The 53,761-nt window shown below is 40.1% G+C and carries 73 protein-coding genes (2 of these 73 only partly in view); 54 read left to right on the forward strand and 19 right to left on the reverse strand.

Features of this window, described 5'->3' with window-relative positions; translation table 11 throughout:
* The 6 genes from DFLDMN_RS08135 to DFLDMN_RS08160 form a co-directional block, all read right to left on the reverse strand.
* Nucleotides 1-2,030 carry the 5' portion of a hypothetical protein gene (locus DFLDMN_RS08135; protein ID WP_423197953.1) on the reverse strand. Its footprint begins 385 nt before the window's first position, so only the first 2,030 of its 2,415 coding nucleotides appear in the window; the start codon lies at nt 2,028-2,030; the stop codon falls past the left edge of the window.
* Between the two features lie 157 nt (nt 2,031-2,187).
* Nucleotides 2,188-3,090: a ribose-phosphate pyrophosphokinase gene (locus DFLDMN_RS08140; protein ID WP_423197954.1), complete on the reverse strand. Its 903-nt coding sequence runs from the start codon at nt 3,088-3,090 to the stop codon at nt 2,188-2,190.
* 60 nt (nt 3,091-3,150) lie between these two features.
* On the reverse strand, nt 3,151-3,483 hold the full coding sequence (locus tag DFLDMN_RS08145) for a DUF883 family protein (protein ID WP_423197955.1): 333 nt from the start codon (nt 3,481-3,483) through the stop codon (nt 3,151-3,153).
* 57 nt (nt 3,484-3,540) lie between these two features.
* Nucleotides 3,541-3,786 carry a hypothetical protein gene (locus DFLDMN_RS08150; RefSeq protein ID WP_423197956.1) on the reverse strand — a complete coding sequence of 82 codons (246 nt, stop codon included), beginning with the start codon at nt 3,784-3,786 and terminating at the stop codon, nt 3,541-3,543.
* Nucleotides 3,787-4,005: 219 nt separating this feature from the next.
* Nucleotides 4,006-4,536, reverse strand: a complete 531-nt coding sequence (locus DFLDMN_RS08155; RefSeq protein ID WP_423197957.1) for a hypothetical protein — start codon at nt 4,534-4,536, stop codon at nt 4,006-4,008.
* Nucleotides 4,537-4,683: 147 nt separating this feature from the next.
* A complete protein-coding gene (locus tag DFLDMN_RS08160) occupies nt 4,684-5,289 on the reverse strand; it encodes a nitroreductase family protein (protein ID WP_423197958.1) in 606 nt (201 codons plus the stop codon).
* Nucleotides 5,290-5,770: 481 nt separating this feature from the next.
* Here DFLDMN_RS08160 and DFLDMN_RS08165 point away from each other — a divergent pair, with 481 nt between their 5' ends.
* The 7 genes from DFLDMN_RS08165 (at nt 5,771) to DFLDMN_RS08195 (ending at nt 16,222) form a co-directional block, all read left to right on the forward strand.
* Nucleotides 5,771-7,147 (forward strand): tyrosine-type recombinase/integrase, encoded by a 1,377-nt coding sequence (locus DFLDMN_RS08165; protein ID WP_423197959.1) that lies wholly within the window; start codon nt 5,771-5,773, stop codon nt 7,145-7,147.
* Nucleotides 7,144-7,965, forward strand: a complete 822-nt coding sequence (locus DFLDMN_RS08170) for a hypothetical protein (RefSeq protein WP_423197960.1) — start codon at nt 7,144-7,146, stop codon at nt 7,963-7,965. Before DFLDMN_RS08165 ends, DFLDMN_RS08170 begins: the two co-directional genes overlap by 4 nt.
* 12 nt (nt 7,966-7,977) lie before the next feature.
* Nucleotides 7,978-8,865 carry a hypothetical protein gene (locus DFLDMN_RS08175; RefSeq protein WP_423197961.1) on the forward strand — a complete coding sequence of 296 codons (888 nt, stop codon included), beginning with the start codon at nt 7,978-7,980 and terminating at the stop codon, nt 8,863-8,865.
* A gap of 725 nt (nt 8,866-9,590) precedes the next feature.
* On the forward strand, nt 9,591-10,343 hold the full coding sequence (locus tag DFLDMN_RS08180) for a hypothetical protein (protein ID WP_423197962.1): 753 nt from the start codon (nt 9,591-9,593) through the stop codon (nt 10,341-10,343).
* Between the two features lie 146 nt (nt 10,344-10,489).
* Nucleotides 10,490-12,373 carry a DNA methyltransferase gene (locus DFLDMN_RS08185; RefSeq protein ID WP_423197963.1) on the forward strand — a complete coding sequence of 628 codons (1,884 nt, stop codon included), beginning with the start codon at nt 10,490-10,492 and terminating at the stop codon, nt 12,371-12,373.
* A gap of 9 nt (nt 12,374-12,382) precedes the next feature.
* A complete protein-coding gene (locus DFLDMN_RS08190; RefSeq protein WP_423197964.1) occupies nt 12,383-14,998 on the forward strand; it encodes a DEAD/DEAH box helicase family protein in 2,616 nt (871 codons plus the stop codon).
* Between the two features lie 18 nt (nt 14,999-15,016).
* Nucleotides 15,017-16,222, forward strand: a complete 1,206-nt coding sequence (locus DFLDMN_RS08195; RefSeq protein WP_423197965.1) for a HEPN/Toprim-associated domain-containing protein — start codon at nt 15,017-15,019, stop codon at nt 16,220-16,222.
* Between the two features lie 399 nt (nt 16,223-16,621).
* On the opposite strand, the gene DFLDMN_RS08200 is transcribed toward DFLDMN_RS08195, so the two are convergent.
* From DFLDMN_RS08200 to DFLDMN_RS08210, 3 genes are all read right to left on the reverse strand, one after another.
* Nucleotides 16,622-16,918, reverse strand: coding sequence for a hypothetical protein (locus DFLDMN_RS08200; RefSeq protein WP_423197966.1), 297 nt, complete (start codon nt 16,916-16,918; stop codon nt 16,622-16,624).
* Nucleotides 16,919-17,047: 129 nt separating this feature from the next.
* A complete protein-coding gene (locus DFLDMN_RS08205) occupies nt 17,048-19,849 on the reverse strand; it encodes a DotA/TraY family protein (RefSeq protein ID WP_423197967.1) in 2,802 nt (933 codons plus the stop codon).
* Nucleotides 19,850-19,871: 22 nt separating this feature from the next.
* Nucleotides 19,872-20,351, reverse strand: coding sequence for a hypothetical protein (locus DFLDMN_RS08210; RefSeq protein ID WP_423197968.1), 480 nt, complete (start codon nt 20,349-20,351; stop codon nt 19,872-19,874).
* 138 nt (nt 20,352-20,489) lie between these two features.
* Here DFLDMN_RS08210 and DFLDMN_RS08215 point away from each other — a divergent pair, with 138 nt between their 5' ends.
* The 3 genes from DFLDMN_RS08215 (at nt 20,490) to DFLDMN_RS08225 (ending at nt 21,701) form a co-directional block, all read left to right on the forward strand.
* Nucleotides 20,490-21,101, forward strand: a complete 612-nt coding sequence (locus DFLDMN_RS08215; RefSeq protein ID WP_423197969.1) for a hypothetical protein — start codon at nt 20,490-20,492, stop codon at nt 21,099-21,101.
* A gap of 120 nt (nt 21,102-21,221) precedes the next feature.
* Nucleotides 21,222-21,431: a hypothetical protein gene (locus DFLDMN_RS08220; protein ID WP_423197970.1), complete on the forward strand. Its 210-nt coding sequence runs from the start codon at nt 21,222-21,224 to the stop codon at nt 21,429-21,431.
* Nucleotides 21,432-21,440: 9 nt separating this feature from the next.
* Nucleotides 21,441-21,701, forward strand: coding sequence for a hypothetical protein (locus DFLDMN_RS08225; protein WP_423197971.1), 261 nt, complete (start codon nt 21,441-21,443; stop codon nt 21,699-21,701).
* Nucleotides 21,702-21,726: 25 nt separating this feature from the next.
* Here DFLDMN_RS08225 and DFLDMN_RS08230 read toward each other — a convergent pair whose 3' ends face one another.
* Both DFLDMN_RS08230 and DFLDMN_RS08235 read right to left on the reverse strand, forming a co-directional pair.
* Nucleotides 21,727-22,260 carry a hypothetical protein gene (locus tag DFLDMN_RS08230; RefSeq protein WP_423197972.1) on the reverse strand — a complete coding sequence of 178 codons (534 nt, stop codon included), beginning with the start codon at nt 22,258-22,260 and terminating at the stop codon, nt 21,727-21,729.
* 124 nt (nt 22,261-22,384) lie between these two features.
* On the reverse strand, nt 22,385-22,936 hold the full coding sequence (locus tag DFLDMN_RS08235; RefSeq protein WP_423197973.1) for an outer membrane beta-barrel protein: 552 nt from the start codon (nt 22,934-22,936) through the stop codon (nt 22,385-22,387).
* Nucleotides 22,937-23,096: 160 nt separating this feature from the next.
* On the opposite strand from DFLDMN_RS08235, the gene DFLDMN_RS08240 reads away from it, so the two are divergent.
* The 4 genes from DFLDMN_RS08240 (at nt 23,097) to DFLDMN_RS08255 (ending at nt 27,219) form a co-directional block, all read left to right on the forward strand.
* A complete protein-coding gene (locus DFLDMN_RS08240) occupies nt 23,097-23,498 on the forward strand; it encodes a winged helix-turn-helix domain-containing protein (RefSeq protein WP_423197974.1) in 402 nt (133 codons plus the stop codon).
* Nucleotides 23,495-25,672: a hypothetical protein gene (locus DFLDMN_RS08245; protein WP_423197975.1), complete on the forward strand. Its 2,178-nt coding sequence runs from the start codon at nt 23,495-23,497 to the stop codon at nt 25,670-25,672. The genes DFLDMN_RS08240 and DFLDMN_RS08245 overlap by 4 nt, the downstream gene beginning before the upstream one ends.
* Before the next feature lie 125 nt (nt 25,673-25,797).
* The gene (locus DFLDMN_RS08250; RefSeq protein WP_423197976.1) at nt 25,798-26,262 is read left to right on the forward strand and encodes a hypothetical protein; all 465 of its coding nucleotides are present in this window, start codon (nt 25,798-25,800) and stop codon (nt 26,260-26,262) included.
* 105 nt (nt 26,263-26,367) lie between these two features.
* Complete coding sequence (locus DFLDMN_RS08255) at nt 26,368-27,219, forward strand: ankyrin repeat domain-containing protein (RefSeq protein WP_423197977.1); 852 nt, start codon at nt 26,368-26,370, stop codon at nt 27,217-27,219.
* A gap of 296 nt (nt 27,220-27,515) precedes the next feature.
* On the opposite strand, the gene DFLDMN_RS08260 is transcribed toward DFLDMN_RS08255, so the two are convergent.
* From DFLDMN_RS08260 to DFLDMN_RS08270, 3 genes are all read right to left on the reverse strand, one after another.
* Nucleotides 27,516-28,784 (reverse strand): IS256 family transposase, encoded by a 1,269-nt coding sequence (locus DFLDMN_RS08260; RefSeq protein WP_025647994.1) that lies wholly within the window; start codon nt 28,782-28,784, stop codon nt 27,516-27,518.
* On the reverse strand, nt 28,720-29,274 hold the full coding sequence (locus DFLDMN_RS08265) for a glycine zipper 2TM domain-containing protein (protein ID WP_423197978.1): 555 nt from the start codon (nt 29,272-29,274) through the stop codon (nt 28,720-28,722). The genes DFLDMN_RS08260 and DFLDMN_RS08265 overlap by 65 nt, the downstream gene beginning before the upstream one ends.
* 68 nt (nt 29,275-29,342) lie before the next feature.
* The gene (locus DFLDMN_RS08270) at nt 29,343-30,188 is read right to left on the reverse strand and encodes a hypothetical protein (protein ID WP_423197979.1); all 846 of its coding nucleotides are present in this window, start codon (nt 30,186-30,188) and stop codon (nt 29,343-29,345) included.
* A gap of 114 nt (nt 30,189-30,302) precedes the next feature.
* Between DFLDMN_RS08270 and DFLDMN_RS08275 the strand changes: the two genes are divergently transcribed.
* The 21 genes from DFLDMN_RS08275 to DFLDMN_RS08375 all read left to right on the forward strand — a co-directional run bounded on the left by DFLDMN_RS08275 (nt 30,303) and on the right by DFLDMN_RS08375 (nt 41,163).
* On the forward strand, nt 30,303-30,803 hold the full coding sequence (locus tag DFLDMN_RS08275) for a hypothetical protein (protein WP_423197980.1): 501 nt from the start codon (nt 30,303-30,305) through the stop codon (nt 30,801-30,803).
* Nucleotides 30,804-30,816: 13 nt separating this feature from the next.
* A complete protein-coding gene (locus DFLDMN_RS08280) occupies nt 30,817-31,044 on the forward strand; it encodes a hypothetical protein (protein WP_423197981.1) in 228 nt (75 codons plus the stop codon).
* Between the two features lie 12 nt (nt 31,045-31,056).
* Nucleotides 31,057-31,416, forward strand: coding sequence for a hypothetical protein (locus DFLDMN_RS08285; RefSeq protein WP_423197982.1), 360 nt, complete (start codon nt 31,057-31,059; stop codon nt 31,414-31,416).
* 2 nt (nt 31,417-31,418) lie between these two features.
* On the forward strand, nt 31,419-31,739 hold the full coding sequence (locus DFLDMN_RS08290; protein WP_423197983.1) for a hypothetical protein: 321 nt from the start codon (nt 31,419-31,421) through the stop codon (nt 31,737-31,739).
* A gap of 111 nt (nt 31,740-31,850) precedes the next feature.
* The gene (locus DFLDMN_RS08295; protein WP_423197984.1) at nt 31,851-32,162 is read left to right on the forward strand and encodes a hypothetical protein; all 312 of its coding nucleotides are present in this window, start codon (nt 31,851-31,853) and stop codon (nt 32,160-32,162) included.
* A gap of 9 nt (nt 32,163-32,171) precedes the next feature.
* Entirely contained in the window at nt 32,172-32,348 is a 177-nt protein-coding gene (locus DFLDMN_RS08300) for a hypothetical protein (RefSeq protein ID WP_423197985.1), read from the forward strand.
* Between the two features lie 12 nt (nt 32,349-32,360).
* Nucleotides 32,361-32,555, forward strand: a complete 195-nt coding sequence (locus DFLDMN_RS08305; protein ID WP_423197986.1) for a hypothetical protein — start codon at nt 32,361-32,363, stop codon at nt 32,553-32,555.
* An 8-nt stretch (nt 32,556-32,563) separates the two neighbouring features.
* Entirely contained in the window at nt 32,564-32,737 is a 174-nt protein-coding gene (locus tag DFLDMN_RS08310) for a hypothetical protein (protein ID WP_423197987.1), read from the forward strand.
* 19 nt (nt 32,738-32,756) lie between these two features.
* Nucleotides 32,757-33,020: a hypothetical protein gene (locus tag DFLDMN_RS08315; RefSeq protein ID WP_423197988.1), complete on the forward strand. Its 264-nt coding sequence runs from the start codon at nt 32,757-32,759 to the stop codon at nt 33,018-33,020.
* On the forward strand, nt 32,998-33,417 hold the full coding sequence (locus DFLDMN_RS08320) for a hypothetical protein (RefSeq protein ID WP_423197989.1): 420 nt from the start codon (nt 32,998-33,000) through the stop codon (nt 33,415-33,417). The genes DFLDMN_RS08315 and DFLDMN_RS08320 overlap by 23 nt, the downstream gene beginning before the upstream one ends.
* Nucleotides 33,398-33,718, forward strand: a complete 321-nt coding sequence (locus tag DFLDMN_RS08325; protein WP_423197990.1) for a hypothetical protein — start codon at nt 33,398-33,400, stop codon at nt 33,716-33,718. Before DFLDMN_RS08320 ends, DFLDMN_RS08325 begins: the two co-directional genes overlap by 20 nt.
* Nucleotides 33,715-33,924, forward strand: a complete 210-nt coding sequence (locus DFLDMN_RS08330) for a hypothetical protein (protein WP_423197991.1) — start codon at nt 33,715-33,717, stop codon at nt 33,922-33,924. The genes DFLDMN_RS08325 and DFLDMN_RS08330 overlap by 4 nt, the downstream gene beginning before the upstream one ends.
* Nucleotides 33,921-34,754: an N-6 DNA methylase gene (locus tag DFLDMN_RS08335; RefSeq protein ID WP_423197992.1), complete on the forward strand. Its 834-nt coding sequence runs from the start codon at nt 33,921-33,923 to the stop codon at nt 34,752-34,754. Before DFLDMN_RS08330 ends, DFLDMN_RS08335 begins: the two co-directional genes overlap by 4 nt.
* A complete protein-coding gene (locus DFLDMN_RS08340; RefSeq protein WP_423197993.1) occupies nt 34,751-35,107 on the forward strand; it encodes a hypothetical protein in 357 nt (118 codons plus the stop codon). Before DFLDMN_RS08335 ends, DFLDMN_RS08340 begins: the two co-directional genes overlap by 4 nt.
* Before the next feature lie 55 nt (nt 35,108-35,162).
* Nucleotides 35,163-35,348 (forward strand): hypothetical protein, encoded by a 186-nt coding sequence (locus tag DFLDMN_RS08345; RefSeq protein WP_423197994.1) that lies wholly within the window; start codon nt 35,163-35,165, stop codon nt 35,346-35,348.
* Nucleotides 35,349-35,412: 64 nt separating this feature from the next.
* The gene (locus DFLDMN_RS08350) at nt 35,413-37,200 is read left to right on the forward strand and encodes a DNA primase family protein (protein ID WP_423197995.1); all 1,788 of its coding nucleotides are present in this window, start codon (nt 35,413-35,415) and stop codon (nt 37,198-37,200) included.
* 451 nt (nt 37,201-37,651) lie between these two features.
* Nucleotides 37,652-38,047, forward strand: a complete 396-nt coding sequence (locus DFLDMN_RS08355; RefSeq protein ID WP_423197996.1) for a hypothetical protein — start codon at nt 37,652-37,654, stop codon at nt 38,045-38,047.
* A 61-nt stretch (nt 38,048-38,108) separates the two neighbouring features.
* Nucleotides 38,109-38,462: a hypothetical protein gene (locus DFLDMN_RS08360; protein WP_423197997.1), complete on the forward strand. Its 354-nt coding sequence runs from the start codon at nt 38,109-38,111 to the stop codon at nt 38,460-38,462.
* Nucleotides 38,463-38,747: 285 nt separating this feature from the next.
* Nucleotides 38,748-39,059, forward strand: a complete 312-nt coding sequence (locus DFLDMN_RS08365; protein WP_423197998.1) for a hypothetical protein — start codon at nt 38,748-38,750, stop codon at nt 39,057-39,059.
* A 123-nt stretch (nt 39,060-39,182) separates the two neighbouring features.
* Nucleotides 39,183-39,845: a hypothetical protein gene (locus DFLDMN_RS08370; protein ID WP_423197999.1), complete on the forward strand. Its 663-nt coding sequence runs from the start codon at nt 39,183-39,185 to the stop codon at nt 39,843-39,845.
* An 88-nt stretch (nt 39,846-39,933) separates the two neighbouring features.
* The gene (locus tag DFLDMN_RS08375; protein ID WP_423198000.1) at nt 39,934-41,163 is read left to right on the forward strand and encodes a hypothetical protein; all 1,230 of its coding nucleotides are present in this window, start codon (nt 39,934-39,936) and stop codon (nt 41,161-41,163) included.
* Between the two features lie 30 nt (nt 41,164-41,193).
* On the opposite strand, the gene DFLDMN_RS08380 is transcribed toward DFLDMN_RS08375, so the two are convergent.
* A complete protein-coding gene (locus tag DFLDMN_RS08380) occupies nt 41,194-41,577 on the reverse strand; it encodes a hypothetical protein (protein WP_423198001.1) in 384 nt (127 codons plus the stop codon).
* Between the two features lie 304 nt (nt 41,578-41,881).
* On the opposite strand from DFLDMN_RS08380, the gene DFLDMN_RS08385 reads away from it, so the two are divergent.
* From DFLDMN_RS08385 to DFLDMN_RS08405, 5 genes are all read left to right on the forward strand, one after another.
* Nucleotides 41,882-42,784: an AEC family transporter gene (locus DFLDMN_RS08385; RefSeq protein ID WP_423198002.1), complete on the forward strand. Its 903-nt coding sequence runs from the start codon at nt 41,882-41,884 to the stop codon at nt 42,782-42,784.
* Between the two features lie 14 nt (nt 42,785-42,798).
* A complete protein-coding gene (locus DFLDMN_RS08390) occupies nt 42,799-43,371 on the forward strand; it encodes a hypothetical protein (RefSeq protein ID WP_423198003.1) in 573 nt (190 codons plus the stop codon).
* A gap of 88 nt (nt 43,372-43,459) precedes the next feature.
* Nucleotides 43,460-43,636, forward strand: a complete 177-nt coding sequence (locus tag DFLDMN_RS08395; protein ID WP_423198004.1) for a hypothetical protein — start codon at nt 43,460-43,462, stop codon at nt 43,634-43,636.
* Nucleotides 43,637-43,762: 126 nt separating this feature from the next.
* On the forward strand, nt 43,763-44,356 hold the full coding sequence (locus tag DFLDMN_RS08400) for a hypothetical protein (protein WP_423198005.1): 594 nt from the start codon (nt 43,763-43,765) through the stop codon (nt 44,354-44,356).
* A gap of 2 nt (nt 44,357-44,358) precedes the next feature.
* Nucleotides 44,359-44,652 (forward strand): hypothetical protein, encoded by a 294-nt coding sequence (locus DFLDMN_RS08405; RefSeq protein WP_423198006.1) that lies wholly within the window; start codon nt 44,359-44,361, stop codon nt 44,650-44,652.
* 32 nt (nt 44,653-44,684) lie between these two features.
* On the opposite strand, the gene DFLDMN_RS08410 is transcribed toward DFLDMN_RS08405, so the two are convergent.
* Nucleotides 44,685-44,933, reverse strand: a complete 249-nt coding sequence (locus DFLDMN_RS08410) for a RepB family protein (RefSeq protein WP_423198007.1) — start codon at nt 44,931-44,933, stop codon at nt 44,685-44,687.
* Entirely contained in the window at nt 44,934-45,185 is a 252-nt protein-coding gene (locus DFLDMN_RS08415; RefSeq protein WP_423198008.1) for a hypothetical protein, read from the reverse strand.
* Between the two features lie 766 nt (nt 45,186-45,951).
* Between DFLDMN_RS08415 and DFLDMN_RS08420 the strand changes: the two genes are divergently transcribed.
* The 12 genes from DFLDMN_RS08420 (at nt 45,952) to DFLDMN_RS08475 (ending at nt 50,752) form a co-directional block, all read left to right on the forward strand.
* Nucleotides 45,952-46,236 carry a hypothetical protein gene (locus DFLDMN_RS08420; RefSeq protein WP_423198009.1) on the forward strand — a complete coding sequence of 95 codons (285 nt, stop codon included), beginning with the start codon at nt 45,952-45,954 and terminating at the stop codon, nt 46,234-46,236.
* Nucleotides 46,236-46,493 carry a hypothetical protein gene (locus DFLDMN_RS08425; protein WP_423198010.1) on the forward strand — a complete coding sequence of 86 codons (258 nt, stop codon included), beginning with the start codon at nt 46,236-46,238 and terminating at the stop codon, nt 46,491-46,493. The genes DFLDMN_RS08420 and DFLDMN_RS08425 overlap by 1 nt, the downstream gene beginning before the upstream one ends.
* Nucleotides 46,494-46,596: 103 nt before the next feature.
* The gene (locus DFLDMN_RS08430) at nt 46,597-46,863 is read left to right on the forward strand and encodes a type II toxin-antitoxin system Phd/YefM family antitoxin (protein WP_423198011.1); all 267 of its coding nucleotides are present in this window, start codon (nt 46,597-46,599) and stop codon (nt 46,861-46,863) included.
* Nucleotides 46,860-47,183, forward strand: a complete 324-nt coding sequence (locus tag DFLDMN_RS08435; RefSeq protein ID WP_423198012.1) for a type II toxin-antitoxin system RelE/ParE family toxin — start codon at nt 46,860-46,862, stop codon at nt 47,181-47,183. The genes DFLDMN_RS08430 and DFLDMN_RS08435 overlap by 4 nt, the downstream gene beginning before the upstream one ends.
* A 208-nt stretch (nt 47,184-47,391) precedes the next feature.
* On the forward strand, nt 47,392-47,700 hold the full coding sequence (locus DFLDMN_RS08440) for a hypothetical protein (RefSeq protein WP_423198013.1): 309 nt from the start codon (nt 47,392-47,394) through the stop codon (nt 47,698-47,700).
* A gap of 118 nt (nt 47,701-47,818) precedes the next feature.
* Entirely contained in the window at nt 47,819-48,070 is a 252-nt protein-coding gene (locus DFLDMN_RS08445; protein ID WP_423198014.1) for a hypothetical protein, read from the forward strand.
* Nucleotides 48,071-48,112: 42 nt separating this feature from the next.
* Nucleotides 48,113-48,412 carry a hypothetical protein gene (locus tag DFLDMN_RS08450; RefSeq protein ID WP_423198015.1) on the forward strand — a complete coding sequence of 100 codons (300 nt, stop codon included), beginning with the start codon at nt 48,113-48,115 and terminating at the stop codon, nt 48,410-48,412.
* 2 nt (nt 48,413-48,414) lie between these two features.
* Nucleotides 48,415-48,744, forward strand: coding sequence for a hypothetical protein (locus DFLDMN_RS08455; protein WP_423198016.1), 330 nt, complete (start codon nt 48,415-48,417; stop codon nt 48,742-48,744).
* On the forward strand, nt 48,737-49,018 hold the full coding sequence (locus DFLDMN_RS08460) for a hypothetical protein (protein ID WP_423198017.1): 282 nt from the start codon (nt 48,737-48,739) through the stop codon (nt 49,016-49,018). The genes DFLDMN_RS08455 and DFLDMN_RS08460 overlap by 8 nt, the downstream gene beginning before the upstream one ends.
* A gap of 305 nt (nt 49,019-49,323) precedes the next feature.
* A complete protein-coding gene (locus DFLDMN_RS08465) occupies nt 49,324-49,686 on the forward strand; it encodes a hypothetical protein (protein ID WP_423198018.1) in 363 nt (120 codons plus the stop codon).
* 60 nt (nt 49,687-49,746) lie between these two features.
* Nucleotides 49,747-49,926 carry a hypothetical protein gene (locus tag DFLDMN_RS08470; protein WP_423198019.1) on the forward strand — a complete coding sequence of 60 codons (180 nt, stop codon included), beginning with the start codon at nt 49,747-49,749 and terminating at the stop codon, nt 49,924-49,926.
* On the forward strand, nt 49,919-50,752 hold the full coding sequence (locus tag DFLDMN_RS08475) for a hypothetical protein (RefSeq protein WP_423198020.1): 834 nt from the start codon (nt 49,919-49,921) through the stop codon (nt 50,750-50,752). Before DFLDMN_RS08470 ends, DFLDMN_RS08475 begins: the two co-directional genes overlap by 8 nt.
* Nucleotides 50,753-50,803: 51 nt before the next feature.
* On the opposite strand, the gene DFLDMN_RS08480 is transcribed toward DFLDMN_RS08475, so the two are convergent.
* Together DFLDMN_RS08480 and DFLDMN_RS08485 are read right to left on the reverse strand one after the other, a co-directional pair.
* Nucleotides 50,804-51,595, reverse strand: coding sequence for a hypothetical protein (locus tag DFLDMN_RS08480; RefSeq protein ID WP_423198021.1), 792 nt, complete (start codon nt 51,593-51,595; stop codon nt 50,804-50,806).
* Complete coding sequence (locus DFLDMN_RS08485) at nt 51,592-51,855, reverse strand: hypothetical protein (protein WP_423198023.1); 264 nt, start codon at nt 51,853-51,855, stop codon at nt 51,592-51,594. Before DFLDMN_RS08485 ends, DFLDMN_RS08480 begins: the two co-directional genes overlap by 4 nt.
* A gap of 338 nt (nt 51,856-52,193) precedes the next feature.
* On the opposite strand from DFLDMN_RS08485, the gene DFLDMN_RS08490 reads away from it, so the two are divergent.
* Nucleotides 52,194-52,520 (forward strand): hypothetical protein, encoded by a 327-nt coding sequence (locus DFLDMN_RS08490; RefSeq protein WP_423198024.1) that lies wholly within the window; start codon nt 52,194-52,196, stop codon nt 52,518-52,520.
* A 2-nt stretch (nt 52,521-52,522) separates the two neighbouring features.
* Nucleotides 52,523-53,761, forward strand: the 5' end (the start) of a protein-coding gene (locus tag DFLDMN_RS08495) for an ATP-dependent DNA helicase (protein WP_423198025.1). It continues 2,661 nt past the right edge of the window; 1,239 of the gene's 3,900 nt are visible here — the first part of the coding sequence; the start codon lies at nt 52,523-52,525; its stop codon lies off the right edge, out of view.

A 53,761-nucleotide genomic window follows, 5' to 3' on the forward strand; every position in this document is an offset into this window, starting at 1 on the left:
CGGGCGGACACGTCGTCGGCATGACTGATGGTGAGGGCGTGCAGCGGATACCGGTGCACGCCACCATCGTCGACAACTTCCACCTCAAGCTCCGCACGTGCGACGGTCTGGGCCAGAGCAACGGTGTCGGGCGCAACGGGCATGCGCGTCACGGGCGCTAGCGTGGCAACCATGCCCGTGCTGTCGATCGTTCCCGACAGGTACAGTGCCTGCGATAGTGCCGCACCTCCAAACACCTCGGCATCGCGCCGGCCTTTGGCTTCCAGCGGGAGACTCTGTTCCGCATAGCCATATGCGCCGGCATAGGTATAGTCGGAGACGCCTTTCGGATAGTCGTACGACATGACGTCGTATTCGAGCGCCGGGTTCCGCAACATGCGGCTATCCAGCAGGTTGATTGCCCAAGCACCGCCGAGCATCGCCTTGCCACCCGTCCCCGCCACGCCGTCTTTCCAGTACGGGAACGACGGATCGTCCCAGGTGTGCAGCCGCCCGAAGTTGTGGCCGATCTCGTGGAGCATGACACCGTCGGTCGCATGATCCCGACCGTTGATGACCCAGTGATCGGACACCACCGCCGTACGCCCTGGCGTATAGGCCAGCCCGGTGCAAGCTCCGCATGGCAGCACACCGAGGTAGAAATCGTGATTGGCCGGCGCACTGGCAGCGCGCAGAGCCGTTACGACATTGAGCCATTCATGACTGTTTCCGAGCGACATCCCAGGTTGCCGCAGGACGGGCTCCATCACGAAATCCACGTCCGACAATGGAAACTGCCCGCGTACATTGCGCTTGAGCGCTTCCACATCGAAGGTCGCGGTCTGCCCCGAGTCCACCTGGATCGGCACGATGTGCAAGCGAATGTAGGTAGGCTGACCGAGTATGCCGGCGGCGGGCACGTAGCTATGGCGGGTTACGTTGGCGGGATAACGGCGGTCGTTGGCCTCCACCAGCAGGCGGAAGCCTGCCTGGACCCATTCACCTGGCAATTCGGTGACGTAACTTCCGGCGAGATCATTGGCTGCCACGCGCGTCGCCCCCAACGTTTCCGGGCCTTGCATGACAAGCGATCTGGTCCCGAGTCTGTCATTGGTGACCTGAAGCCGGACCTCGGGCTGGACCAGCCCGACGCCGGGCTCGGGCGCAAGGCGCACTCGCACGAGCAGTGGCCGCAGAGGGACCAATCTGAGGTAGGGACTGACGGTCGACTGACTGATCGAATGCAGATGGCTCTGCGCGATTTCCATGTCGTCGATCCTGAGTTCGAGCGCTGCGCCCTGGATCTTGAGCTCGCCCGCCGCATAAACGCGGGCCCGTGCATCATAGAGCGCCACCGAGCCGCTGCCGGCACCATCCGGCACGATGAAATCGAGCCATGAACCGTCCTCCGCGATGTTCTGGATGGTCGCGCCGATGCCCGTCACCATGACCCGGGTGACCAGCTTGAGACCGGTGCCGGTGATGCGGATCAACTGGCCAGTACGCGCCGCAGTCGGCGTCATACCAGTGGGCTCGGGCACCCCTTCGACAGTCACAAGAGATGGCGCCATGCTGCTCGTCCCATCCTCGCGCATCGCCGTCAGGGTCTTGCTGACGGCCATTCCGGAATGTGTGGGCGGCAGCGTAAACGTCATGAGCATTGCCGACTGAAACACCGCCGGCAATGCCTGATCGCCCCAGAGAAGCCGGGTGCCCCGCGTGAAGCCGTGGCCGTGTGCCGACAGTACCGCGCCGGGAGGACCGGAAGAAGCGGCCACTGATTCGATGGCCATGGCCACCGGAGCCGGGGTCGTTGTAGCAGAGGTGACGGGTGGCGGCACATTCGCCGGCACCGGCATCGGAGCCGTGGGCAATGTCGCCCGCGTACTGTCGGCCGCCGCGGACGACTGTCGGCCCGTATCATCGCTACCGCCGCCGCATCCCTGCAATGACGCGGTCAATACGATGGTTGTGAAAATTTTGCGCAACGCGCTCTGAGCATCCATGATGAAATCTCGAATCACCGGACGCGCATGTTCGTCGTTGCCCACCTTTGTCGAAATCAGGCAAGCCTCATTCAGACGTATCGTTCTTCCGCTGTTGCGTTGTTGCGTTGTTGCGTTGTTGCGTTGTTGTGCTGGTTGTCGCGCGGGCCTGCCTACACTGTCACGCCTTTGGCAGGCGGGCGCACCCGTAGCGTAACGGTGGTCAGGGAAGCGGTGCGGGCACACCCGCCGCCAGCTGTTCTGCGAGCGGGATGCGATTGGACGGGTGCTCGACGGTATCGCAACTCACCACGTCGGCAGAGATGGCGCATAGGTCCGCGTAGGCAGAGCCGGCAAACAGCGCATGGACGCCGACACATACGGGAGCACGGTAGCCGTGTTCACGCAGCCGCCTGGCGGCTTCCAGCATGGTATGACCGGTAGAGACGATATCGTCGACAAGCACCGGGGTGCGATGGCTCGCATCAGGCAGGTCAGGCGCCGCAATCTGGACGGCCGTGTCGCCGAGCCGCGCCTTCCGCAGCACCACCATTGGTGCGTGGCACCGTGCCGCAATGTCTTGCACCCACTGGCGGCTCTCTTCGTCCGGGCCGACAATCAGTGGTGCATCGACTTCGTCGCAGATCCACTCGGCAATGGCCGGCGCGGCATGGATCGCAACCGCCGGAATGGAAAATATCTCCGACAGAGAGCCGATACGGTGCAGGTGTGGATCGACTGTTGCCAGCCAGTCAAAGGGGCCGGACAACAACGCGGCGAAGTGCCGGGCGGAGACGATCTCGCCAGCGCGAAAGACGGCATCCTGCCGCATGTAGGGCAGGTACGGCGCCAACAGTCCGATGCGCGCAGCACCGTTCTCACGCACCGCGGCCGCGAGCCACAACAGCGGCAGGACCTTGGCATCGGGATGATCCAGTGTGCAGAGAAGGATGACATCCCGGCCTGCCACATCCGCCTGCAACCTGACGGTGGATTCCCCATCGGGAAACTGCCGCACGACAGCGTGCCCGAGCGTGGCAGGCATGGCTCTGCACAGCGCAGCGGCCTGCCGTTCGTTGCCTGGCAAGGAAAGAACCAACCGCTGTGCGACCGGCTGCCCGCGCATCGCCCGTCCCCTCCATCAACGCGCAAGGCACCCTCGGCATCGGCCCTGCGCGCCGAAGGGCTACCTGCGGCCCAGGGCAAGTGCCACGATGGCACCGGTGACCGCACCAATCACCGCCACAGTCCCAAGGGATTGCCACGGATGTTCGCGCACGTACATGTCCGTCGCGTCGGCGAGCTGCCCGACGCGATCGCGGCCGCTCGCGCGCAGTGCGTCAAGGCGCGCTTGCAGGACTCGCATGCGTTTTCCGAGTTCGGTGCGCGCATGGCCGGCCTCGGCACCTGCGCCGTCCGCGACGTCCTTCAGCAACACCTGCACGTCGGTGAGCAATGCATTGGCATCGCGAATCAATGTGTCCCTGTGTACTGCCAGGTCCGTACGGATATCGTTCATCTTTCCCTCCCTTTTTGTGATCCCGCCACCAGGCGCGACGATCGCACCGGTCCCGAATCACTCTTCCGAATCCCGCTCCTCGGCGTCCAGAATCTCCAGAATGCGAGCCGTCTTTCCCTCCGGTTCGAAGTTGGGACGATGCCGCAATCGCTGCTCGGAGCGAAGCCATGTAAATGCTTCCAGAACTTCCGCGTAGGTAGGCGCTTCGTCCAGGATCATTTCGACCACTCGGTCCTCAACAGGGCCGACAATCTCGCGTATCTCGCTAGCGGTGGCCCGCGGTGCGGCGTCGTGTGTAGTCATTCCCACTCCTCGCAAAGATACGGCTCACGGTGACAGCCGAACACTTGCCGCGCCACGGGTCGCTTGCACGCGACCCGTGGCGCGTCGCGAATCTCGATGCCCATACCATCGTAGGCGCCGGCGCATGGGCCCGGTTGACCCGTGTCAACTGACGCAGTCATCGCGGTACGGTGGTGGGTTGCGCAGCGCAACACCGTCAGCGCGTGCCTCCGCACGGCATCAGACCGGTGCGGCGGGAGCGGGTGCCGGGAGACGCAGAACCAGATCGGTGGCACGGCCGCGCGACGTCACGTCAAAGTGATGGCAGGAAACCACGTTACCGGAGCGGACCAGAACGCGATAAGCGCCCGGCGGTGGGTCCAGATAGAGATACGGCCCCTCGCTGACGACCTGGAGCACGATGTTCCGCCGTGCATCGAACACCGTTACGGAGACATCCGACAGCGCGCTGCCGTCTGTACTGTCCACAAAGTGCATCCGCACCTTGAACTGCGACGCAATACCCCGCATGGTGCCGGCCTCGTCGCGACCAATTCCGCCCGAGAGATATCCGATGCCATTGGCCTGTTTTAACGCCGGTGCGTTGGCAGGCAGCGTAATGGCAACGGCGGCCTGCAGCAGCAGGCCGCCAACCAGGGCAGACGCGCAGCAAGCCAGCATAAGTGCGCGCGTCGCGGCGCTGCAGGTCCAATCCTCCGATGCCAGGCCGATACGCTGCATCACATCCCCCCAATCGATAACGGTCGTCAAATATCATGTCAGGCACGCGCTCACCGCGGGGTGACACCGTTCCACCCTATATCCGTCTGGAGGGAAGTCCTTGATGCATATCAGCGTCTGGCGTCAAAGGGCGGCCGGCGTGGCACACTGCGGCCGCTTGTGCCGAGGTCGAGATGTTCAAGCAGGAAAACCGACGCTCTGGCACAGCACGACACGCTGGTCAGCATCGAGCCGCATCGCAGCGGCCAGCGCGCGCCGGTCCACCAGGCCACGCGCGACCGTGGCAAGCCCCGAGGCCGCGCAGAACAGATAGACGTTCTGGCTGATATAGCCGGTATCGAGCGCGGTATAGAACTGGCGCAGCGGCTTCTCCGTCTCGTCGAGCCGTGACAGCCTGCTGACATAGATCAGGTCGACCGGCGCCGTGGGCACGTAGTCCTGCAGGCCCGTCGCCGCACGCAGGTCTTCACCCGTCACCAGCCGCAAGCGCCATGACCCCGGCTCAAGCACGTACAGGCCGTCCGACAGCGCCACATACAATTCGATCTCTTGCCAGTTGCGCGTGGAAGGCGCCGTGCGCAAACCGGCATCCGGCCGGTTGATGCCAAACGCTGCCCACAACAGCGTGGACAGGACCCCTTCCTCCAGCGGGCGCGGGGCAAAGCTTCGGGTAGACCGGCGCTGATGAAGCGCCGTCAGCAGCGGCATGCCGCCCTCGGTCTGCGGCGCCGGCAGGTTGATGAATTCGACGGGGGCTTCGGCTGAAACGATGGGATGAGTCACGGCGCGCTCCTGAAAGTCGGCGGCTGCACCCTGGCGAGGGCCACGGGCAAGACCTGTGGACTCAGGTTAGGCAGCCGGCAACGCCACGGTTTGGCCTGCATCAAGGAAGCGGAATGTTTCGGCAGACCGCCCCCCCCCAAGCGCCCAGGCCTTGCCCACAACACGATACGCAGGACAACAAAAAAGGGTTTGCGGAGCTAACCGCAAACCCTTATGGCACATGGTGGGCCTCCCGTGAGTCGAACACGGCACCAACGGATTATGAGTCCTCTATTGTAGCCTTTTGGAGCCTAGCAAAATCAAGCACTTATGAGCTAAGTTGTTGATTTTCCTAGAAACACAGGTTCCGATAGGTTCCGTTGAGGTCCGCTAAGTTCCGCCAGTTTGTAGCCTAATCTGTAGCCTAGTAGCCTAGGATTCGTTAGAATGGAGGTTCTCACACGACCATCCCTAGAACCCTAGACACAAGGCAGGCTCAATTATGGCAGACAAGCCCAACACCCGCATCCCTTTCAACAAGAGCAATCTTGATGCAATCCCGTTTGCCGAGAGTGGCAAACAAGTGACCTACTACGACACGAACAAGACCAACTTGTCTTTGAGAGTAGGAGCCACAAGCAAGACCTTCATTGTCTATACACGACCCAAACAGGGCAATCCTGTTCGTATCACCTTGGGTAAATATGGAGACATCACCATCAAACATGCTTCTGACCTTGCAGCCAAAGAGCTTGCAAAGTTAGCTGATGGCTTCAATCCTGTTGAAGAGAAGAAGCAACAACAACAAGAACAAGAGACAGCCAAGAAGAATTCTGAAGAAACATTTAAGTGGATGATGGACACCTACAAGGCTGAACACATCATTGGCTACAAAGGCGGTTCAGAAAGCACCCTTCACAATCTTGAGACTACGATGGATTATTTTGATGAAAAAACCGTCATGACCCTCAAGAAAAATGAAGATGGAACTTGGTCAAACGATATGGAAGTTCAATTGACTTCCTGGCATAACCGCCCTTTCCGAAACATTACAAAGCAAGAAGTTCTTGACCGTTTTGAAGTTCTTGAGAAAGCAAGACCTACTAGAAACTTTGAAGTCTTGCAACCAGTTTCAAGAACACATCAAATGTCTTTCAAGTTTGCAAGTTCAGCCTTCAATTTCATTATTGCAAGAAATGAACTTGATGTTAAAGAAGACCTGAGAAATCCATTTGATATTTTGTCCACTAGAAAGAAGTGGAAAAAAACAAAGGTTCGTTCTCGTTTTGTTGACTTCAATAAAGCTGAATTTGGTAAGTGGTGGAAAGCAGTTGAAGACTACGACTTTTGCAAACATCTAGTTTCTGACTACATCATGTTTTCATTGCTTCAAGTTGGACGAAGCATTGATGCTGCACCTTTGAAATGGAAAGATGTAGATTTAGAACTAAAGAGAGTCAACTATATTGACACCAAAAATGGTGAAGAATACATCTTCCCAATGACAACCAAAGTTTATGAAATCATCAAACGTCGGAAAGAATTGAACAAGGATACCGTTCATGTTTTTGACTATGAAGATAGCAAAACAGGACATGTGCCACAAGATTGTCAACATCATTTCAAAGTAATTGGTGCAAGGTCTGGAAAGAAGATTTCCCACCATGATTTAAGAAGAACATGGGCAACGGCAGCGCGAAAGCTTAAAATAGATGAACGAATGATTGATTACTGCTTGAAGCACACAATCAATGATGTCAATGCTCACTACTTTGTAAGAAATGAACCTGAAATTCTTGCAGCTATGCAGAGTGTTGAAGATTTCTTCATTTCTACGGTAAACAAAGCACAAGAAGAAAAACAGGAGGTTGAAGCATGACACCAACAGAGTTGCTATTCAAGTTAAAGAGTCTTCCACCTGATACACCAATCACAGCAGAACACATTGTTCTTATTCTTGGTTCACTTCAAGCTCCACAAACAATCACTAATCAACCAGGTGCATACAGCACTTGGGACAACGATAAGTACATAGACACTGAAACATTGTCTGAATGGATTGGTGAACCTGTTGAAAGATTGAAGAAGTGGCGACTTGACGGACTAGGCCCTAAGTTTGTGAAGAAGCCAAAACACATTGCTTATCGTGTTGGTGATGTTAGAACTTGGATGAATTCAAGAACGGTTCAATCAACAACCCAAGCAGACAAGCTAAGTTTTGTTTCTGCCTTTGATGACTGCTTTATTGACCCAATTGTTTATCACGACCAACAGCCCTACTCTCTCTTTGAAAGTATTGAACTGTTTGGAACCAATGATGAAACAAACATCACAGGCTTTGAGTTGTTCATAACCAAAGATGAAATTTCTACTCTCTATATGAGTGGCAAGCTTGACCAGTTGGAGAGTTTTCAAGACTTGAACCAAAAGCAAACATATTTCATCAATGGACAAGAACAACAAGGAACACTAGCCCACTTGATTGCAAAATATCCATCATCACACATTCAAGAACATCTTTCATTCATGTTGGATAAAGGTCTTGATTTTGATATTGAAGATAGCAATGGAATGAAAGCCATTGATTGCTCAAATGACTTCATCAAAAACTACTTATCAAAGAGAAGTTTATTTGAAAAGTTTGGTGAGAAGTTCAACATGAACGGCAGCAATCAAAAAAGAGAAAAACGATTTTAAAAGGATTTGAAAATGGAATTCAAGCTTCTATCTGAAAATAACATCAATGCAGCAGCAAAGATGTTTAAGGAAGGTTTCAAGTCAAATAGTCCTGTTGTTGCTTATTGGACTGATACACATCAACGAGCATTGAAGAAAGACACCACAGAAAGAAAGCTTTCTGGTGATGAATTGAAGAGTGCTGAATACAGTCTGAAAGATGATTTTTTCAGGGCAGTGATGGACAGCCTTCAATCAGAAGAGAAGATTGATTTTTTCAAATATCTTCTGAATGTAAAAACCAACACTGACCAAGATGGTTTGTCTCCTAGAAACTATCTGATTGCCATGCATCATGACCTTATCTTTGAAGGCTTTGATGATGTAGTTAAAGGCTTTGTTGGTGATAAGGATGTCATCAAGTTCATTCTTGATACACCTGAATGGTTCAGTGATGATGAAGAGTATGAGAAATATTTCAACTTCTTCAGCAGGAACAAAGAACTACTCACAAAAGAAATCATTGAAGACACCGCACCTTTTGAACAAGTCTATGATTTTTATGTTCAGGGTGAAGAAGGCTTTGAACTTTCAGAAATCAGGGTCAAGGGTGTTCTTGGCTTGTATGGTGAATTGGTTGATGATGTAGAGAAGAAAATCTTCAATGCTATCTTCAGGCAAGCATTCCTGTTTATCTCACTCAATGGTGATGCTTCTATCGTCAAGCAATATAATCAGGATTTGACCACCATTAAAAGGCTTATTCCATCCACAAGGAAAATGAGCCTTGAGAGGTTCAATAAGTGGAAGAATAATATTCTGATTGAATTCAAAAATTCAATTCACGAACAATTTAATTTCACAGAAGAAGCAACTAAAGAAATTCTCTCTATTTTTGATGAAGCAAATATCAATCATTGAAGCTATTCAGAAGGTTTTGACCGAAGCTGAACAAGTGGAGTTCTACAACTTGCAAAGTGTTGGGACTTCACCACTATCTGAGGAAGATATGAAGAAGCTTTCTGAATACAGAAAAAGAATTCAAGAGTTCAGAAACAAGATGAACAACTAAGCCACTCATGAAGAGTGGCTTTTTTTCTGTCTGTCTCTAGGATGGATGGATTGATGGAAAGACCTAGTAGAACCGTCAACTGTTGGTGTTTTGCGGGTTGTCTCTTTGCTCAAAAATTGTGCATATGCTCAGGAAGGCACCTAGAAGGCTCCACAGTGAGAAAAGCACCCTTGGACATGGCAGAGGTCTAACCGGCTCCCGTTCTCTCGTTGTAGGGCTTTCTGTGAGGTTGTTTTTTCCTACCTGCTACCAGGTCAAGCACCAAGAAGGCAAGGAATCACCACAAGACCTATCTTCTTACCTACTATCATTGTTTGTAATGAACAAGATGAGAAAACTTTGTTCTTCTTTATGATTAAAAGTGATGAAGACTACACCTTTGAAACAATCTTCATTTCATCATGCGAAACAAAAAGAACTACAAAAAAGAACCAAAAAAAAGATTGTTTTTTTCTTCAAAAGTTGTTGACGCACAAGATGGGTACGATTAAAGTACATACATCAACACACGAAACAGAGTTAGTTGTGTTGAGTGTCAAGCAACCAACTTTTTTATTTTTGTGGAGATTTTTAAATGTTTGCTCAACCTACCGCCGAACAAATGCAAGCCATTCAACAAATGAATCAAGAAGCCCTTGGTGATTCCTATATCACTTTCAATGGTCTGATTCAGAAACAGCTTTTTGGTCAAATGCTGACCACTGAAGAAGCAAAGCAATTGAAGGGTTTCCAAACCAAGATTCAGGCACACCGCCAAGAAAAGGAAAAGGAACCCCGCAAACAAGAATTCATTGGCATGGTGGCAAACATGAAAACCTTGGGTTTCACCACTGCTGACCTGAAGGCTCTTTGTGCAGGTACCGAAGTTGCAACCACCGCAGCCAAGGACAAGATTGTTTTCACTCTCGGCACTTACAAGCTGAAGGATTTCAATCCCAAGGGTTACTTTGATGGTAAGGATGCCAACGGCAAAAAGATTGAAGTGAAGGATGAAACTTTCACTGTGACCGTGGGCGACCTGCCACGTGGTCAAGGTTGGAAGGCTGAATTCATGTCTGACTTCCGCGAAGCCAAGAATCTTGACAAGGTTATCAACGGCATTGATGCAAATGTGAAGGCTCAAATCATTGCTGATTGGGAACCTAAAGGCCGTGGCACTGGTGTTATCTTCCACTCTATCCGCGAACTTGCAAAGGTTCTGAAAGTGAAGGAAGAAGTCATCAAGGCTAAACTTCAAGTCAAGGAACCGACTGACAAGGAAATTGAAGCCAAGAAGAAGGCTTTGGAAGATGCCAAGAAAGTTGCAGTTGAAGAAGCTTTGGCTTAATCAACATGCCAACTAAGAGAAAATGCCCCGTAAGGGGCTTTTCTCGTTGACAGAGCCAATAAGGAAGAAGATTGATTGTTTTCTTCCTTATGTGCTTTGATGCACTAATTGAATCGCAAAACGCGAAATAAGGCTAAGAGGATTCCATGCAAAACCTATTCCAAGAACTCATTGATTTACTTTCTATTGATGACCGTTTGGTTTCTGAGGGTAAGTTAATGAAAAACAAGGTAGTTGAACTTGCCTTGAATCTTGACCCTGTTCTTATTTCTCACCTACTGAAAAATCAATCTTTGAGAAAGCATTTTTTCGTTGAGGTTGAAGGTATAACTGTATTTGATAAGATTAAATTTCAGAAATTTGTAAGCAATAAGAAATTCTTGCCTGATAGTTTTACTGCTTTCAAAAACAAGATTGGCTTCACAGTTAATGATGAACTTCTTTCTGAAAGCAATGAAGTTGTTCTTGCTTGGCCTTACAAGGATTGCATTCTTGAAGGAGGTCAAGATAAAGATGATTCTAAGAGAAAAGAAGTCTTTTGGAATGAAACCCTTGCACCTGACCAGATTGACAGGCTTCTGTCTCCAAAGGTTTTTGTTAATTTAAAAAAAATTAGCAAAGACGGTGAATCATATCCTGAAGAGTTGAGTGTAAATAATAATTTCCTAATCAAAGGCAACAATCTACTTGCATTGCACTCTTTGAAGCCTTTTCGTGGAAAGGTAAAGTTGATTTGTATTGACCCACCATATAACAAGGGTGGCGATGACTTCAACTATAACGATAGCTTCAATCATTCAACATGGCTCACGTTCATGAAGAATAGATTGGAAGTAGCAAAAACATTGCTTCACAGAAATGGAACCATCTTCATCTTTTGTGATGATGATGAACATGCCTACTTGAAAGTTCTCTGTGATGAAGTGATGGGTAGAGAATCATTCATTGCCACTGTGGTTTGGAAACACAGTGACAATAGCAATAATGATGCTAAAAAATTCTCTGCTGACCACAACTACATTCTTGTTTATTCCAATAATGAGAAGTGGGAAAGCATCAAGCTTGAACGTGGTGAAGAGAACGCAAGTCACTTCAGCAATCCAGATGAAGACCCTAGAGGTCCTTGGTTTGATGGGAACCCCGTCAACTCACCAAACCCCCGACCAAACCTGATGTATGACATCCCTACTCCAAACGGGAACATCATCAAACACCCGCCTAATGGTTGGAGATGGGATAAAGAAACCCTTGCTGAAAAAATGGCAACAGGTGAAATCTTCTTCAATGAGAAGCAAACGGGTATCAAGAGAATCACCTACTTGTGGGAACAAAAGGCCCTGCCGCCATCTACCTTATGGAGCATTGAAGAAGAAAATGCTTGGTTTGACTTGGATGAGACAGGACACACCCGACAAGCTAAGAATGAGCAAAAGAAGATATTTAAAGGTCTTCCAACAAGCGATCTATTTAAAACACCGAAGCCTGAAAGAGTTATCAAAAAAATCGTTGATATTTCTACTCACGAAGGTGATTTAGTAATGGACTTCTTTAGTGGCAGTGGAACGACTGCTGCTGTAGCAATGAAGATGAAGAGACAATTCATTGCTATTGAGCAAATGGACTACATTCAAACCTTCACCCTTCCAAGGCTTGTTGAGGTGGTGAATGGTGAAAAGGGTGGCATTTCTAAAGATGTAGGTTGGACTGGTGGTAGTGAGTTTATCTATTGCGAACTTGCACAAGCTAACCAGGTCTTTATTGAAGCTATCCAGTCTGCCAAATCTTCTGATGAGCTTCTTGCTATCTGGAGCACTATGCAGGACAAAGCTTTCTTGTCCTACCGTGTTAATCCAAAAGCATTTGATGAATCAAAAACTGAATTCACTGAGTTGAGTATTGAAGACCAAAGAAAGTTTCTCATTGAGACTCTTGATAAGAACATGCTCTATGTTCCCTTGTCAGAAATTGATGATGAAACATATTCCATTTCTGATGCAGATAAAGCATTGAACAAAAAATTCTTTGGTTAAGGAAGTGGAATGGCTGACACTAAAACATTATTCCAAGTTCTCATAGAGGAACTTGGTAAGAGAACGATTGAAGCAACCAAGCTGCCTGATTCCATTGTTGGCAACTTGAACCCTTCCTTCCCTATGCGACCATACCAGGAACGAGCTTTCAAGTTCTTCCTGAACTATTGGCAAGAAGCATTTGATGGTAAGCCAAGGCAGAACCATCAACTACTCTTTCATATGGCAACAGGCAGTGGTAAGACCTTGATGATGGCAGGCTTGATTTCCTACCTCTATGAAAAGGGGTATAGGAACTTCCTGTTCTTTGTGAATAACAGCAACATCATTGAGAAGACCAGAGACAACTTCCTGAATTCAGTTTCAAAGAAATATCTGTTTGCTGACACCATTAGTTTTGGTGAAAAACGGGTTGCTATTCGTGAGGTTGACAACTTCCAAAGTGTCAATCCTGATGACATCAATATTGTTTTCTCTACCATTCAAGGCTTGCACATGTCTTTGAACATACCAAGAGAAAACAGCTTGACCTATGATGACTTTGAAGATCAAAAGATTGTTTTGATTTCTGATGAAGCCCATCACATCAATGCTGATACCAAAAAAGGTAAAGAAGTAGACCAAGAAGAGCTTTTTGAAATCGTTTCTTGGGAAGGTACTGTTGAAAGAATTTTCCGCGCCAATACTTCCAATGTGTTACTTGAATTCACTGCAACTGTTGATTTCAGTGATGAAAATCTGAATGCAAAATATAAGCCTAAGCTTTTGTTTGACTATCCACTGAAAGAGTTCAGAAAAGATGGTTACTCCAAAGAAGTGAAGGTTTTGCAAGCAGACCTTTCACCTATTGACCGAGCACTTCAAGCAGTGCTTTTGAGTCAATACCGAAGAAAGATTTTTGAGAAAAACAAGCTTCATATCAAGCCTGTTATTCTTTTGAAGTCAAAAACAATCAAGGACAGTCAAGCTTTTCTTGAAGAGTTCAAGACATGCATTAAAACACTGAAACCTGAAACACTTGAAGCTATCAAGAACAGAAGCAGTGATGAAACCATTCTCACTGTTTTCAATTATCTTGAAAGCAACAACATTTCACTTGAAAACTTGATTATTGAACTAAGGGAAGACTTCTCTGAAGAAAAGCTTATTTCAGTCAATAGCAAGGAAGATTCAGAAGCTAAACAGCTTGCAGTGAATTCATTGGAAAGCAATGAGTTCAGAGCAGTTTTTGCAGTGGATAAACTGAATGAAGGTTGGGATGTTCTCAACCTTTTTGACATCGTGCGTCTATACGATACCCGCGATAGCAAGGGTGGAAAGATCGGCAAGACAACGATGAGTGAAGCACAGTTGATTGGACGTGGAGCCCGCTATTGTCCTTTCCAAACTGCTAACGACCAACCACTATTTGGCCGTAAGTTTGACTCAGACTTAGAGAATGAAATGCGTATCTGTGAAGAGCTTTACTATCACAGTGCCTACAACCCTAAGTACATCCAAGAGCTAAATACCGCACTTCAAGAAATCGGTATGAAGGCAAAGGAAACCAAGGAACGGAAGATCCACTTGAAGAACACCTTCAAGGAAACCGCCCTATACAAAGCCGGCCACCTGTTCTTGAATGACCGACTCAAGTACACAAGAGAAGAAATCAAGGGTCTTGAAAGCAGCATCATCAACCAAACCCATCGTGTTTCTTTGAGGACTGGTTATACAAAGAGTGTTGTTGCCTTTGATGCCCAAGGTAATGACAAGGGAGCCAACAAGGAGGTTAAAGATTACCACTTGAAGGACTTTGGTACAGCCATTGTCAGGAAGGCTATTCAGAGGATTGAGTTCTATGAATTCTCTTCACTGAAAAAATATTTGCCAAACCTGAAATCCATCCAAGAGTTCATCACTTCAGATAGCTACCTTGGAAGGGTCAAGGTAGAAGTCACAGGATTGGCAGACCAGGTGAATAGTCTCAAACCCGAAGAAATGCTTGATGCCAGCATCCAGGTACTCAACTCAATCAGTGGTGTGATTGCTTCTGACAAGATTGAATACAAGGGAAGCAAGAACTTCTCACCAAGGATGATCCGCGAGGTATTCACGGATAAGAGCTTGAATTTCATGCTTGATGACGGTGAAGACAAAGAGTTTGGTAAATCAATGAATGATGCCACTGAAACGGCCTATCACTTGGATTTGACAACAAGAGCATGGTTTGCTTTTGATGACTGCTTTGGTACTTCTGAAGAAAAACTTCTGATTCAATACATTGATAAGAGATACAAGGAACTATCCAAGGTCTATTCAGAAGCCTATCTAATCCGCAATGAAAAGCACTTCAAAATCTATGCTTTTGAAGATGGAAGACCATTTGAGCCTGACTTTATCCTTTACATGATTGGCAAGGAAAAGACAGACACGATGCACTACCAAGTATTTGTTGAACCAAAAGGTACACATTTACTGAAAGCTGATGAGTGGAAAGAAAAATTCCTTGTCAGCATCAAAGAGCATTTTGAAGTTGAGCAATTATTTTCAAACAAGAAATATGTTGTTTGGGGTCTTCCCTTCTACAACAGCACAGAAAGATTGCCTGAGTTTGAAGAAGCCTTTGAAACTCTCATTTCTTGATAGATAAAGGATAACCACATGGGAAGCTTTGCACACTTCACTATTGATGGTTATCCCGTTGCTTGGGATAAGAACCATCTAAATACTTGGTACTTCAAGAAGAAAGACAGGGATATTTTCAAAAGAAAAGTTTCTGAAAGAAATCGTCTTATTTGGTCAATCAATGAAGATGATGATGAAGAGGAAACTTGCTACATATATCGTATCAATGCAAAAACTCTAATCAAAAGATTGGAGCTTGCAGGATATGATATGAATAGAGTTCAGCTTGAATTCAAAAAAACTTCGGTCAAAATGATTGAAGAGTTGAACCACTTCACAAAGGAGCTTGGGCTAGATTATTCAAAACAATCTGAGCTTTTAAAGGATGCCAATCTTAATGATTGGCTTCAAAGGTTGAAGGTGATTATTCAGAAGAAGCACCAAGGCGATCAATGGAAAGACCCTGTTAGCCATGAAGACCCTATCATTGATTTCATGGTTAATAAGCCTAATTTTGCTTTTGAAGACTCACCTGTTGACCTGACCTTTCCTTGTGAATCATTTGAAGCCTTTTTCAGAGCCGTTGCGGAAGTTGTTGACCCTGAAGCAATTTGTGAGATTGATGCAACTGAGTTGGTCTTAGGTGGATGGACTAACAACTTTGATGACCTGATTGAATACAGGCAACCAAACACAAACATCTATGGCAATTTCTCAACTGCCATAGAGAACATTAAAGGCTTGCTTGTTAATGCCGAGAATCAGACTTTAAAAAGGCTTCTTTTTGCCAATGTAATCACTTCAATGGAGTCTTATCTTTCTGACACAATCAAGAAGAATGTGTTGGGTAGACCTGCATTGTTGAGAAGATTTGTGGAGTCAAACCAACAACTCAAGGACAAGAAAAGCAATTATTCTGATGTGTTCAAAATTATGGATGACATTGAGAAGATAGTTTCTCAATTGATTGATGAAACACTATTCCATAATTTAAGTAAAACAATATCTTTGTATAAGAGTGTTCTTGATGTAGATTTTCCAACTGAATCTATGTCAGTAATACAAAAGGCAATCAGTCAAAGGCATGACATAGTTCATAGGAATGGAAAGACCATTGGAGGTGATGATCTTGAAATTTCCAATGCTGATGTCTCAAGCCTGATTGATACCATCAAGGAAGTGATTGACAAGATTGATTATCAGGTCAAGGAAGGACTTCTTGATGATGATGAAGACGAGTAGATGAACTAACAAGGGAGCCATAGGCTCCTTTTTTGTTGCCTAGTGGTTATATCCACTGTTGCAGGTATCCCAAGAAGCACGGACGAAGCCGCGCACGCTTACCTTACAGGCCACAGCTACAGCCTGAGTCACTACCGCCCTGCTACGAGCTCAACCAGGTGCAACCAGGACAACCACCCACCGAAGCACCAAAAGGGTTTCTCACAGGCATGGTGGCCACGTGAGTGAAAGGCTCCGACCTTTCTTCTAGTGAGTATTGATGACTACATAAACATTAGTTCAAGCAATCAGATTATTAGATCATCAATTTGAATAAGATTATTCATGTAATGTGAAGATTTAAGGCATAAAAAAAGGACTCACTAGGAGTCCTTTCTTCATAAGGAGAATTGAATTGTCTTATCGTGAATAAGCTGCTGATTCATCCTCTCTGATTGTTTTTTTGATGACCTTCATACAACGATAGGTTCCATAAAACCCGATTGCAGACAAAGCCAATGAACCCAAGTACAAGTTGATGTTGCTGAAGAATGGAGTTCCTTCATTCAACATTCCAAAAAATCCCAAAGGACCACCAAGGGTACAAGGGAACAACAAAAGAAAGATAACAAACATCATTTGACGACGTTTGTATTTTCTTTTCACATCATCACGATTGTTATATCTCAAAAATTCTTCATGTGTAGCAAACTTCATTTCAATTCTCCTTAAAAAGATTTCTATGATTTTATTCTTGCGTACTATCGGACAGATGTCAAGAGAGCAAGGATATCAATTGTAAATAAATCAAAATAAGAAGGACTCATTAAGAGTCCTTTTCTTATATCAACCTTGAATGTTGCCATCGTCAGGTTTTATTTCAGGTAGTGGATTATCAACCACCCTTGGAGCTTCACCACTAGGAGAACTATTTACAGCTTGTTCAACTGGCTTTTGAATAAGTGATGTATCAATATCTTGATTCATGTAGTGATTCATATTTGATTTCAATGATTCATTCATGAAGTGGTCAAGACCTTTTCCATCTTCTTTATGTAATGTGGATTCACCACTTCCCATAAATTGATTTTTTGCCTGAGCAGTAACAGAACTCATTGACTCTAAGAAATCACTTTCTCTTGCATATGGATTAGCAGCTTGATAGTCAGCTTTTGCTTTTTGGTATAAACCGGCCATTTGTTGAGCACCTTCAGAATTGAAGTTGCCACCACCCGCAGACTTAATCATTGCTCCTGCACCTGCACCATACTCATTATTCAATGCAACTTTGAAAGCTTCATCCATGTGTTGTGTGTCAGAGAAGTTTTCATTCTTGTTGATGGATTTCACCATTTCTTTTTCAAACTTAGCTTGAGAGCCTTCACCCAAGAATGACTTCATATTGTTCATTCTTTCAGTAAGTGCAGACTGATTAGCAGTTGGGTTTTTCCCTACTTTGTCAGCTAACACTTTTGCCAAGTCTGATTTTTCAGTCTTACCTTCTTTTAATTCTGAGCCTGCAAATTTACTAGATGTAGAAAACTTACTCATAGCACCAGCATTGCCAGGTTCTTTGAAGTTTGCAGATGGACCAGCACGATTAGCAAGAGCAGTTCCTACTGCAGTTCCCATGCTTGCATTAGCAGCTACTGAACCACGGCCAGCCATATCATCAGAGTGACCAGTTAAGGAAGCAGCACCATTTACAAGCCAATTCAACATTTGATCGGCAAGTAATGAGCAAAGTGAAGTTGACTTAACCACTACAACAACAGAGATAGCACCATACATAAGAGGAAAACCAATTCCTGCACCTACTATGAAACTGATGAATGAACTATCAGACTGAGAAATCAAAAATACTTGTGCAAAAATTTGGTTAATGAATTTTCCGACAACATCAATCATCATGATTGAAGCAACTAAGCCAAATACCATGAACACAGGTCTTAACATCAATTGAAGAATTAATTTGTAGCCTTGACCAGAAGAGCCAACAAATGAATCACCATGAGGGTCTAAGAATGTGATAGCTATCCATGCAGGAACAACAAATATTGCTTCAATCAAGGAAACCAACCATCCAAAAATTGCACCAAACCACATTAAGAATGGAAGCATTGGAAGGATGTAAGCCAAGAATATTCCAATAGCAATCATGTATTGCATCAATCCTTGGATAGAGTTAGCAATGAAGCTACCAATCACAGGAATTGCACTAATACCAGCACCAGCAACCCAAGACACACCGGCAATGGTTAGAAGCCAATTACCAATTCTCTTATCTTGAAGAAGCATGTTTTGATCACCCACCACAGTTAAATCAGTGATAGATGAGAAAGCCTTTTTAGCTATTACATTTGGGTCCATCCCGTTTTTGAAGAACTTGGTGAATGTGTCAGTCCATCCTTCTTTACTTCCACCGGAAGTTTCAGCAACACCCCAATTCACCTGAGCAGATGCAGAGTTAGCCATTACCTTGTAAAAACGTTCTCTCAACTCGCCAAGGTTGTCACCAATAGAATTCAATGTTGGCCCACTTGCTTGAGGAAGATTTGCAATGGTCTTTTGTGTGTGCTCCTGGAAGCCATAAATTGCGATAGGCCAAGCACCCGCCATGATGAAACCATCTTTGGTTGCAGACTCTTGCAATGGTTTGAAAGCTTCATCACCAAGGGTATAAGCAGAAGCAGTGTCATAGATTGCATCTCTATAAGCTTTGGAAGCAGCTTCTAATTGACCATTGATAGCAGCAACATCAACATCAGTTCTATAACCACCTGAACCATCTTTAACTCTTGTATCTGAAGCAACCTTCTCAGCAATTGCTTTTGTCTTCTCAATCAATGCATTCACTTGTGTCCAATGTTGATCAGCAATTGCCTTCATTCTTGCAGTCTGTTGCTCAACTTTTAAGTTGTAAGCAATAGGGTTAATCATGTCTCCCACAGGTGGAGTGTCAGGAAATTGAACCTTTCTAACCTCTACTCTTCCGCATTCATCAGTTGCATAAGCTGAACCTGTTGTATCACCAAACTTTACTATTTTGTTGATAACACCATCTTCTACACTTGTTCCATAAGATGAGTTTTTATGTCTAAGAATTTCATCTTTCTCACCTTCTTTTACTTGAATAGCCGCAACACAAACTTGAGAAGCAAAAATCTTGTAAGTCAAATCACGAACATTTGGAACATCAATAGTGACTTTGGCTATTTCTTTCAAGTTTGATGAAGACATGAATGATGACCAAACAGCATCACCACCACCAATTGAAGTTTTGATTAAGTCAGCAACAATATATTGACCAGTACACCAATTATTAATTGGAATTATCAAAGCCACACCAATTGCATACTTCACAGGAATCCACAATGATGAGTAGGTTTTACCCATCATTTCACCGTAGTGAGCAGTGGACATAAGTCCTGTGATGATGGTGTATGCAGCCATAGCACCCGCAGCCATCAACACATAGCCAATGTAGGTTTCATTCATGGTGCCAAGTGCATCAGTCATTCCACCAAAAAGCTTTCCAAAAATTGCCTGTAGAGCAACTATTGCTTTGTCTCCTGCTACGGGTTCAGGTAGACCAGCAAATGCAACACCAGGAATGAATGCTGCTAATAAATACAATAATTTTTTCATCTTCTTCTCCTTATTCTTCTTCTTATTGGTTCTTATTTTTTTCTAAAGTTGGCAAGTATTTCTTTGAAGCCAAAAATTCAGCTATTGAGCAAAGATTTCTTGTTTTAATCTGAAATGCCCTGAATGAATACTTGAAAGCAGAAAGACTAAACAAAAAGCCAAACACTGTTGGAAACAAGGCATTTCCAATATGACCAAAAATGAATGCATAAACTATTTGTGAAAAACAAAACACAGTGCATAAAGCAAACATCCATGCAAGGATTGTGTAGTTTGTATAAATAGATTTAAGTTCTTCTTTGGAAACACTAAGTCTTGCTACTGCCTGACTAAATGTTTCTTTTTCTGGCTTAGTTTTCTTCATCTTGAAATAACCAACAATATTACTAATTGTGTTGGAAAAAGATGAGATAGCATCTACTGTTGATTTTGGGTAAAAATCAGAAAGGCTAGGAACAAGTATTTTCTTTGCCAATGATTTTTTATCTTTGTTGTCTTCCATGACAATCTCCTTTTATTCTTATAATTCAATCTTACGAAATTAAAATCTAAAATCAATAGATGGTCTTATAAATAGGATATCTATTGCAAACTAATTTTATTTTCGTATTATTAGATAACAACTATAATGGAGAATAAAATGAAATACAGGTTAGAAATTAACAATGAAATGCAGACAATCAAGACATTTGAAATAGAAATCAACAGCTTAAAAAAAGATATTGGCAAAGCCTATGAGTTTTTTAGAGAAGTTGTTTTTGGTTCAAATGTTGATAGAAGACTTGTCTCTATCAAAGCAGTGATAGATAGAGAACCCTACATGAGCTTTGAGGTGTTCTTAGGACAGTCAGAGCCAACACTTACATTTGATAGAGTGGCAGACAAGTTAAAGTCCATCATCAAACGAGACTTTGAGTTAATCACCAATGAAACCAATGAAGTCATCCATGAAGAAGACTACAGAGTTAAACAAGCCGAAAAGCAAAGAGCAGCATTTCAAAAATATCAGTCTCTTGGTGGAACAAAGAAATTTCAGTTCAAACCTGAAAACATTGGTTCAAAAGTTGATGTAGTGAAATCAAACTTGTTGTTCATTGAAAAAATTAAAGCACTTGGCCCGATTGTCAGAAGCATGACAATCAGAGAGATTGGGGTATATGTTGAATACGACAGAAGCTATCCAGCACTTAGAAATTTACTCAATAGAGAAAACATCAAGTTCAAGTCTCAAAAGACAAGACACAAGAAATAAAAAAGGCTCCCATGTGGAGCCTTTATTTTTTTCATTCAGGACTTCTTTCAGAAATAAATCATCAACCTATTGATTTAGGATTTTGTTTTCATACAATTAAGTTATAAATAGGAGAAAGATATGAAAGACAAGTTATCAAGAGAATATTTCCTTTCAATGATTAAAAACATTGAAGTCATCAATGACGAGCAAAAAGATTTTTTGTATGAGTTTTACACAAGAAACACAATCAAATCACCCGATGAAATCGTCATCATAGGAAGTAATGAAATAGTGTTCTCACAAGATGAATTCATCCCGCTTGAACCATTTGGAAAGATAGGCAAGTGAAGGTGAAGCATGAAGAACATCAATTATTCAAACTATCACTTCACCTACCAGGTAGAGGTTAGGGACAGCAGAACAGGAAGGCTCTTAGGAGTCAAAGCAGGATGGACAAGACGAGACACAGAAGAGAATGAGAAATGGATGTGTTGGAGGGTTGGAATGGGCTTTGAGTATGAGTACAAAATCTATAAGTGCATTGAGGAACACATGGACTACAAGATTCTTAGTAAAGAAAGACATTGGGACAATCCTGAACTTGCACCACCGAAATAAAAAAGGCTCCCATGTGGAGCCTTCTTCATATCTTCCAATTCTTCGCTATTCGTGGAGTCAAGAAGCCAGCCACAACAACAGCAACGGCAAGAACAACACAATAAAGGCTTAGGAAGTCAGCAAGAGAAAGATGTTTCACAAGTGGTTTAGCAACGCCCAGGAATCCAGCAAACGACCATGAAGCCGTTGAGATTGCACCTACAACACCCATGACAGACAAATTGGATTTTGATAGCTTCTCTACTGCCAATAGCTTGAATGCTACGAAATGAACAAGTAAAGCATTGACTGTAAGAACACAAACACAAGAAAGCTTTGTTATGAGTTTTTGAGCAGTGATTATCTTTTCAAAAGCAAAGCCAGTATCAATGTAGACAACACCCAAGCCAGTAATCCAAAGAATGATTAAATATAAAAGCATTTGATTTCCCATGCTTTTGATTTCTTCTTTGTCTGGTCTTTTGAAAAAAAGATTGAAGTCTGATTTATAAAGTTTAGTGATTGCAAAGGCAAAAGCAATCAAGTGAATAAATATTAGTATTGTTCTTATGTAGTCCATTTTGCTTTCCTTATAGTTATCTAATACTTATACAAAATGGAGAAAAATTGTCAATACAATCAACCTTTCTGATGTTGAAATAAAAAAGGCTCCAACTAAGGAGCCTTTGTTTTTTTTGTGTTGATTAGAACTTGTATTTCAATGATACAGAAGTTAAATCAACGTAGTTGCCTGAACTCTGACCATAGGCATGAATTCTAGTGACATCCACAGCAAGAGACTTGTTCAAGCCAATCTCTACACCGTAGTTATATGAGCCACCGAAGTTTGAGCCTTCATCATAGACAGCTTTGAAGAAGCCAAGGCCAGCTTTAGGACTCAAGGTAATGCCATTCTGAAATCTGTATGTGTAGCCCACATCAAAGTTAGCTAAATACATCTTGTCATTGTATGAGTTGCCCAAGTTGGTGAACTGCACACTTGGTTGCAAGAAGACATTTTCAGTCTGATATGAAGTGTATGAAGCACCAAAGCTATAACCATTTCCTTCATCACCCTGAGAAGTCTTAGAGCTTGTTGAAGAAACAAAAACATCAAAATTATTTTTGCTTGCTTTCACTTCTTCTTTTTGTTGATAGTCATCTTTATTGATAGGTACTGTTTTCCAAACATCAGAGTCAGCATGAGCAACACCAATAGAACCTAACACTAAACTTAATAATACTAACTTTTTCATTTATTTTCTCCTTTATAGTAAGTATGAATTAATCTTACAAAAAAGATTTCATTAAATCAAGATATCCTGTTCATTATTTATGAATCTTTTTAAACAATACCTATTGATTTTAGATTTTGTTTTCGTAAGATAAGAGTTATAAGAACAAGGAGAAAATAAAATGAGTATAAAAACAGATGTTAGTAAGTTATTTATGGAGTTGTCTGAATGCTTGAATGCATTGCACCAAAAAGAAAAGAAGATAACTTATAGAGCACTAGCTGATGAGCTAGGTTTGTCAATCCAACGAGTTCACCAAAAATTTGAACCATTGGCAGACCATATCAAGACCATGCAGAACATTGAAATGGCAGAAGGAGCCATAGAAGCAGGAGAAGCACAAGGCTTCATCTTGAAGACCCCACCTGACCAGGTAGAAGGTGACAAGGTTCCTCTTACATGGCAATGCAGTGAAGGACACACCTTCACCAGAACAAGAAACCAAATGAAATTCACCAATGTTCTTTGCCCTGAGTGCAAAAAAGCACATGGCACAAAATATAAAAATAAGGAACAAATATGAATAATAAGAAAAAACTAACTACCGATGATTTCAAATCAATCAAGCTAAGAAATGCAAGAATGAAAGGAAAGGTCAATCTTCTTGTTCCTGAAATTAAGGTTGATTCACCAGATTCAAGACTAATGAGATATGTTGCTTTAGGGCTTTGTGATGTCAAATTCTATGACTTGGTAGAGTGTAAGCTTGTTGATGAGATTGAAGCATACAAAGAAATGTGTATTCAAATCAGACCAATGGTTTCTACAACAAGCTATAAATTCAATGAGCCAATGTACACACCTAGCAACGATGCATCAAAAATTCTTGCAAAATGGTTGAATAAATATTCAACAAATCTCATTCAGTTTGATAACCCTAGACCAACAGATGAGGACAAGCCAAAGGGCTTTGATATTTCTTTAGGTGAAATGAAAGAAAGATTTCCATCTACCCTTGTTATTAAAGATGAGCTTGATGAAATAATTGAATTACTAACGGATGCTTTAGGGGTTGGAATGAGTGATGTTGAGTTGGAGGAATTGAAACTTTCTGAACTTGGTTATTTCAAATCAACATTTAGCCAGAAGTCAATAATGCAATTGATTCTAGGAAATTCAATTGATGTTCCTGCTGAAGATATTGAGTGGTTTTCAGACAGAACAAAGCCTTTGGATGTTTGGAGCTTCACAAACAAGCATGGAAGAAAACCAAAGATTTCAGAATACTTCCTAAAAAATCTATTGTTGGCAAATTGGAGGGTTGATAAAGACCTTGTTCTTCACAACTACAAATTAACAAAAGAAAGTGTTTTAGGAGTTGTTCAGTCAGTCATAAATGAGAATGCTTCATACGAGGAAATTCAGCACTACTATCACTTTGATTTTTCCTACATAGCTCTTATGAACTACCAGGACTTCAAGCCTGCTGAATGGATGAAGATGTTCAGATTGAACAACAAGCTACCACCTAGAGTTGTTCCAGAAGAAACAAGAAAGCACTTCACACCAATGATGATAAAAGAGCTTGTAGAGATAAATCCTCTTGTTATCTACGATTGGGGCTTATTCCATCTATATGAGCAATCAGAACACAGATTTTATATAGAGTTAAGAGTGATTTATCCATTCTTGCCAATAGACAAACAGCTTGATCCTAAATACTACTTAGAACTTCCTTCTGATGAAGTTCATCAAACAGTCAAGGATATTTTGAAGGAAGAGTTTTATCCTGAGTTGCTTAACTTCCCACATCACCCTAGAACAGTAAAAAACTTGTTCAACCTTGTGAGTGATGAAGGTAAAGTTATTCTTATGAACAATTACATTGATTTCTTCAATGTCAGAGAATTCATTGATTGCAAGGATTTAATTGATAACCATGAAAAAGATTTTCTTCCTGAAGTCAAGAAAGTCATAAAGAGTGTTATCTACAATAATTTTAGAGAGAGCATTGATTTAGATATTGTTCCAAAATTCATTGGCACAACAAGAACACTATTGGAAGAGAAAAAGAAATCTCCAAGCCATTTGAACGATTATGGATTCTTTGAGGTTATTTCTTCTGATGAAATGGACATCATAGATAAAGTAAAAGAATTAGGCACATTTATTGAAAAAGGAGAAAACCTTAACAAATATGATGTTGAGATTGAAATTAATGATGACATAGATTTCTCCATTAAATATCAAGCAGGAGCAACAAGAGCAAAGATTTTAGAGACAGGTGCAGTGTCAATCAAAGTAGGACAAGATTGGTTCAATGAAGAAGGTATTGATTATTGTTTTGAATTTACTGTAAATAGAGAAGCTTTTGAGTCTTGCAGTAAGAGCAAAGGAAAATCCTATGACAATAAAGAGGATAGATATTTTGTTTTGGAATACTTAATCACTGAACAAAAGAAAAAACTAAGAATTGAATTAGATTCAAAGATCAAGAAAAGATTAAAATCCATTGAGACAGGAAGTAGAGTAAAGATTTCTCCATACATGAGAAAGAAAGCCAAAACAAACATAAATAGATATTATATGTTGGCAAGAATGAATCAGGAAGGATTGGTTAGTATCTTCTCAAAGAAAAATATTTTCATCATTGATGAGCATGGACTAGAAAATTATGACAAGGCATTGTTCAATGAAAATCTATCAAACAGAATTCTTCAAAAAGAAGAACATAAAAAGAAAGTTGTTAAGATATAAAAAAGGCTCCCGTGTGGAGCCTTTCTTTTTGGATGATATCCATTGTTGAAAAATATCAATTGACCTATTGATTTTAGATTTTGTTTTCGTAAGATAGAAGTATAAATAATTAAAAGGAGAATATTATGAAACAAGAAAAAATCAAAGGTTATTACAAAATGGAAAAGTCAATAATTGCTGAATTAAACAAGGTTGCAGCAAACAAAGAGCTTTTCTTTAAAAGCATTGTTGAAGGTGCAATAGGAATTGTTGTATCAAGAAGAATTAATGAGAGAGGTGATTTGATCACACCATCCTACAGAAGTCTTTGTGAACATGAAGCACAGTTGATTGTTAAAAAATATCAACTTCATTATCTAATGAATCATCCAAATGAATTTCCAGAAAACGTACAAAAAGAGAAGTTTCAAGAAATCATGGATGGTATTGCAAGACTTGAAGTTTACATTCCTCAACTTGAAAACATGGTTAAGCCTGAGTTTGATGAAAAATCAGATGAATTGAATGAACAACAAAGAAAGCTTAGAGCAAAAGAGAATGCTGAAATTGCTGCACATGAAAAATTTGTTAAGGACTTCCATGATGAATAAAAGATTGTCTTGAGAGTTCTTGCTTTTGGTATTGCTATGATTCCAGTAGTCTTTTATGCAGACAAAATAGCGTCTTATCTTCACAAGTTTTTCTAAGGTGAAGTGATGAGAGCCATAGATAAAGCACTATTGAAAGCAGTAGAGAAAAGCAAACCTGAACAGGTTTATAGGTTGGTACATGAGAAGGGAGCTAACCCTTCTCTTGTTCTTGATGATGGAAGACACCTAATCAACTTTGCCATCAACCATTGCAAAGACAAGGATGGTTATGTTGTAGGCGATAGCTTCAACTGGTCGGCAGTCATCAAGGTTCTAATTCAAGCAGGTTGCACAGTAGATGAGGAAGACAATTGTTGCATCAGTGACCTTGCCCACTACGGAAGACCTGACTTGATACGAGCCTTCAAGGGAGTGATTGAGCCAAATGAACTTGAATACATTGCCAAGGACTTGATTGATTCAACCATCTTGAGCTACGAAAACGGAGTCAAGCAAGAGGTCTACGGGTTCTGTTCAACCAGGTGGAAGGATTGGTTTGAGTGCCTTGAGCTCTTACATGGGCTAGGAGCAAAGCTAGACAGCAAGATGAACGGCCAAATCCTTTTGTCTGCAATGAGGATGAATGAAGGATTATTTCTAGTGAAGTGGCTTGTTGAACGTGGGGCGCCTGTTAATCCTAGCCTTGATGATGAGTATGTCAGACCCTTAGCTAATGCAGTGAGCCACAACCTTACTGACATAGCCCTATATCTGATTGAGCAAGGAGCCGATGTTCACAAGTGGTATCCATTAGGTTATGCATGTGAGAACAAGAATATTGAAGTAGCTACAGCCCTGCTAGACCGTGGAGCCACACCAAGAGCCAAGGATAAAAAGTTTGTTGAGAAAATTTTCTTGAACAGAAAACTATCCAACAAGTTGAGTTCATCAGAAAAAGTTAAGGCAGTGAAAATCTAATGAAGAGAACAACAAAAAAGCCACTCAACGAGTGGCTTCTTCTTGTCTACCAAGTTGATAGAGCTAACTATCTCATTCATTCGCTAGGCATGGTTCTACATCGTTCTTGCAGTTCTCACAGGCATTGCAAGTGAAACACTCACGACAGCCACAATCACCATTTTCACAGCTACAGCAGTTGTAGAAGTAAGAACAGGTCTTCTTTCCATTGACTAGGTTAGTGAACATACAGCACCTTAAATTGCTTGGATTTGGACGTGTCAGGAATTTCGTGTGCTGAGGTCGGTTAAAAGATCTCAGCTGATGGCGGCGGTGAATCGCTCGCCGAACAGAATGGCGAACTGATTGACTGCTTGCCGCCAGGTGATAGGCGGCATCTTCCAATCCTTTTCGATGTTGCGCAAGGCCAGAAACAGCAGTTTGCTGGCGGCTTCGTCGCTCGGGAAGTGGCCGCGGTTCTTGACGATCTTGCGCAACTGCATGTGCATGCTCTCGATGGCGTTCGTCGTATATACGATTCGACGCACCTCGGGCGGATAGGCGAAGAAGGGGATCACCTGTTCCCATTGGCGCTGCCACATGGCCGCGACGGTAGGGAATTTGCGCCCCCACTCGCTCTGCGCAAAGGCGTCGAGCGCCGCTGCCGCCGCCTCGGCCGTGGCGGCCTGATAGATCGGCTTGATCGCGGCAGCCAGCGACTTGCGGTCCTTCCAGCTCGCCAGATTCAGCGAATTGCGGATCAGATGCACGATGCAGGTCTGGATTTGGGCGGCCGGATAGACCGCCTCGATCGCTTCGGGGAAGCCGCGCAAACCATCGACCACCGCGATCAGGATGTCGTGCAAGCCGCGGTTCTTCAACTCGTTGAAGACCTTCAGCCAGAACTTGGCGCCTTCCGTTTGCTCGATCCACAAACCCAGCACTTCCTTGCGGCCGTCGGCGCGGATGCCCAACGCCAGATAGACCGCCTTGTTCTTGACCGTGCCTTCGTCGCGGATCTTCAGCCGCAGCGCGTCAAAGTACACGATCGGATACATGGCCTCGAGCGGGCGTTGCTGCCATTGCTCGACGTCGGCCAGCACCTCGTCGGTGACCGTGGAAATCAGATCGGGCGACACCTGCAGCCCGTACAGTTCCAGCAGATGGCCCTGAATCTCGCGCACGCTCATGCCGCGCGCATACATGCTGATGACGTGGTCGTCGAAGCCCGGCAGCCGGCGTTGATACTTGCCGACCAACTGCGGCTCGAACGTCGCCTGCCGATCGCGTGGAATATCCAGCGTCAGTTCGCCGTTGGGCGTGAGGACCGTCTTGCGGCTTGTGCCGTTGCGGTGGTTGCCCGCCTTGCCTTGCTCGGCCTCGGTTTCCAGATGGTGGCTCAACTCGGCCGCGAGCATGCGCTCGGCCAGTTGCTTCTTGAGCTGGCCGGCCAAGCCCGATTCGCCCAGGATCGACTCGGCATCCTTGCTCTGCACCTGGGCAAGCAGTTGATCGATCAGCTCATCGGGGAACAGCTTCGGCGCCTTCGGGTTCTTGCTCTTCTTGGTCACGGTTGCATCGGTCATAGGACGTTATTTCCGTTATCGTCTCATGGCCTCGGCACACTAAAAATCTGACAGGCCCTTGGATTTCAGCCTTGTTTCCCTTAGTCGTAATCTTCACATTCTGACCTTGTTGGAAGAAGGCACCATTTTGAACTTCAACACTGATATTGAGTGTTTGACCATCGGGCATCAAAACAGTGAGCTCTTGCATGGAGACAGGAACATTGGTCTTGTTGATTTGGCTACCTGCTACAGCACCACCCAAGACACCTAGCACTGTCATAGCGGTTTTGCCATCACCTTTGCCAAACTGATGACCAATGACACCGCCACCGATAGCACCCAAGACAGCACCGCCAGCATTAGGCACTTGCTTATTACCTTGATAGTCCCTGACTGCAACAACCTTACCAACAACAGAAACTTCTTCTCTTTGATGACTTTGAACAGAAGCACAACCACCAAGAGTAAAAGCAATGGTTGTAATAAGAATGGTAAAAAGTTTCTTCATGATTTTGTTCCTTTATGAAAGTTGATGACTAATCATAACGTACTAAAAATCAAACGCAAGTACCTAATTTATAAGTTCCAAGTGTCGTTGATGTAATAGTTTATTTCTTCACCAAACATAGACTTTGTTGCTTCATTGATGCCATCAAGGATGTATTCATAAATAAAAGATAGTTCAATGCTATCTTCAATCTTTGAATTGATGACACAAAGAATCGCAGCAGAGAGCAAAGCCAAGATTGTTTTTGGTGAAGCAATTTTGAAGTCACTAAATATTGTCTTTCTGAAGGAAGACTTTGAATAGCCAAGAGCAAGGATGTTTCCTTGTTCCTTATATTTAGTCATGACTTCTTGAAGATTCAGATAGAACTTGCTTGTATCTGCAAATCTCAAGTCAATTGCCTTTGGTGGATTGTCTTCATCAGCCCACCAGAATTCAGGCAAGTCTTCATCAGAGTGTTGAGCAGGCTTCTCAAACCAAGACGAAGGAACACTTATCTCTATAAGAGCCTGACACTTCTCTATGAGTGTCATTGCAGAGATGGGCTTCTTCTTGAGCAGCATCCACACAGAAGCCTTCATCACATGCTCACCTAGCTCTTCATCTAGAACCTTCTGACACACAGAGGGATTGCCTTCTAGAACATCCCACAGGGCAAGGCCAGCAGGCCCAACCAGGAACACCAAAGCCGTACCAGGTAGAGACTGGTCAACACGGTTCACCGTCATAGGTGTTGGTTCGTATTCCTTGCCCTTGTAGCCAGTCTTATAGCGACTCCAAACATTGGGTTCCCCATCAAGACCTGACTTCTTATGAAGACAAGCGATCTTCTCGCACCCTGACACCTGAAAGCAGGCATCCAACCAAGTGTTGATTCTGATTTGTTTCAGGCTTGCAGGCTTTTTTTCTGCCATACCACAAAACCCTTCATCTTGTCAATGGCGTTATCAAACCCATTGCTCCACCGAGAAAAAAAACCAATTTTTTTATTATACCCATACTGAAAAAACAAACGAAAGGAAATCAGTATGAAAAAAGAAGACGCAATCAAATCAATCAAAAAAAGTATGAAACCACTTCATGAAGTCATTAGTGATGACAAATTGATTTACATGATTGATAAGTTGATTAAGAAAGGCATTAAAGAACACAAGAAGTTTGGTTGTGTGCAACCTGAGACATTGCTTGTTTCTGATGATGGAAAGATTTATTTCATGCATCAAAACGGTGAAGACAAATATGAATACTTTCATCTTGTCTATTGTGCAGAACAAGCAATTAAACCTAAATATGTTATTGCAATTCACGAGGGTTATTGTGTTTCAGGTGAAGACCTTGAAAAAGTCTATGAGCAATATGGAGCAATCCGAAACCATCCTGATGCATACGATGTTTTCAATGTGAATGTGAAAACAGAAACAGAAGTGTTTTCAGGAATGGCAATTGTTGAAGGAAAGAAAGTTGGTGAGTTCTATTGGATGAAGCATGACCAACCAGGTAAATGCAACTTCACAACTTTTTCAGGCTAAGAAAGGAATGATTATGAACCAACCAATTTTCAAGCTTGAAGTAAAGATTGCTGACACATCAGAAGCAATGATTGTGGCAACCCTAGAGCGAATTCTTAATGAAATCAATCATGGTTGCTACCGTGGAGAAGATCGTTATTACAACGGGAAAGAAGATGATTTAGTTGATTGTGGTTCTTATGAATACCGCATCAATGAAAAGTATGTTGAACAAGATGAGCTTTACGAAGAAATTAACTAAGGAGATTTGAAAATGAATACATACGAAGCATGTTTTAAAAACTCAATCGGTGGATACATTGATTTTGATGTTGAAGCCGAAACTGAAGAGGAAGCCAAACAAAAAGCCTTTAATGAAATGGAAGCTGAAGGCTTTGTAATGGATAGCAGTCTTAGTGATGGTTACTACCTCCACTCAATTGAAGAGGTAAAAAAGAATTTTACTGTTCTTGTTGAAAAGCTAATGGTTGCTACTGCATCAATCAATATTTCTGCAAAAGATGAAGATGAAGCAAACCGTATTGCAAAGAAATTGATGTATGAAATTCCAAAAGATGAATGGAATCAGGACTCAAAAGGTCAATTCCATGTTTTGAGTGTTGAAGAGGAATGATTATGAAGAGAAAACCAATTTTTACAGTCTTATATAAATATGATGATGAAGATATTTATCACAAAGATTTAGAGCATGACACTCTTCAGGATGCATTCAATGAAGCATTTCAAGAATTATTTCCTGAATGTAATTTTGAAACTCATGTTGATGGACGGGTTCTTTGTGTGTTTTATCAAAATGAACAAGATGAAGATGATTGTGGTGAGTTTGGATTGCAATACACCTTGAAATCAACCCAGGCATACATCACTGATTTTGTAGAAAACAATGATTGTGAATATTCAGAAGTTGTCATCAAGAAGAGTTTTGAATATGCATAACACAAGAATGGTGAAGTTGTCAATGGCGTTTTGAAGTCAATCACTCCACCGATAAAAAAGAATAGAAATTTTAAAATTTAAACACTGAATAAAACGAAAGGAAAAAAGATTATGGATTATTGGAATAAAACAGAATTTGCAGTAAGCATGTTTAAGAAAGATGGTTCAAGCGAGTCATTTAATTTTTTTTCACTGCAAAGAGCATTCAACAAAGTTTTTGCAAAACTTGCTTTTGATTTGCCCATTGGATTTTTTGAGGGATTTAAGACATTTCTCAAAGATGACAAGCTAGTTCTTACCTACTTCATTGAAGGTAAAGCTAGTGAAGTTGAATTAAATCTTGATATGAAAGAAATTAATCAATACTTGAATAATTTTTGTCAGGCTGAAAAGGTTGAATATAAACACATTCATATTTATTAAGGAGATTGTATGAAACAGTTTGAGGTTGTAGTGAATGCAAAAGTAGTGATGAAGGTGGATGCAAAAACTTCTGATGAAGCAAAAAGCCAAGTAATGAAACAGGCTGAAGAAGGAAGGCTTGAATACTCTCAAGTTCTTCAAGCAGAAGTAGAGAAAGCTGATGATTATGTTTGGTTGTTTAACTAAGGAGATTTAAAAATGAAAGAAACATACAGTGTAATGGTTACAAGACATTCAGCACATCAAACATATATTCATGTTGAAGCTGAAAATGAAGATGAAGCTAAGAAACTTGCAGAAGGACACACTTTGAATTCTGACTTATTTTCTTGGGATGAAATTTGGGAAGAGTTTGATATTGAAGATGCAAGATTAATGGGTAGTGAATTATGAAATACAAAGTGAAGATTTCTAGTAAAGCATATTTTGTAAATTATTTTGAGGTTGAAGCAAATTCAGAAGATGAAGCACATGAATTGGCTTCTTATGAAGCAAGTGAGTTGGATTTTTCAAATTGGACATTGGTTGATTTTGAGGATTGTGAACAAGTTATTTGTAACGAACAAGGAGATTAAATAATGAAAGGAGATTTTTATGAACAGTAGAACAGCATTAGAAAGGATGAATTACAGCTATCAAATTGCTAAGAAGTTTGTTGAAGAAATGGAAAAGTTCAATAACTTTGATTTTGATTGTGATGATGTGATTTTGAGGTTCATTGTTATTCGTGACTATCCATTTCTTGAGGAAACTGAAATTCAAACAGTCATGAATGGAGTGAGGTTGATTGTTCAACTTGCACTTGATGAAAAACAGATTAACGAAAGGAAAGAAAATGAAGCAAGACAAATTTTTTAAAGCAGCAAACAAGATTACCCAGGCAGGAGAGTACCTTTTAGGACATGGGTACAAAGCAAGTCATGTTGTGGAGATTTCACAAGCCTTCTTATCTTTGATGATGGTTGAAAGTCGCATCATCAGGAATTGCAGACAGAAGGCACTTGAAACAGCTTTGGACTATTTCAATGACTATGGGCATTCAATGATTCTCAAGGGCTTGAAAGTCTCTCAAGAAAAAAAGATGACTGAAAAGCAAATCATTGAAGTAGCCATGAGAAATAAGGTTGCAGCCAACAACTACAAAAATGTTTGGGTAAATCAGGTTATGGCTTCACTACTTACTTTTGCAGCCATTGGATATGAAGCAGAGGAAGAAGCTAAACAAGGAGAAGAAAATGAACAAATACAGGCTTGAAATTTTTTATGAGGATGATGATGGTGAATTTACACCTGAAGAATTCTCTGACATTAAAAAGCTAATGCTTTTAGTTTTTGAAGAATGGGAAGGTATGGGATGGGTTCACAGTTCAAGCATAAAACCAGACAAGGCAATTTATTTGATTAGATTTTTTCTTGACATCAATTCTTGTTATGAAGACAAGCACATCTTTGAAGTGATGAATCTTGATCAACTCAACCAAACAATAAACATCATTTTTAATTCGTTTGGTAGTGGATACAAGAAGACATACAGGATTGAGGAAGTACGAGCATGAAGACCTTCATCTTTCCTGTAGTCAAGCTAACAAGAACAAATGGTTATGTTGCTATTAGGGCTGATTCATTAGATGAAGCCCAAGCAATAGAGCTAAGTCAATCTCAGTTAGCTAAAGAGTTTCAAAGCACCTACTCAGAAAGATTTGAGTATGAGAAGAAAAAATTTAACCCAATACACCAACAATTTTTTGGAGATACAACATGAACAAAACAGAAAAACGAAGCAAGGAATTCAGTAAAAAAATCAAAGATGCTTGCAGTGCTTTTCAACGTCGCAACATCCAACCTAAACAAGTGATGGAAGACATCATCAACTACTGTTGTCTTCTTCTGATTGATAAGGACTTCATCAATCAAGCCTTTCCAAGAACTCTGTACCAATTCAGTAGTTCCTTTGGTTCCATGAGCTTCAAGCACTACCAGGACGAGCCAAAAGCCCATGCAATCGTCTGTGAGCTAGTGAAGGACTTCATCACAGCCATCAAGGAATCTGAGCCATTCACCGACGTTCTAGGAATGCTCTATGACGAGCATCTAGGCAAGGTTCTAGGCCAGTTCCTAACACCGCCCAAGGTTGCCTACACCTTGGCAGCAATGAACCTACATGGTGATGACTTCAGCGAAGAACGAAGCATTGCAGACCCTACAGGGTGCGGCGCCGGTTCCTTGTTGCTTGGAGCTCTCAGGTACATCAATGAGACAAAGGGCAAAGAAGCCATTGGCAAGGTTCAAATGCTTGCCGTGGATCTGGACATCAACATGGTGAGGATGACAGCCGTTCAAATCATCATGCATTCAATCCTTCACCAAATCCCTTTGGCTTCATTGAATGTGAGCCACGGTAATGCAATCACCGACTACACAGCCATCAACAACAATCAAAAGGTTGCTTATTGGTGGATACCCAATGCACCACTTGATATGTATGCAGAAATCGTAGGGAACAGAGAACTTGATGAAACCTTGCGAATTCTTCAGACCATCAATGAAGTGAGTCAGCAAACCAAACCATCAGAAGAAATGGAGACAGCATGAACAACGAACTCAAGAAGGTGAACAAAGCAATCAGATTCATCAATGAAGTATTGACCCTGAAAGAGCTTTTCAAGCCCATTCATGAACAGCACACAGCCACCGCTATTTTTCAAGAAAAACAGCTTGAAATCATGATGAAGAAACACAAGGCAAAGTTGCCATTGACTACTTCACCAATAGCCTTTGTCTCTCAGTTCAGAAGTATTTTTCAAGAAAAAACTTTTCAACTCAAGAGACAAGTAAAAAATGATGTTCTTGTTTCAGTCTCTATCTTTGAAGAAGGAACAAATGCTTTTTTCCCTCTTTCAAAAATAAAGTTCATTGAAATGATTTCAAAACTTAATTTTGATTGATCTATTGACTTCTTATTTTATTTTGCTTAAATGTTAACATAAATAAGGAGATATTATGAAAACAAGAAATAGAAAAAAGAATGTTGCAAGTCACATAAGAGGAATTAGATTATATATAGAACAAGAAAAGAAAGTTCAGTTATTAGAAGAAAATGGTTTCAGTTTTCAGAAGATAGCAAGAGAAGGATTAAATGAAATCATTGAAGCCAAGTTGAAGTTGTTAGGTTTGTCAGTAGAGTAAATTTTTTAATGGCTACATTTCTGAAAGGAGAAAAGCCACAAGACTAAAACTATAAGGAATAAATATGGCGTTTACAAAAGAAACAATAAGAAATAAAGAACAAAAAGAATTCATCAAAAACTTGAAGCCAAATTTGAGAAAGGATGATGACCTTGAAAAGTACCTAAGCTTTGGAGCAGGAGCAATTGATGAGATTGCTGCTGAAAATATTCCATATATCAATGAGTATCTTCAAGGTGTTAATTATGCAAAAGAGCAAGATGGTGAAGATTTAATTGCCTACATTGATGAGTCATATATTCATCAGAAGTTAAACAAAAAAACAGAAATCACTTCTGAGGAAGAGCCTAAAAAAGACAAAAAGCAAAAAGCTAAGAGCCAAGAAGTGAAGATTAAAGCTAATGAAATTACAGAGATTGAACCTTTGTATGCACAGCATGTTTATAAAGATTCAAACTATGCTTCCATTGCACGTGAAGAAGAGTGCTTTATGCATAATTGGGTTGGCAACCATTGGAAAAGATTGAGCAAGCTTGAAGGTCAACAGTCAGCATTGAAATGGTTAGAAGAAAAACATCCTGACAAAGCCACAGCAAAAAATGCTTATGGTTGCTTTGAGACTGCAAAACTTGGTTTGCTTAACAAAAGAAGTTTTCCAGAGCAATCTAAAGATTTGATTTTTATTCCATTGATTGATTATTGGTTAATGATCAACAAGGAAGGAACAGCCTATATCATGAAGCCAAACAAAAGCATTGGTTTAACACATCAAATCAATGTGAAAATTGGCGACTTGAAAAAAGAAATTGTTGATGACCTTGGAAACATCGTTCAAGTAAAAGAGAGTCTTGAAGATGGAGTTGATGAATTTGGTAAGTCATTTCCAAGAATGATTGAATATCATCCTAAGTCTCTTCCTGAAAATTCATTGTGGAAGAAATTTCTTGATAGTTCTCAGCCAAACATTGAAAACCAAAATGTATTGCAAGAATACACAGGCTATACCCTTTTAAACGATACCCGTTATCAGAAAGGTATGGTTCATGTAGGTGATGGTTCAAACGGTAAAGGTGTTTATGCTGAAGTTATTGCCAATCTTCACAAAAACGTAATCAGTATTCTTATGGAGAAACTTAGCAACTTTGGATTATCTCAATTACCTGATGCAAGTCTTGCAGTAGTAGCAGAGTCACCAAAAAAAGGCATCAATGAAGAAATGTTGAAGCAGTTGATTTCAGGTGATCGTGTTGTTATTGAGATTAAGAGACTCAGCCAATTCACCTTAAAACCATTTGCCAAATGGGTTATCTGTTGCAACTCATTCCCAAGAATCCAGGATGAGACTGATGGTGTTTGGCGTCGTCTAATCATCATGCCTTGGGAAAAACAATTCAAGGAAGCCAACAAGATTCTTAATCTTGAGAAGAGGATTGTTGAGGAAGAAATGGGCATTGTTCTTGATTGGGCATTGACAGGTCTACAAAGACTTCTTAAACGTGGTGAGAATGGTGATTTCATCATTCCTGAACATCTACAAGTTTTGAAGAGCAAGGAAAAGCAAAAGAGCAATAATGTCATTCCATTCATTGAAAATACATATCTTGTTAAATGTTCTGAAGCATTCACCAAGAAGGATGATATTTTCAAAAGATACCAAGCCTATTGCTTAGATAAAGGCATTCTTCCTTATGGAAATAGTGAGTTTTGGAAGCGTGTAGGTTTGTATTTCAAAGAAGGTCTTTTTGAGAAAAAGAAAACTGATTGTGGAGAAAGAAAGTATTACATCAATCTAGTGTTCAAACCAAACATGGAATGTGATGAAGAGGAAGGTGATAATCCATTTGAGGTGTAAGCCATGATGAACCCAAAGAAAAAAGTCAGCCAATGTGCTGACTTTTCTTTTTGTGCTTACCAAAACACTATTCAAAGTGTCTGACCTAATGAAGTGTCCGGGTGAACTTTTTTTCAGTTGGACAGCTTGAAACCCTTATGAATAAAGACTTTCAATGAAGTGTCTGACGTGTCCGACCACTTTCATAATTCAAGTTGATAAGAGTGTATTAATAAACATATAGAAGTAGAAGGTGAAGATATTTGAACAAATGTTTTTTCTTAGATTGAACTTCAAAACCACCCAGACACCCCAGACACCTTTCTGAAAGCCCTATGGATAAAGGCTTTTAAAGTGTCCGGGTGAACTTTTGTTCAGTCAGACACCGGACAGTCTCAGACAATTTTAAGAATCATCCTATTGATTATCGGTTTTGTTTTCGTATGCTTATTTAAAGAACAAGGAGAAAGCAATGGGAACATTCATAGGAAGGGGTAATTGGGTTTTTTCCAATGAAGAGAAAGAAGCCTTCAGACAGAAAAAACAAATTCAGTTTTGGAACATGGTTGACCAACAGAGACAAGAAAATTTTAATCTCACTCAGTTAAGAAGTTTTCTTTCAAATAAAGACATTGAAAAATACTTCAAAAAGGCTGATAAAGAAATCAGGTTGAAGAGTGGCAACTACATGAGACTATTCAACATTGAAAGAGTCATCAAGGTTATTGTTAGCAAGAATCTTCAAATCATCAATAAGAAATCTTTTGATAGCATAGAGAATGCAGAGTTGAGAAAGAGAATTCTACATATCAAGCTTTCTCAAACACTTTCAGAAAAAGGCACAAAAGAGAAAAAACCAAAGATTTAGTCAGTGAAGTTTATTGACAAGAAAACTATATTTCATAGAATAAGAAAAACAAAGGAATACTATGAGCAAAACAACAACAAAAAAGATTGAAGCAGTCCATAAGATAACTGGCTACAAGCATACTTTTGACTACAAAGAAATTTCTGATTTTGAAACCGTTGAGGAATACATAACCTATGCTTTGGACATGTATCTAAAAAATCATTGGGCTTTTTATAAATATCGCAATGAAGTTAAATCAAAAGATGAATCAGAGATAACAGATGAAGACTTAGTTGCTTTTGCAATTCTTGATGCTTATCAAAAACATAGTGATCGCACTGCTGTACCTGATTATGTTAAAAGATTTCATCTTTCATTGAATTCAGACATGACAAAGACATTGAGAGGAATCATTAAAGGAAGCAAGGAGTAAAGAAAGAGCCACAGGCTCTTTTTTGTTGCCTAGTGTTGCTATCCACTGTTGCATGATTTCCCAAGAGGCACGGACGGAGCCGCGCACGCTTACCTTACAGGCCACAGCTACAGCCTAAGTCTCTACCGCCCTGCTACGAGCTCAACCAGGTGCAACCAGGACAACACCCCACCAAGACAAAAAAACCTTCCAACAAAGGATATCCATCTTCATTACAACCTATTGATTTTAGATTTTAATTTTTCATACTAGTACCATGATAGATAATAAAAAGGAGAAAATATCATGAGCTACAACACACATTTCACCAACAAAAACACCCTTAATAATCTTTTACTTTCCTTAAGAGAAGAAGACCTTATCAAAACAAATTGTGGCATTGACTCATTTGCTACAGATGAATTCATCAGTGTTAAGCTTTATCATGACAATTATCCTTTCACTGCACATCAATTCTCATACACTCAAATCTTGAAAGTTGAGGAAGATAGATTATTGACTAATGAAGAAATTGAATTCATAAAACAAAGTCTCCTAGAATTAGATAGAAACACATTTTGTTCATATCCTATTATTTTTAACAATATGCAAAAATAACACAACTAGAATGTAGTAATGAATAAGTTCAACAAGCAAAGGCTCCAATTGGAGCCTTTTTTATTTTTCTCTATTGATTCTAATTTTTGTTTTCGTAATATATAAGTATTACAGGAGAAAAATATGAAAATAATTGAAGAAATACTTGGCTTATTAAAAGGCCCAAGAAGACAAGTGAGAAAGAGCAATGACTGTTATTCTAAAATAATGAATTTGATATTAGCAAAAGATGTTTCAGGATTTGAAAAGGCAATCAGTAAAGTGGATGACATCTTCTTTTTGGAAAATTACGACAAATTTTTAAATTACTCTGTTTCAGAATCTAGCGAGTGTGTTAGGGTTCTTTTGAAAAATGAAAAATCAAGAAATCTTTCTAAGATTTTATTGAGTGATAATAATGTTGGATACCTTCTTTATCGTAGTCTTATTAGTTGGAAGCCTATCAAATTGTTGGGCTATGTTCAGGATGCTTTCAGATTAAACCTTCCATCTTCATTTCATGCACTCACTGAAACTGATGAATTATTTAAATACTTCCTCTATGCAATCTCATTGTGTGACTCTGAAGAAGAGTATGCTGAATATCTTAATAAAGATTACTTCGGACAAAAGCTTTATGAGGATGAAAAATTTATAAGAGTAGTAGATGAAATCATTCAAGAGAGAAAATTAAACAAAGACTTCATCATTGAATTGGCAAATTTAAAGAACAGAGTTGAAATGTACAAAAAGTTTAGTCAGAAGTTCAGAAGTGATGGAAAAGAAGAAAAGAAATTGAAGATATAAAAAACAAAAGGATTCTTGATGAATCCTTTTTTATTGACTTTGTTTTCCAATTTTGTAATATATAAGAACAACTATAAAGGAAAACAATATGAAACTAAAAATAATTCCACTATTAATCATTTCATGTTTTGCATTGACAGCATGTAATGATGATAAGAAAAAAGAAGAGTCAGCAAGTTCAGGTTTCTCATTCAGTCCTGTTGCTACCAAAGAGACACCAAAGACTGAACAGACACAACCACAGCAACCATCAGAAGCACCTCAGAAGGCCCCTGAAGCTCAACCAGGTGCAACACCTGGATCTACTCCCACCAATACCGCCACCGCCACAGGCTCAGGAAACAGCCGTAAAGACAGGGATAGAAGCACCACTTCAGCATTGGCCGAGTTCAACAAAGGCGAGTTCTTCCATGCCCTTGTAATGACATCAGAAGGCTATGTATCCCATCCATACAGAGACAACCTTGGATGGGCATTAGGTTATGGGTGGAACATCACCATGAATGGCCAGAGTGCTAACCGCACCTATGCAGCCAAAGCAGGATTGGACAAACCAACCACAGAGAAGATTGCAGTCATGGGGATAGCCAAAGGGGGAAAACCTAACCTTGAAGCTAACCCACAGCCAGGAATAGCCATCACACAGCCACAGGCTCTATCAGTGGTAGACCAGATGAGAAAGCCATGTGAAGAAGCAGCTATCAACTGGATAGGTTCAGATGCTTGGAAGAAGTTGAAGCCCAACCAACAAGCCGTTTTGATTGACCACTTTTACAGACTTGGCATAGGTGGAGCCAAACAATTCACCACCATGCAAAAGGCAGTGAAGACCTATGCAGCTAACCCAACTGAAGAGAACAGTCAGAAGGTAGCTCAAACCTTTGTCTATAAATACAGAATCAAAGTGAATGACAAATGGGAAGTCAAACAGGACAAGAGAGCTACAACCCTACTCGGTTCATTGTGGATGAATTCAGAAGCCTTTTCATCTATGTTGAGCAACAAACCAATCTCAGCTTCAGCAAGTCAGACCCTTCAAAAAGTTGCTTCATTCAGCAACATCAAAATTGACACTACTAAGCCACTTGCTCAACAGATTGATGAACAAGATGACTTTGATAAGTTGATTGACCAAATGGAAGCACAAGGTCAAAAAGTTGAAGTTCAACCAATGGTGAATGACAAGCCAATCACACCAGTCTTTGAAGAAGCCAAGGTTGAAGAAAAACCAAAGGCAAAGCCTAACAATGGATGTGTGAAGGTCAATGCTCAAGTTTGGAAATGTCCACCAGGCGTAATTCCACCAGAATTGCAGTAATAAAAAAGCCCCAATCGGGGCTTTTCTTTTTTAGATTGCTTGAATTGAAACTTGCTTTCCTTGTTGGAGAACCTTCACCTTCTGATTCACTTTGAAGCCACTATCAGCAGCAGAAGGAAGAGAGAAGACAGCACCATTCTCTAACTGAACAACAAGACTCACACCATCAGGCTTTTTCTTGACCTGCAAAATCTTTCCATAGAAGACATTAGCTGATTCAACTGTCCCAAGATTTGTTTGAACAGATGCACTTGTTGAAGGTGTTACTGTTGAAGTTGTTGGAGTTGTGTTTGGCTTTCCAATGTTATGAACTGCTTTATTCAAACTCTCAGTACCTTTTTCAAGAGTTGATTGAACAGATGCACAAGCAGTTAAAGATAAGACTGCACTTATTGTAATTATTTTCTTTATCATGATATTTTCCTTTATAGTTGTTTTCCTATAATACAAAATATCAATTAAAAATCAAGTTCACAAATAAAAAAAGCTACCTTGTGAGTAGCTTTATTTTTTTGTTCATCTTATGGATGCATTAATTCATTTTTAGAAACTGAAAAACAACTTTATAAGTTGCTTTTCTTTTTTCAGTGACTTTGTGAGCCTTCTTAACCCTGGTAGATTATGAGTAAACAATAATTGTTTTTATGTTTTTGTCAATAGACTATTGAAATTAAATTCTATTTTCGTATATTCATTTATAACAACTATAAAGGAATGTATGGAAAATATAATAATAATGATTGTTATGTTTGTTGTTGGTGTGGCGTTGAACATAACAAAGAAAACAAAAGAAGACGACTATAAAACAATCAACACACTTTTAATCTACATCTTTCTACCATCATTGATTTTGAAGTATCTACACAATGTAGATTTCTCATTCAGTCTTTTTGCTTCAGCTTCAATGCCATATCTTCTTACAGGCATTGCAACAGCCTTCTTCATCATCATTGGTAGATGGATGAAGTTCAGCAAGGAAACCATAGGCTGCTTAATTCTCACCGCAGGAGCAGGCAACACAGCCTTTCTAGGCATACCAATGATTCAAGCCATTATTGGTGACTCAGCCATGCCAACAGCCATAGCAGTTGACCAGCTTGGAAGCACACCTTGTGTACTCACCTTTGGAGTGTTGATTGCTAGTTACTTCTCAACCGCAGGACAGGGCTTCAACCTGGTCAATACCTTCAAGAAGATAGCAACCTTCCCACCATTCATAGCCACCGCGATCGCCATAGCCTTGAACAGTGTCAGCTATCCGCACGAGCTCACAGGAGCCTTAGAAAAACTCAGTGCATGTGTTGCACCTTTGGCCCTTCTATCCATCGGGCTGCAGCTTCATTTCCAAGGCATCAAAGAGAACATCAAACCATTGATGACAGGCATCTTCTTCAGAGTCTTCCTATCACCATTGCTTGTTGCTTCATTCCTTTGGATGACAGGGCATGACCTTGGAGACACAGAGAAAGCCCTACTCATTGATTCAATGATGGGAACCCAAATCACAGCAATGCTTATAGCCCAAGAGTATGACTTAAACAAAAAACTAGCAGTTCAAATGATGTGTATCAGTGTTGTTGTCTCTCTTGTCTTGTGTTCAACAATTTTCTTCATCTTATAAACAAGGAGACAACCATGATTTATCTATTGTTATTATCACTCATTATCTTAGTTCCATTCTTCATAAAGAAGAAAGCAAAGAACAAGGCAAAGATTCAGATTGAAATAATTCCATCCAATCAACACTATAAGAATGTCAGAGCAGTTTTGACAGGTGAAGAATGGACAAGAATCACCAAGCTACACAGCCAGGAAGCCAAAGATTGTTGTGAGATATGCGGCAAGAATGCCAAGCTTGAATGTCATGAGATATGGAGCTTTAACGAGTCAAGCAAGGTTCAGAAGCTTGAAGGCATGACCGCAATCTGTCATGAGTGCCACGGTGGAATTCACTATGGACACACCATTAAACACAAGGGAAAGAGTGACCAAGTGAACATCACTCACAACATCATGAAGGTCAACAACTGGACATCAGAAGACCTACAAGCCAACTACCTAACAGCTTTGGATGTGGCAGAGTCAAAAAGCAATCATCACTACACATTAGACTTGACTCTACTTAATCAATCAAAATATAGAAGACTAGGATTGAGAAAGTTTAGTGAAGATGAAACAAAGAACTGCAATAAAAAAGTTCTTTTCTAAACAAGGCTCCAAGTGAGCCTTTTTTATTTTGCCTATTGATTTTAGATTTCAGTTTCGTAAGATTAAATTACAACTATAAAGGAATAATATGAATAGAAAAACATCTATAACAATGTTTGTGCTTTCAGTCTTAACATTCAGCATTGGAACAAGTGAGTTAATGGCTAGAAGTGAAATAAAGAAACCAACATCAGGGCAATGTACTTACTCAGAAGAAATCAAGAAACCATTTGAAAGAGCAGTAGCACAAGGAATTTTTCAATGAAGGATAAAAGGCTCCACTTAGGAGCCTTGCTTATTTGTCTCAATAGAAGATATCCTATTTGACAACAACCTATTGATTTTAGATTTTATTTTCTTATACTTAAATTATAAATAAAAGGAAAATAAAATGAGAAATACAAAAATAATTATCTGTGATGTTCCAAAAGAGATTTTCAAGTCAGACGAACCTGAAACAGTTCTTGAATACAAATCAAGAATGTTTAAGTATTCAATGCCGGGATTTTTACAGCAAGAGCTTGATTCAATCCAAGAAGAAGAAATAGAAAACCACTACCTAACCTTTGGAGACACAGAGGAAGAAAGAATTGATGATTTTTGGTATGAAGATTCTGATTCAGCCATTGAAGACTTAGAAAAATATAACAGTGTTGGAAGAGAACACTTCAAAAAAGCAAGATTCAAGTATTTCAGAGATATTGATTTTGTTTGTGAAGTTGCTTGCAGAAGTGACTATCAAAACTTGAAATATTGCTCTAAGAAAATGAGAGACAATGCAAGTGTAGTAAGTGCAGCAATGTATATGTGTGATGAGCACCAAGAAAGATTAACTCTACTTTATGCTTCAAAAAGAATTCAGGATAAAGTTAAATCAAGAATGAAAATAGGTGTTTTTGAGAACGAAACAAAAACATTGAGAAATTTAAGAGTGTATGAAGCACTTCTAATCATTGCAAAAGAAGAAAGAGAGCAAGGAGAATAAAAATGAGTGAAGGTAATTTTTGGGACAATGCGGCAAGTCAGATTATTTCAATATTTGATGATGCAAACAAAATTAACTTGGATTTTAGATTTGTTGATGCTGCCATGTTTAACAATGTTGAAGGTGCAAAATCACTTATTGAGTCAGGTTTAAAAATTGACAAAAGAGGTGTAGAGTTTTTGAAGAGGTCTTTATCAAATAACGATGCAATAAATTTTCTTGAGAAATTCTTGCTCAATAAAAAGCTTTCAAAACATCTTTCACCTAGTAAAACATCAAGAGCAGTCAAAATATGAAGACGAAAAAAAAGGACTCAAAAGAGTCCTTTTTACATGATGGAGCCATTTCTTATTGCCCTATCTATCAATGCTTCAATCACTTCTCTCTGAGTCATCTTGTGAATTTCACACAGAGCATTGAACAGGCTCTTCTTATCACCTGAGACAGAAACATTGATGGGCTTCAATCCATCCTTCTTGTCTTCCAATCTCTTCTTCTTCTGAGCATTAGCAAGCTGAACTTTACGGTCAACACCAGAAGAAGGACGACCAACACGACCTTGAATAGTTAGTTCCATTTAAGCCACCTTGTCACTATTTTTGTTGATGTCTTGCAGGTTATCCATGAAGTAATCAAAGCAAGCATCAAAACCAAGATGAATGATTTCCATGTATTGACGAACATGATCACCATTCAGGATATAAAACCTTTCCATTTGCCCAAGAACAAGGGCAGTGGTATCACAACCATAAATAGATAAATCAATGTCGTTATAGCTGATGTAGAAACCATCACCATTGATGACATGATTAGGAACAGGCAACATCATCTTCTTCACCTTCTTTGTTGATTGGATGATTTGATTATTGCGTACATAGATGACTAGATCAACGTATGACTAAGAAAAAAGTTTATTCAGTCATCAAAAGTGTCGGCGCTTTTCTTGCTTTCACAATGAAAAAACCTAGCTCAAAGGCTAGGTTCTCTCACAACCAACTATAAAGGATAATCAAACAGAAGTTGAACTTGCTTGAATAGAAATCATCATAATTGCTTTTACATTTATTTCAATAGCAAATCAAAAATATTTTTCAAAAGAAGATATTCTATTTCATTGCAACCCAATTAAACCAAGTGGCTGATATGAAGTACAGCATGAAGCACATCATCAAGGTCAAGTTCATAGACTACACCACTCTCACAACCCACAGCTTCAGAGAGCTCTATGGAGCAGCAGCAGCCCACTTCAACCATACTTGACCTGGCACACACCAGGAACACCACCAAAAGGCTCCTTCTAGGAGCTTCTTTTTTGCTCAAATTTTAGGCAAATGCTCAGGAAGGTACCTAGAAGGCTCTACAGTCAATTTTGCACCCTTGGATATGTCATAGCATCACCCATCCCGTTTTGTCGCCGTGTAGGGCTTTCTGTGAGGTCGGTTTTTGGCCGATTTTCAAAAGTAATAATCCAAAACATAAAAACTTAGTCTTCATGTAGATGATGATTATTTATGACAACAAAGAAATAATTGCAACAACCTATTGATTTTAGATTTTATTTTTGTAAGATTAATTATAACTATAAAGGAGTGAAAATGAAAATCTACACAGAAGAAGAAATTGTTGAACTATACAAAGATTGCGAGTGGTTCATGGAAGTCTATAAGTTCTACAAAGCTTTGTTTATAAAAATAACTCAAAAAGACAAAGATGCTTTTCAAATTGCAATCAACATTGTTTTGTTGAACTTCAAAGAGATTGAAGAAGCAAAGTTCAATCATGAAAAAGAAATCTTGCTTGCAATGTCTGAAAAAATTGTCTTTATGGATAAGAAGACAAAAGCAAAGAGAGAGATAGCTAACAATGTGAAGGTGTTCTAATGACTGATGCACCAACAAAAAAAGAACTTCTTCAGACATCAATAAAAGAACAGGTAAAGTATTTCAATCACAATCTTAACTTCTTCAAATTCTCTGTTGTCTTCAATGATGATGATATGAATTTATTTTTAGAATGGGCAGGATTCAAACATCTTGCTTACTTTTCAAAGTCTCACTTCATCACCACCAATCAACTCAATGAAATCTATCAAACAACAATAAAAAACATACAAAGTTCTATTGAAGAAAGTAAATAAAAATGGCTCCAACAAGTAGCCTTTTTGTTGCCAAGCCTAGACGCTGGCCGAAATTTAGTCTATATTATGGCTTGTACCGACACCCACCAGGACGGAGCCAATCATGAGCCTAGCCACCCAAATCAAGCCGATTTCCTACCTGAAGTCTAATGCTGCTGACATCGTTAAAGACTTCGCTACCAATCCTGAAACCATCATCATCACTCAGAATGGTGAAGCAAAAATGGTAGTGATGGACATCCATGAGTACGAGAGACAGCAAGAAACTTTGGCACTGTTGAAGCTTCTAGCCATGAGCAACAACGACTTCAACAATGGCAACTTCCAAGAAGCTGATGAATTCTTTGCTGAAATGAAGAGTGCAGAATGAGAAAAATCATTGTCTCCAAGAATGCAAAGAAAGACTTCAATCAAATTAAGTCTTATGTAGTCAAGAAGTTCAGCAATGGAGATTGGAATAAGATTGTTGATGAATGGCAGGACAATCTAAAGAAGGTTGCAAACAATCCTTCCATTGGAACCAACATTCAGGAACTTGATGGAACAGGTTATTTGAACTTCAAAAAATACCATCACAAGAATGTTTATGCAGTCTATTCCTTCAGTGATGATGAAATCAGAGTTCATATGTTCATACCAAGCATGAGAGACTTCAGAACCCATCTAATGAATAGGCTACTCAATCCCTAAACCAAGGCTCCAAACGGAGCCTTTTTTATTGCCTAACTCTCTTTGCTCAATCTCTCAGAAAGCACGGACAAGCCGGCTTCTTTTTGCTACCGCAATCCAACATCAAAGAAAATATCTATCAAACAGAAGATATCCTATTTCATTACAACCTATTGATTTTAGATTTTATTTTCTTATACTTAGATTATAACTAAAAAGGAAAAAGAATATGAAAATATCAAATGAATTGGCAAACTTAATTTCCAGTATGTCAAATGACTTAAATGGAACTGAATTATTGGTAAATGGTAATGTTGCATACAAACCAAAACTAGAGAACGGTTTGTATGTTTTGCACAAATATGAAATCTTTTCAAAAATATCAAGAGGTAAGGTTATTGATCAATCCTATATGAGAAATCCATTTATATTTTTTGATGATGAAGATTTAAGGTATATTGACAAGTTAAGTCTAAAGCTAAAACTCTCAAATGAATTTATTTGTAATAAACAAAAGAAAAAGACAGTGAAGATATAAATTAAAGGCTCCTTCAAGGAGCTTTTTTTCATTTAAAGAAGATATCGAGATTAACCACAACCTATTGATTTTAGATTTTATTTTCTTATACTTAGATTATATATAAAGGAAAAAGAAAATGAAAACAGAAATCGTAAAAATCAAAGTATACAACCATGACATTATTTATCCTGATGCATACACTGGATTTTCAATCTATGAAGTTGAAATCTCAGCAGAAGGAAGAAAAAATTTCAGATTTGAAAATGCTTGTGAAGATGGCGAGTGGTACACAGTATCAAGATGGGAAAGAGAAGATGGAAAAATTGACAAATACACATCCATCTTAGAAGAAGCAAAAACCAATGGATTGAATGACTGGTTAAATTAAGAAAAGGGGGAAACCCCTTTTTACCCAACAAGAGCAAGAAAAATGAAAACAACAAGAACAAATAAAAAATTTACTGCTGATGACATCATCAAGAGCTACACAACCAAGAACAACAAAAACAGCCTTGTACTTATCAATGATGGTTCATTGTTATGCACCTACCTAACACCAAAGAAAACTAAGAAAGCAGTCTTCATAACAGAAGAGCTAACAATTGCTCTTTATCGTCAGTTTTGGAAGCAAGCTAACCATCATCATGTTGATAGCTTAGTTGTCTACTGCACTTATGCCTACATGGACTCTCAGAACTTAGAAATCATCCTAAACAGAGAGAGCTACTAATCATGAGCCATGACATCCAAACCATACTTCCAAAGCTTCATAGATTCACCATAGAAGCCCTAGAAGCTACTGACTGGACTCATACCACCACAGCCAGGAACAACACACTTCTAGTGCGTTTTATGAAGCCGTACATCAACCAGGACGGCAAGAAGAAGCACAACAGCACCGATGGGTTCACCATCCACCTAGATGATGACTATCCATCAATCATCTACAACGACCCAAGAACAAAGTTCATGTTCAAGAAGAATGACCAAGAGCTAGAACTTAAACTTTGGCAACTACTAACAAACACTCATACCAATAACAAAGGAGAAAATCATGAGTAAAACAAAAAATCTATATCCATTAATTGAATTGAAAAAATCAGAAAAAGAAATCAAACAATATCTTCACTGCATCTATCCAGCCAATGAACTAGAAGAAGTCAGCAACAAAGGATTGATTAAAGAATTCATCACTGTTTTTCACAATGCTAGATTATGGGAGCTATCAATAAAAGATAGCTATGAAATAGCACTTAATGAATATCAAAGAGACTCTTCAGAAAACAAGACTTCTTTCAGACAGACAGCAAAATATGGCTTATGCCCTAACTTCTAACCACTCAAAAAACTAAGGCTCCAACAAGGAGCCTTTTTTATTTCCAACAAAAGATATCATCTTTCAAAAATATTTCAATTTATTTTCATTTACCTATTGATTTTAGATTTTATTTTATTATTATTTGTATATATAAAAAAGAAAACAAGGAGAGAAAAATGATTTATTTATGTATCGCAGCAATTGGATTAACAATCTTAGGACTTGAAAGAGTCATCAAAACATTTTGGGCTTTCGCTGATGCACTTCACGAAATCTATGTAAGAATAAAAAACAACTAATTAAAAACTATAAAGGAGAAAAATATGAGAACAGTTAATGTAGAGCAAGCAATGGCAATGATGGATGAAGACGTTTTAGAACAATTTGCAAATTTAGTTGTTTCAATGAAGACAGCTAAACCAACAGAAGAGAAAGTTGCAGTTAAATCTTCAATCAGTCAAGTTGAATTGAAATTTGAAGAAATGGTTCAGAGAGTTGATGATGAACACATCCTTGATTACATCATCTACTTGATGAGTGAAGGTTATTCAAAATCAGAAATCATGAAGATGGAAGAAGACTTTGAATATTTAGATAGAAGCACTGTCTATGACATTATTGGCTTTGAGTTCAAAGAAAGAAATTTCTGCTACAGAATTTTTGGACAAAAAAGTTTAAGAAATTAAGTTTAACTATTGATTTACTTCTATATATTTTGTATATATAGAAAGTATAAGGAGAAAAAAATGAAATCAATAGATTACAAACCAAACAGAAAAACATTCATCATGAGAACAGATGAAGAATTAAGTAAGTTGATTGTGATGCTTTCAATGGCTTATAAGACAACAGAATCATCAGCAATCGCAATATTAATTAAAAAAGAAATTACAAAACTCAACTATAAAGGAGAAAAAAATGAGTAAAAAAGCAAATGTAAATACAGAAGTTCAAGAAAATGAAGAGTTCACATTAGATTCAAGATTAACCACTAAACAAGTTGTTATCTTTACTTCAAATGAAGGTGGAGTTCAGAAATCTACCAATGCAGACAAACTTGTTTCAGCATTAAGAGAAGAAGGCTATAGAGTCGCATTTTTTGATGCTGATGCAGAAAACGCATACAGCAACTTTAGAAAATATCAAAATGATTCACAAAACGATGCTTTAAAAGGATGTCAGGCTTTTGATGTGAATAAAAATCCTGAGCTTGTTATTGATGCAGCAGACATTGAAGCAGACTTCATTGTTTTTGATATGGGAGCTAACAAGATGACTGAAGCAGTCTCAGGCTTTGGAGCAATTGACAAGTTCTTCAGATCATTTGACAAGACTGTTCAATGCACCTTTGCAGTTCCATTATCTAACGACAAATGCCCAAGAAGTTTTTCAACAATCTATGAATGGTTAGAAGATATTCCATCTTCAAAATTAAGAGCAAAGGTTAGAGTTGCATCCATCATCAATACAGGTGTTATGCAACAAAATGATGATTTATTGAGTAAGACCATGAATGCTTACAATGAATCTGATGTGGTTAAGTCAATCAAAAAAGAGACAGATAAATTTGATTTCATTGAAGTTGAACAAACCACTCAGTACGACACAGCAGGCCATGTAAAAGCATTATTGAAAAGTAATAATGTTCAGACTGTGAAAAACATAGTAGGCGATCAATCAAGAACTGTAAGATTTATCTTAGATGACCACTTTGATGATGCCGAAATCTTAATGAAATCCATTATAAAATAATGAGAGAGAGAAAAAAGAAAATCCCCTTCGGGGGATTTCTTATTTGTAGGTTCAATTGTTGAATCTTATGATTGTTTTTAACCTATCACATTTTGTAATCAAAGCACTTACCGCCTTTTCCGCTTCTTTATTGTAGAAATATTGTTTTGATTTATTTGCTAAGTTTTCTTCTATTCCTTTATCTTTGCATAAATAAAGAATTCCACCTATCAATTCAAGTTCATCACTTGAATAATCAGGATAAGGTTCTTTTATGTCAGAATCTTCATAATTCATGTTCTGACGATTTACAGAAATGAAGGTGTTGAAGAAATTGAAATCGGGGGAGACTTTCTTGATTTCAATGCCTAGCTTCTGAGCTACAACATCCCACCAACCAACAGAAGAAGATGAAGGATTGGTTGAAGTAGCAACGGGCAATGAATTCTCTCTGTTGCTATCGGGCAAGACTTCCACCCTTGCAACACTGCCACCACTAGGGGAATGCCCACCAGGTACACCCACACCACGGTCAACGGGGCTTATGCCTACTTTTCTAGTTATGACACCGGCAGCGGGTACAGGCTCAGTTTTGGGGGATTTAAGCCCAAGACGTTCTTCATGCTTACGCACACAACGACCAACATAGTCTTCAGAAGCATTCTCATAGCCTGCCTTGTTGAGAATGGCAGCTATGACCTTGTACACACCAAGACCAGCATTCTCAAGCACATCAGCCAAACCACCATCCTGATACCAAAGGTTGTAATTCACACTCACAACCTTTTGGATGTTCTTGTATGGATTCTTTTTCGCTTCCTCAAAGAATTCCATTGTTAGTTTTACGATGACATCATTACTCATGATGCCACCTTTTTATTTTTTCTTGCTCTGTTGAGATAGGTTGTTAAGGTTGCCTTGTCTATCTCATAACCACCAAGAGCAAGAATTTCTTGAATGGTTTCAAGAAAATTAACATCAGCATCTTTACATGCAACATAAAGTTTGGAGTCCCAAAGCTTGATGTTTTTGTTGATAACTTCCATCACCTTTTTAGAAGGTGGAATATTCAACAAAAGAAGTTCTTCTATTTTTTGTTTAGTTATGTCTTCAATTTGTTCCATAAAATTGTCCTTATAGTTAAGAATCATTTTATGAAATTGAAATTTATTGTCAATATCAGATTAAGTCTGTTTTAGTGTAGTTCAGTTCTGAATAATGTAGGTAGCATTCTGATTTATGTAGGAAGTATTCTGTCTCTTTCTGTTTTGTTCCGCTTTATTCTGCTTGTGTTATTTTTTTAGGTGTTTTGCTAAAAATAATAGGAAAAGAACTAATCGACTGTCCGGTAAACCGACACTCTGTTATCTTTTGTTTATTAAGGGTTTTGCTAGTCAACTATTGCTATTTCTTTTTTATTTGTTATAAGTAAACAAGATAAAAGAAGAAAAAGGAGAAGAATATGACTGACAAAATAGTTATGGCAAAAATAAGTAAGTCATTTGTTGATGAAGCAAAGAAAAGAGGAATTTCTGTAAATGATTACTTATGGTCTTTAAAAGCCGATAGTGAAAATAGAGAACTTCAAGTTGAAAAAGTGAAGTTGGAAAAAGTAATGCAACTACCCGGCATTATTGATTCACTCATTGAAATGAGAAAAGCCGATAGAAGATATTTGGATGAGATAGAAAGAGAACATAGAAAAGACAGAGAAAGTGTTTCAGCATTAACTAAGGCTGTATCTAACTTGATTGAACTTTTCATAAAAGCAATTACAAGAAGAGGTTAATCATGGGAATAGGAATAAAAAATGTAAGCTTCAATGATGGTTTTGATTACGATGAATATTTATTGAAGCAAATGGCTGAACTTACAGAAAACAGCATTGGATTTGATAGTCAATATAACTCTGCTGATTTGACTGCTGAAATCTCAGCAAGTAATCAGTATGGAGTGAAAGACCTTATTGCTACACCTGAAGCAATGGAAGATGCCATGAGGAACTACACCAGGGCAGGAGGTGATTTGTTCAAGCAGTGGGGATTGGATGGACACCTTACCTTAGAAAACCTTGCAACCATTTCTAAGCTTGAGATGGGTAAAGACCCACGTACTAAGGATGGAGTGAAGCCAGTTAAGAGAACAGTCTATTCAGTGCCACATCCTGACAACAAATATCATGTTCTTACCGAAGAGAACATAAAGAATGGCTTCTATGTGAATGAAGAAGGACAACAGATTTCATTCAAAAAAGAAGATGTCAGAAACAAGAACCGTGAAAGAGTCATCCCTGACCCTAAAAACTTCTACATCAACATTACTCAAAAAGATGTTGAGAATGGTTTCTATGTGAACAAGGCAGGTAAAAAAGTTGAGTTCAAAAAGAATGATGTGAGAGAGACAGTAGAGACAAAAAGAAAAACAGGTATTGAGTTTGTTCTTACTCAAGATCACACATTTAGTTATGCAATCGCAATGATGCCTGAAGAAAAAAGAAAACAGGCTGAAAAAATGATGATGGATTTGGCAGAAAGAAGTTATAACGAAATTTTCAAAGAGTATTTAACTGACCATGCAGGCAATGAAGGTAAGTCAGCTTACTACTTGTACTATCACAATGACTCACGTCAAGGTCTTCCATTTAGCCACATTCACATGAAAATCCCGAATATCTTAGAGTTGCCAAATGGAGAAATTAGAGCAATAGAAATCCCTGAAATCACTCAAAAAGACTTCCATAAAAAACTTGATGCAATGTATAAATCAATGCTTGTTCAAGAATGGAATAAACAGTTTGGTGATGAATTTCCCGTTGAAGCTTATGACAAGAAAGGTAAATCCATTAAGGAGAATTCTTTAGGTGCTGAAATCAAAGATTGGAGAGTTGCCTTTGATAAGGAGTCATTAGACAAAATCAAAAAATCTACCAAAGCAAGAGACATGATTGATTCACATATTGAACAAGAGAAAAAAACCTTGTTTCAAAAAACTGAAACAATCAGACAAAATATTGAGTCTCAAGTGAATCAA

It is taken from the genome of Cupriavidus sp. H19C3, from assembly GCF_049393815.1.
Taxonomy (GTDB): domain Bacteria; phylum Pseudomonadota; class Gammaproteobacteria; order Burkholderiales; family Burkholderiaceae; genus Cupriavidus.

Excerpts from the sequence above, each read along its gene's own strand:
- DFLDMN_RS08140 (WP_423197954.1), bottom strand. The coding sequence starts at position 3,090 with ATGCGCGGGCAGCCGGTCGCACAGCGGTTGGTTCTTTCCTTGCCAGGC.
- DFLDMN_RS08145 (WP_423197955.1), bottom strand. The coding sequence starts at position 3,483 with ATGAACGATATCCGTACGGACCTGGCAGTACACAGGGACACATTGATT.
- DFLDMN_RS08150 (WP_423197956.1), bottom strand. The coding sequence starts at position 3,786 with ATGACTACACACGACGCCGCACCGCGGGCCACCGCTAGCGAGATACGC.
- DFLDMN_RS08165 (WP_423197959.1), top strand. The coding sequence starts at position 5,771 with ATGGCAGACAAGCCCAACACCCGCATCCCTTTCAACAAGAGCAATCTT.
- DFLDMN_RS08170 (WP_423197960.1), top strand. The coding sequence starts at position 7,144 with ATGACACCAACAGAGTTGCTATTCAAGTTAAAGAGTCTTCCACCTGAT.
- DFLDMN_RS08175 (WP_423197961.1), top strand. The coding sequence starts at position 7,978 with ATGGAATTCAAGCTTCTATCTGAAAATAACATCAATGCAGCAGCAAAG.
- DFLDMN_RS08180 (WP_423197962.1), top strand. The coding sequence starts at position 9,591 with ATGTTTGCTCAACCTACCGCCGAACAAATGCAAGCCATTCAACAAATG.
- DFLDMN_RS08185 (WP_423197963.1), top strand. The coding sequence starts at position 10,490 with ATGCAAAACCTATTCCAAGAACTCATTGATTTACTTTCTATTGATGAC.
- DFLDMN_RS08190 (WP_423197964.1), top strand. The coding sequence starts at position 12,383 with ATGGCTGACACTAAAACATTATTCCAAGTTCTCATAGAGGAACTTGGT.
- DFLDMN_RS08195 (WP_423197965.1), top strand. The coding sequence starts at position 15,017 with ATGGGAAGCTTTGCACACTTCACTATTGATGGTTATCCCGTTGCTTGG.
- DFLDMN_RS08200 (WP_423197966.1), bottom strand. The coding sequence starts at position 16,918 with ATGAAGTTTGCTACACATGAAGAATTTTTGAGATATAACAATCGTGAT.
- DFLDMN_RS08205 (WP_423197967.1), bottom strand. The coding sequence starts at position 19,849 with ATGAAAAAATTATTGTATTTATTAGCAGCATTCATTCCTGGTGTTGCA.
- DFLDMN_RS08210 (WP_423197968.1), bottom strand. The coding sequence starts at position 20,351 with ATGGAAGACAACAAAGATAAAAAATCATTGGCAAAGAAAATACTTGTT.
- DFLDMN_RS08215 (WP_423197969.1), top strand. The coding sequence starts at position 20,490 with ATGAAATACAGGTTAGAAATTAACAATGAAATGCAGACAATCAAGACA.
- DFLDMN_RS08220 (WP_423197970.1), top strand. The coding sequence starts at position 21,222 with ATGAAAGACAAGTTATCAAGAGAATATTTCCTTTCAATGATTAAAAAC.
- DFLDMN_RS08225 (WP_423197971.1), top strand. The coding sequence starts at position 21,441 with ATGAAGAACATCAATTATTCAAACTATCACTTCACCTACCAGGTAGAG.
- DFLDMN_RS08230 (WP_423197972.1), bottom strand. The coding sequence starts at position 22,260 with ATGGACTACATAAGAACAATACTAATATTTATTCACTTGATTGCTTTT.
- DFLDMN_RS08235 (WP_423197973.1), bottom strand. The coding sequence starts at position 22,936 with ATGAAAAAGTTAGTATTATTAAGTTTAGTGTTAGGTTCTATTGGTGTT.
- DFLDMN_RS08240 (WP_423197974.1), top strand. The coding sequence starts at position 23,097 with ATGAGTATAAAAACAGATGTTAGTAAGTTATTTATGGAGTTGTCTGAA.
- DFLDMN_RS08245 (WP_423197975.1), top strand. The coding sequence starts at position 23,495 with ATGAATAATAAGAAAAAACTAACTACCGATGATTTCAAATCAATCAAG.
- DFLDMN_RS08250 (WP_423197976.1), top strand. The coding sequence starts at position 25,798 with ATGAAACAAGAAAAAATCAAAGGTTATTACAAAATGGAAAAGTCAATA.
- DFLDMN_RS08255 (WP_423197977.1), top strand. The coding sequence starts at position 26,368 with ATGAGAGCCATAGATAAAGCACTATTGAAAGCAGTAGAGAAAAGCAAA.
- DFLDMN_RS08260 (WP_025647994.1), bottom strand. The coding sequence starts at position 28,784 with ATGACCGATGCAACCGTGACCAAGAAGAGCAAGAACCCGAAGGCGCCG.
- DFLDMN_RS08265 (WP_423197978.1), bottom strand. The coding sequence starts at position 29,274 with ATGAAGAAACTTTTTACCATTCTTATTACAACCATTGCTTTTACTCTT.
- DFLDMN_RS08270 (WP_423197979.1), bottom strand. The coding sequence starts at position 30,188 with ATGGCAGAAAAAAAGCCTGCAAGCCTGAAACAAATCAGAATCAACACT.
- DFLDMN_RS08275 (WP_423197980.1), top strand. The coding sequence starts at position 30,303 with ATGAAAAAAGAAGACGCAATCAAATCAATCAAAAAAAGTATGAAACCA.
- DFLDMN_RS08280 (WP_423197981.1), top strand. The coding sequence starts at position 30,817 with ATGAACCAACCAATTTTCAAGCTTGAAGTAAAGATTGCTGACACATCA.
- DFLDMN_RS08285 (WP_423197982.1), top strand. The coding sequence starts at position 31,057 with ATGAATACATACGAAGCATGTTTTAAAAACTCAATCGGTGGATACATT.
- DFLDMN_RS08290 (WP_423197983.1), top strand. The coding sequence starts at position 31,419 with ATGAAGAGAAAACCAATTTTTACAGTCTTATATAAATATGATGATGAA.
- DFLDMN_RS08295 (WP_423197984.1), top strand. The coding sequence starts at position 31,851 with ATGGATTATTGGAATAAAACAGAATTTGCAGTAAGCATGTTTAAGAAA.
- DFLDMN_RS08300 (WP_423197985.1), top strand. The coding sequence starts at position 32,172 with ATGAAACAGTTTGAGGTTGTAGTGAATGCAAAAGTAGTGATGAAGGTG.
- DFLDMN_RS08305 (WP_423197986.1), top strand. The coding sequence starts at position 32,361 with ATGAAAGAAACATACAGTGTAATGGTTACAAGACATTCAGCACATCAA.
- DFLDMN_RS08315 (WP_423197988.1), top strand. The coding sequence starts at position 32,757 with ATGAACAGTAGAACAGCATTAGAAAGGATGAATTACAGCTATCAAATT.
- DFLDMN_RS08320 (WP_423197989.1), top strand. The coding sequence starts at position 32,998 with ATGAAGCAAGACAAATTTTTTAAAGCAGCAAACAAGATTACCCAGGCA.
- DFLDMN_RS08325 (WP_423197990.1), top strand. The coding sequence starts at position 33,398 with ATGAACAAATACAGGCTTGAAATTTTTTATGAGGATGATGATGGTGAA.
- DFLDMN_RS08330 (WP_423197991.1), top strand. The coding sequence starts at position 33,715 with ATGAAGACCTTCATCTTTCCTGTAGTCAAGCTAACAAGAACAAATGGT.
- DFLDMN_RS08335 (WP_423197992.1), top strand. The coding sequence starts at position 33,921 with ATGAACAAAACAGAAAAACGAAGCAAGGAATTCAGTAAAAAAATCAAA.
- DFLDMN_RS08340 (WP_423197993.1), top strand. The coding sequence starts at position 34,751 with ATGAACAACGAACTCAAGAAGGTGAACAAAGCAATCAGATTCATCAAT.
- DFLDMN_RS08345 (WP_423197994.1), top strand. The coding sequence starts at position 35,163 with ATGAAAACAAGAAATAGAAAAAAGAATGTTGCAAGTCACATAAGAGGA.
- DFLDMN_RS08350 (WP_423197995.1), top strand. The coding sequence starts at position 35,413 with ATGGCGTTTACAAAAGAAACAATAAGAAATAAAGAACAAAAAGAATTC.
- DFLDMN_RS08355 (WP_423197996.1), top strand. The coding sequence starts at position 37,652 with ATGGGAACATTCATAGGAAGGGGTAATTGGGTTTTTTCCAATGAAGAG.
- DFLDMN_RS08360 (WP_423197997.1), top strand. The coding sequence starts at position 38,109 with ATGAGCAAAACAACAACAAAAAAGATTGAAGCAGTCCATAAGATAACT.
- DFLDMN_RS08365 (WP_423197998.1), top strand. The coding sequence starts at position 38,748 with ATGAGCTACAACACACATTTCACCAACAAAAACACCCTTAATAATCTT.
- DFLDMN_RS08370 (WP_423197999.1), top strand. The coding sequence starts at position 39,183 with ATGAAAATAATTGAAGAAATACTTGGCTTATTAAAAGGCCCAAGAAGA.
- DFLDMN_RS08375 (WP_423198000.1), top strand. The coding sequence starts at position 39,934 with ATGAAACTAAAAATAATTCCACTATTAATCATTTCATGTTTTGCATTG.
- DFLDMN_RS08380 (WP_423198001.1), bottom strand. The coding sequence starts at position 41,577 with ATGATAAAGAAAATAATTACAATAAGTGCAGTCTTATCTTTAACTGCT.
- DFLDMN_RS08385 (WP_423198002.1), top strand. The coding sequence starts at position 41,882 with ATGGAAAATATAATAATAATGATTGTTATGTTTGTTGTTGGTGTGGCG.
- DFLDMN_RS08390 (WP_423198003.1), top strand. The coding sequence starts at position 42,799 with ATGATTTATCTATTGTTATTATCACTCATTATCTTAGTTCCATTCTTC.
- DFLDMN_RS08395 (WP_423198004.1), top strand. The coding sequence starts at position 43,460 with ATGAATAGAAAAACATCTATAACAATGTTTGTGCTTTCAGTCTTAACA.
- DFLDMN_RS08400 (WP_423198005.1), top strand. The coding sequence starts at position 43,763 with ATGAGAAATACAAAAATAATTATCTGTGATGTTCCAAAAGAGATTTTC.
- DFLDMN_RS08405 (WP_423198006.1), top strand. The coding sequence starts at position 44,359 with ATGAGTGAAGGTAATTTTTGGGACAATGCGGCAAGTCAGATTATTTCA.
- DFLDMN_RS08410 (WP_423198007.1), bottom strand. The coding sequence starts at position 44,933 with ATGGAACTAACTATTCAAGGTCGTGTTGGTCGTCCTTCTTCTGGTGTT.
- DFLDMN_RS08415 (WP_423198008.1), bottom strand. The coding sequence starts at position 45,185 with ATGATGTTGCCTGTTCCTAATCATGTCATCAATGGTGATGGTTTCTAC.
- DFLDMN_RS08420 (WP_423198009.1), top strand. The coding sequence starts at position 45,952 with ATGAAAATCTACACAGAAGAAGAAATTGTTGAACTATACAAAGATTGC.
- DFLDMN_RS08425 (WP_423198010.1), top strand. The coding sequence starts at position 46,236 with ATGACTGATGCACCAACAAAAAAAGAACTTCTTCAGACATCAATAAAA.
- DFLDMN_RS08430 (WP_423198011.1), top strand. The coding sequence starts at position 46,597 with ATGAGCCTAGCCACCCAAATCAAGCCGATTTCCTACCTGAAGTCTAAT.
- DFLDMN_RS08435 (WP_423198012.1), top strand. The coding sequence starts at position 46,860 with ATGAGAAAAATCATTGTCTCCAAGAATGCAAAGAAAGACTTCAATCAA.
- DFLDMN_RS08440 (WP_423198013.1), top strand. The coding sequence starts at position 47,392 with ATGAAAATATCAAATGAATTGGCAAACTTAATTTCCAGTATGTCAAAT.
- DFLDMN_RS08445 (WP_423198014.1), top strand. The coding sequence starts at position 47,819 with ATGAAAACAGAAATCGTAAAAATCAAAGTATACAACCATGACATTATT.
- DFLDMN_RS08450 (WP_423198015.1), top strand. The coding sequence starts at position 48,113 with ATGAAAACAACAAGAACAAATAAAAAATTTACTGCTGATGACATCATC.
- DFLDMN_RS08455 (WP_423198016.1), top strand. The coding sequence starts at position 48,415 with ATGAGCCATGACATCCAAACCATACTTCCAAAGCTTCATAGATTCACC.
- DFLDMN_RS08460 (WP_423198017.1), top strand. The coding sequence starts at position 48,737 with ATGAGTAAAACAAAAAATCTATATCCATTAATTGAATTGAAAAAATCA.
- DFLDMN_RS08465 (WP_423198018.1), top strand. The coding sequence starts at position 49,324 with ATGAGAACAGTTAATGTAGAGCAAGCAATGGCAATGATGGATGAAGAC.
- DFLDMN_RS08470 (WP_423198019.1), top strand. The coding sequence starts at position 49,747 with ATGAAATCAATAGATTACAAACCAAACAGAAAAACATTCATCATGAGA.
- DFLDMN_RS08475 (WP_423198020.1), top strand. The coding sequence starts at position 49,919 with ATGAGTAAAAAAGCAAATGTAAATACAGAAGTTCAAGAAAATGAAGAG.
- DFLDMN_RS08480 (WP_423198021.1), bottom strand. The coding sequence starts at position 51,595 with ATGAGTAATGATGTCATCGTAAAACTAACAATGGAATTCTTTGAGGAA.
- DFLDMN_RS08485 (WP_423198023.1), bottom strand. The coding sequence starts at position 51,855 with ATGGAACAAATTGAAGACATAACTAAACAAAAAATAGAAGAACTTCTT.
- DFLDMN_RS08490 (WP_423198024.1), top strand. The coding sequence starts at position 52,194 with ATGACTGACAAAATAGTTATGGCAAAAATAAGTAAGTCATTTGTTGAT.